This is a genomic window from Sphingomonas sp. AC435 (assembly GCF_979253005.1).
Genome location: NZ_CEEDCJ010000006.1, coordinates 1 through 56,050 on the forward strand (window position 1 = coordinate 1; position 56,050 = coordinate 56,050).

General features: G+C 67.6%; 53 protein-coding genes and 1 riboswitch (1 of these 54 cut by a window edge). Of the genes, 15 read left to right on the forward strand and 38 right to left on the reverse strand.

The genetic code is table 11. The features are described 5' to 3' along the window. Window positions 1–156: 156 nt before the first annotated feature. Entirely contained in the window at window positions 157–531 is a 375-nt protein-coding gene (locus tag AC0CH8_RS12470; protein ID WP_465240172.1) for a hypothetical protein, read from the forward strand. Window positions 532–640: 109 nt separating this feature from the next. Here the strand turns inward: AC0CH8_RS12470 and putA are convergent, their stop codons facing one another. Further along, window positions 641–3,637, reverse strand: coding sequence for a bifunctional proline dehydrogenase/L-glutamate gamma-semialdehyde dehydrogenase PutA (putA, locus tag AC0CH8_RS12475; protein ID WP_465240173.1), 2,997 nt, complete (start codon window positions 3,635–3,637; stop codon window positions 641–643). Window positions 3,638–3,758: 121 nt separating this feature from the next. Here putA and AC0CH8_RS12480 point away from each other — a divergent pair, with 121 nt between their 5' ends. From AC0CH8_RS12480 to AC0CH8_RS12490, 3 genes are all read left to right on the forward strand, one after another. Further along, window positions 3,759–4,193, forward strand: a complete 435-nt coding sequence (locus tag AC0CH8_RS12480) for a MaoC family dehydratase (protein ID WP_465240331.1) — start codon at window positions 3,759–3,761, stop codon at window positions 4,191–4,193. Between the two features lie 39 nt (window positions 4,194–4,232). Next, complete coding sequence (locus AC0CH8_RS12485; protein WP_465240174.1) at window positions 4,233–5,411, forward strand: acetyl-CoA C-acyltransferase; 1,179 nt, start codon at window positions 4,233–4,235, stop codon at window positions 5,409–5,411. 374 nt (window positions 5,412–5,785) lie between these two features. After that, the gene (locus AC0CH8_RS12490; RefSeq protein ID WP_465240175.1) at window positions 5,786–6,268 is read left to right on the forward strand and encodes a pyridoxamine 5'-phosphate oxidase family protein; all 483 of its coding nucleotides are present in this window, start codon (window positions 5,786–5,788) and stop codon (window positions 6,266–6,268) included. Window positions 6,269–6,343: 75 nt separating this feature from the next. Here AC0CH8_RS12490 and AC0CH8_RS12495 read toward each other — a convergent pair whose 3' ends face one another. Beyond that, entirely contained in the window at window positions 6,344–7,576 is a 1,233-nt protein-coding gene (locus tag AC0CH8_RS12495; protein WP_465240176.1) for a polyhydroxyalkanoate depolymerase, read from the reverse strand. 131 nt (window positions 7,577–7,707) lie between these two features. Here AC0CH8_RS12495 and AC0CH8_RS12500 point away from each other — a divergent pair, with 131 nt between their 5' ends. Further along, a complete protein-coding gene (locus AC0CH8_RS12500; RefSeq protein WP_465240177.1) occupies window positions 7,708–9,519 on the forward strand; it encodes an ABC transporter transmembrane domain-containing protein in 1,812 nt (603 codons plus the stop codon). 283 nt (window positions 9,520–9,802) lie between these two features. Here the strand turns inward: AC0CH8_RS12500 and AC0CH8_RS12505 are convergent, their stop codons facing one another. Then, on the reverse strand, window positions 9,803–10,165 hold the full coding sequence (locus tag AC0CH8_RS12505; protein ID WP_465240178.1) for a TfoX/Sxy family protein: 363 nt from the start codon (window positions 10,163–10,165) through the stop codon (window positions 9,803–9,805). Window positions 10,166–10,232: 67 nt separating this feature from the next. Between AC0CH8_RS12505 and AC0CH8_RS12510 the strand changes: the two genes are divergently transcribed. Then, a complete protein-coding gene (locus AC0CH8_RS12510; protein WP_465240179.1) occupies window positions 10,233–11,387 on the forward strand; it encodes a saccharopine dehydrogenase family protein in 1,155 nt (384 codons plus the stop codon). A 3-nt stretch (window positions 11,388–11,390) separates the two neighbouring features. Here AC0CH8_RS12510 and AC0CH8_RS12515 read toward each other — a convergent pair whose 3' ends face one another. The 5 genes from AC0CH8_RS12515 to AC0CH8_RS12535 all read right to left on the reverse strand — a co-directional run bounded on the left by AC0CH8_RS12515 (window position 11,391) and on the right by AC0CH8_RS12535 (window position 18,110). Further along, window positions 11,391–11,693 carry a hypothetical protein gene (locus AC0CH8_RS12515; RefSeq protein WP_465240180.1) on the reverse strand — a complete coding sequence of 101 codons (303 nt, stop codon included), beginning with the start codon at window positions 11,691–11,693 and terminating at the stop codon, window positions 11,391–11,393. Window positions 11,694–11,890: 197 nt separating this feature from the next. Next, window positions 11,891–14,248 carry a ribonuclease R family protein gene (locus AC0CH8_RS12520; protein WP_465240181.1) on the reverse strand — a complete coding sequence of 786 codons (2,358 nt, stop codon included), beginning with the start codon at window positions 14,246–14,248 and terminating at the stop codon, window positions 11,891–11,893. Window positions 14,249–14,356: 108 nt separating this feature from the next. Beyond that, window positions 14,357–15,205 (reverse strand): DUF4394 domain-containing protein, encoded by an 849-nt coding sequence (locus AC0CH8_RS12525; RefSeq protein WP_204198772.1) that lies wholly within the window; start codon window positions 15,203–15,205, stop codon window positions 14,357–14,359. A 181-nt stretch (window positions 15,206–15,386) separates the two neighbouring features. Then, on the reverse strand, window positions 15,387–16,475 hold the full coding sequence (locus tag AC0CH8_RS12530; protein WP_465240182.1) for a potassium channel family protein: 1,089 nt from the start codon (window positions 16,473–16,475) through the stop codon (window positions 15,387–15,389). Window positions 16,476–16,577: 102 nt separating this feature from the next. Next, window positions 16,578–18,110, reverse strand: coding sequence for an aminoacyl--tRNA ligase-related protein (locus AC0CH8_RS12535; RefSeq protein ID WP_465240183.1), 1,533 nt, complete (start codon window positions 18,108–18,110; stop codon window positions 16,578–16,580). A 130-nt stretch (window positions 18,111–18,240) separates the two neighbouring features. On the opposite strand from AC0CH8_RS12535, the gene AC0CH8_RS12540 reads away from it, so the two are divergent. Then, window positions 18,241–19,146 carry a DMT family transporter gene (locus tag AC0CH8_RS12540; RefSeq protein WP_465240184.1) on the forward strand — a complete coding sequence of 302 codons (906 nt, stop codon included), beginning with the start codon at window positions 18,241–18,243 and terminating at the stop codon, window positions 19,144–19,146. Here the strand turns inward: AC0CH8_RS12540 and AC0CH8_RS12545 are convergent. Further along, window positions 19,133–19,651 (reverse strand): CcdC protein domain-containing protein, encoded by a 519-nt coding sequence (locus tag AC0CH8_RS12545; protein WP_465240185.1) that lies wholly within the window; start codon window positions 19,649–19,651, stop codon window positions 19,133–19,135. The two genes, AC0CH8_RS12540 and AC0CH8_RS12545, sit on opposite strands and share 14 nt — an antisense overlap. A gap of 102 nt (window positions 19,652–19,753) precedes the next feature. Here AC0CH8_RS12545 and AC0CH8_RS12550 point away from each other — a divergent pair, with 102 nt between their 5' ends. Continuing rightward, window positions 19,754–20,041: a SemiSWEET family transporter gene (locus tag AC0CH8_RS12550; RefSeq protein ID WP_465240186.1), complete on the forward strand. Its 288-nt coding sequence runs from the start codon at window positions 19,754–19,756 to the stop codon at window positions 20,039–20,041. A gap of 10 nt (window positions 20,042–20,051) precedes the next feature. On the opposite strand, the gene AC0CH8_RS12555 is transcribed toward AC0CH8_RS12550, so the two are convergent. From AC0CH8_RS12555 to AC0CH8_RS12580, 6 genes are all read right to left on the reverse strand, one after another. Then, window positions 20,052–21,545 carry a sensor domain-containing diguanylate cyclase gene (locus tag AC0CH8_RS12555; protein ID WP_465240187.1) on the reverse strand — a complete coding sequence of 498 codons (1,494 nt, stop codon included), beginning with the start codon at window positions 21,543–21,545 and terminating at the stop codon, window positions 20,052–20,054. A 139-nt stretch (window positions 21,546–21,684) separates the two neighbouring features. After that, complete coding sequence (gcvPB, locus tag AC0CH8_RS12560; RefSeq protein ID WP_465240188.1) at window positions 21,685–23,274, reverse strand: aminomethyl-transferring glycine dehydrogenase subunit GcvPB; 1,590 nt, start codon at window positions 23,272–23,274, stop codon at window positions 21,685–21,687. After that, on the reverse strand, window positions 23,271–24,629 hold the full coding sequence (gene gcvPA, locus AC0CH8_RS12565) for an aminomethyl-transferring glycine dehydrogenase subunit GcvPA (protein WP_465240189.1): 1,359 nt from the start codon (window positions 24,627–24,629) through the stop codon (window positions 23,271–23,273). The genes gcvPB and gcvPA overlap by 4 nt, the downstream gene beginning before the upstream one ends. 212 nt (window positions 24,630–24,841) lie before the next feature. Further along, on the reverse strand, window positions 24,842–25,210 hold the full coding sequence (gene gcvH, locus AC0CH8_RS12570) for a glycine cleavage system protein GcvH (protein ID WP_465240190.1): 369 nt from the start codon (window positions 25,208–25,210) through the stop codon (window positions 24,842–24,844). A 1-nt stretch (window position 25,211) separates the two neighbouring features. Further along, window positions 25,212–26,420: a glycine cleavage system aminomethyltransferase GcvT gene (gene gcvT / locus AC0CH8_RS12575; RefSeq protein WP_465240191.1), complete on the reverse strand. Its 1,209-nt coding sequence runs from the start codon at window positions 26,418–26,420 to the stop codon at window positions 25,212–25,214. 147 nt (window positions 26,421–26,567) lie between these two features. Then, window positions 26,568–26,657, reverse strand: a riboswitch (glycine riboswitch). 138 nt (window positions 26,658–26,795) lie between these two features. Next, window positions 26,796–27,440 carry a hypothetical protein gene (locus AC0CH8_RS12580; protein ID WP_204197137.1) on the reverse strand — a complete coding sequence of 215 codons (645 nt, stop codon included), beginning with the start codon at window positions 27,438–27,440 and terminating at the stop codon, window positions 26,796–26,798. Window positions 27,441–27,528: 88 nt separating this feature from the next. On the opposite strand from AC0CH8_RS12580, the gene ispH reads away from it, so the two are divergent. From ispH to rnhA, 3 genes are read left to right on the forward strand one after another with little or no spacing between them, the layout of a single operon-like run. Then, window positions 27,529–28,476 (forward strand): 4-hydroxy-3-methylbut-2-enyl diphosphate reductase, encoded by a 948-nt coding sequence (gene ispH, locus AC0CH8_RS12585; RefSeq protein WP_204197130.1) that lies wholly within the window; start codon window positions 27,529–27,531, stop codon window positions 28,474–28,476. A gap of 22 nt (window positions 28,477–28,498) precedes the next feature. Beyond that, on the forward strand, window positions 28,499–29,455 hold the full coding sequence (gene thrB, locus AC0CH8_RS12590) for a homoserine kinase (protein ID WP_465240192.1): 957 nt from the start codon (window positions 28,499–28,501) through the stop codon (window positions 29,453–29,455). After that, on the forward strand, window positions 29,452–29,892 hold the full coding sequence (rnhA, locus tag AC0CH8_RS12595) for a ribonuclease HI (RefSeq protein ID WP_204197105.1): 441 nt from the start codon (window positions 29,452–29,454) through the stop codon (window positions 29,890–29,892). Before thrB ends, rnhA begins: the two co-directional genes overlap by 4 nt. Window positions 29,893–30,016: 124 nt before the next feature. Here the strand turns inward: rnhA and AC0CH8_RS12600 are convergent, their stop codons facing one another. The 7 genes from AC0CH8_RS12600 to glmU form a co-directional block, all read right to left on the reverse strand. Beyond that, window positions 30,017–30,667, reverse strand: a complete 651-nt coding sequence (locus AC0CH8_RS12600; RefSeq protein WP_465240193.1) for a hypothetical protein — start codon at window positions 30,665–30,667, stop codon at window positions 30,017–30,019. Window positions 30,668–31,889: 1,222 nt separating this feature from the next. Beyond that, entirely contained in the window at window positions 31,890–32,810 is a 921-nt protein-coding gene (locus AC0CH8_RS12605; protein ID WP_465240194.1) for an ROK family protein, read from the reverse strand. 72 nt (window positions 32,811–32,882) lie between these two features. Next, window positions 32,883–33,761: an SDR family NAD(P)-dependent oxidoreductase gene (locus AC0CH8_RS12610; RefSeq protein ID WP_465240195.1), complete on the reverse strand. Its 879-nt coding sequence runs from the start codon at window positions 33,759–33,761 to the stop codon at window positions 32,883–32,885. 31 nt (window positions 33,762–33,792) lie between these two features. Further along, a complete protein-coding gene (gene glmS / locus AC0CH8_RS12615) occupies window positions 33,793–35,616 on the reverse strand; it encodes a glutamine--fructose-6-phosphate transaminase (isomerizing) (RefSeq protein WP_465240196.1) in 1,824 nt (607 codons plus the stop codon). Between the two features lie 15 nt (window positions 35,617–35,631). After that, window positions 35,632–35,994 (reverse strand): PIN domain-containing protein, encoded by a 363-nt coding sequence (locus AC0CH8_RS12620; RefSeq protein ID WP_465240197.1) that lies wholly within the window; start codon window positions 35,992–35,994, stop codon window positions 35,632–35,634. A 6-nt stretch (window positions 35,995–36,000) separates the two neighbouring features. Beyond that, window positions 36,001–36,234 (reverse strand): ribbon-helix-helix protein, CopG family, encoded by a 234-nt coding sequence (locus tag AC0CH8_RS12625; RefSeq protein WP_465240198.1) that lies wholly within the window; start codon window positions 36,232–36,234, stop codon window positions 36,001–36,003. A gap of 25 nt (window positions 36,235–36,259) precedes the next feature. Next, on the reverse strand, window positions 36,260–37,633 hold the full coding sequence (glmU, locus tag AC0CH8_RS12630) for a bifunctional UDP-N-acetylglucosamine diphosphorylase/glucosamine-1-phosphate N-acetyltransferase GlmU (protein ID WP_465240199.1): 1,374 nt from the start codon (window positions 37,631–37,633) through the stop codon (window positions 36,260–36,262). Window positions 37,634–37,693: 60 nt separating this feature from the next. On the opposite strand from glmU, the gene AC0CH8_RS12635 reads away from it, so the two are divergent. Next, window positions 37,694–38,377 carry an HAD-IA family hydrolase gene (locus AC0CH8_RS12635; protein ID WP_465240200.1) on the forward strand — a complete coding sequence of 228 codons (684 nt, stop codon included), beginning with the start codon at window positions 37,694–37,696 and terminating at the stop codon, window positions 38,375–38,377. On the opposite strand, the gene AC0CH8_RS12640 is transcribed toward AC0CH8_RS12635, so the two are convergent. The 5 genes from AC0CH8_RS12640 to AC0CH8_RS12660 all read right to left on the reverse strand — a co-directional run bounded on the left by AC0CH8_RS12640 (window position 38,349) and on the right by AC0CH8_RS12660 (window position 41,682). Then, on the reverse strand, window positions 38,349–39,344 hold the full coding sequence (locus AC0CH8_RS12640; protein WP_465240201.1) for a nucleotidyltransferase domain-containing protein: 996 nt from the start codon (window positions 39,342–39,344) through the stop codon (window positions 38,349–38,351). The two genes, AC0CH8_RS12635 and AC0CH8_RS12640, sit on opposite strands and share 29 nt — an antisense overlap. Then, entirely contained in the window at window positions 39,341–40,177 is an 837-nt protein-coding gene (locus tag AC0CH8_RS12645; protein WP_465240202.1) for an HprK-related kinase A, read from the reverse strand. The genes AC0CH8_RS12640 and AC0CH8_RS12645 overlap by 4 nt, the downstream gene beginning before the upstream one ends. Then, window positions 40,174–40,434, reverse strand: a complete 261-nt coding sequence (locus tag AC0CH8_RS12650) for an HPr-rel-A system PqqD family peptide chaperone (RefSeq protein WP_465240203.1) — start codon at window positions 40,432–40,434, stop codon at window positions 40,174–40,176. Before AC0CH8_RS12650 ends, AC0CH8_RS12645 begins: the two co-directional genes overlap by 4 nt. A gap of 4 nt (window positions 40,435–40,438) precedes the next feature. Further along, complete coding sequence (locus tag AC0CH8_RS12655; RefSeq protein WP_465240204.1) at window positions 40,439–40,846, reverse strand: hypothetical protein; 408 nt, start codon at window positions 40,844–40,846, stop codon at window positions 40,439–40,441. A 113-nt stretch (window positions 40,847–40,959) separates the two neighbouring features. Next, the gene (locus AC0CH8_RS12660) at window positions 40,960–41,682 is read right to left on the reverse strand and encodes a GcrA family cell cycle regulator (RefSeq protein WP_465240205.1); all 723 of its coding nucleotides are present in this window, start codon (window positions 41,680–41,682) and stop codon (window positions 40,960–40,962) included. Between the two features lie 58 nt (window positions 41,683–41,740). On the opposite strand from AC0CH8_RS12660, the gene AC0CH8_RS12665 reads away from it, so the two are divergent. After that, window positions 41,741–42,589, forward strand: a complete 849-nt coding sequence (locus tag AC0CH8_RS12665; protein ID WP_055848618.1) for an ABC transporter permease — start codon at window positions 41,741–41,743, stop codon at window positions 42,587–42,589. 294 nt (window positions 42,590–42,883) lie between these two features. Beyond that, the gene (locus AC0CH8_RS12670; protein WP_465240206.1) at window positions 42,884–43,159 is read left to right on the forward strand and encodes a hypothetical protein; all 276 of its coding nucleotides are present in this window, start codon (window positions 42,884–42,886) and stop codon (window positions 43,157–43,159) included. A gap of 98 nt (window positions 43,160–43,257) precedes the next feature. On the opposite strand, the gene AC0CH8_RS12675 is transcribed toward AC0CH8_RS12670, so the two are convergent. The 4 genes from AC0CH8_RS12675 to AC0CH8_RS12690 all read right to left on the reverse strand — a co-directional run bounded on the left by AC0CH8_RS12675 (window position 43,258) and on the right by AC0CH8_RS12690 (window position 46,262). After that, a complete protein-coding gene (locus AC0CH8_RS12675; protein ID WP_465240207.1) occupies window positions 43,258–43,788 on the reverse strand; it encodes a GNAT family N-acetyltransferase in 531 nt (176 codons plus the stop codon). Continuing rightward, window positions 43,785–44,576, reverse strand: a complete 792-nt coding sequence (locus AC0CH8_RS12680) for a LysR family transcriptional regulator (protein ID WP_465240208.1) — start codon at window positions 44,574–44,576, stop codon at window positions 43,785–43,787. Before AC0CH8_RS12680 ends, AC0CH8_RS12675 begins: the two co-directional genes overlap by 4 nt. Before the next feature lie 67 nt (window positions 44,577–44,643). Beyond that, entirely contained in the window at window positions 44,644–45,042 is a 399-nt protein-coding gene (gene apaG / locus AC0CH8_RS12685) for a Co2+/Mg2+ efflux protein ApaG (protein WP_055848884.1), read from the reverse strand. Between the two features lie 11 nt (window positions 45,043–45,053). Beyond that, entirely contained in the window at window positions 45,054–46,262 is a 1,209-nt protein-coding gene (locus tag AC0CH8_RS12690) for a trans-sulfuration enzyme family protein (RefSeq protein WP_465240209.1), read from the reverse strand. A 67-nt stretch (window positions 46,263–46,329) separates the two neighbouring features. Here AC0CH8_RS12690 and AC0CH8_RS12695 point away from each other — a divergent pair, with 67 nt between their 5' ends. Continuing rightward, window positions 46,330–47,577 (forward strand): phospholipid carrier-dependent glycosyltransferase, encoded by a 1,248-nt coding sequence (locus tag AC0CH8_RS12695; RefSeq protein ID WP_465240210.1) that lies wholly within the window; start codon window positions 46,330–46,332, stop codon window positions 47,575–47,577. Between the two features lie 121 nt (window positions 47,578–47,698). On the opposite strand, the gene AC0CH8_RS12700 is transcribed toward AC0CH8_RS12695, so the two are convergent. From AC0CH8_RS12700 to uvrC, 7 genes are all read right to left on the reverse strand, one after another. Beyond that, entirely contained in the window at window positions 47,699–48,799 is a 1,101-nt protein-coding gene (locus AC0CH8_RS12700; RefSeq protein WP_465240211.1) for a glycosyltransferase family 2 protein, read from the reverse strand. A 13-nt stretch (window positions 48,800–48,812) separates the two neighbouring features. Beyond that, complete coding sequence (leuB, locus tag AC0CH8_RS12705) at window positions 48,813–49,856, reverse strand: 3-isopropylmalate dehydrogenase (RefSeq protein ID WP_465240212.1); 1,044 nt, start codon at window positions 49,854–49,856, stop codon at window positions 48,813–48,815. 44 nt (window positions 49,857–49,900) lie between these two features. Then, window positions 49,901–50,632: a DNA repair protein RecO gene (recO, locus tag AC0CH8_RS12710; RefSeq protein WP_465240213.1), complete on the reverse strand. Its 732-nt coding sequence runs from the start codon at window positions 50,630–50,632 to the stop codon at window positions 49,901–49,903. 64 nt (window positions 50,633–50,696) lie between these two features. Next, complete coding sequence (locus AC0CH8_RS12715) at window positions 50,697–51,584, reverse strand: GNAT family N-acetyltransferase (protein ID WP_465240214.1); 888 nt, start codon at window positions 51,582–51,584, stop codon at window positions 50,697–50,699. Window positions 51,585–51,591: 7 nt separating this feature from the next. Beyond that, entirely contained in the window at window positions 51,592–52,539 is a 948-nt protein-coding gene (locus AC0CH8_RS12720) for a polysaccharide deacetylase family protein (protein WP_465240215.1), read from the reverse strand. A gap of 78 nt (window positions 52,540–52,617) precedes the next feature. Continuing rightward, the gene (locus tag AC0CH8_RS12725) at window positions 52,618–55,413 is read right to left on the reverse strand and encodes a DUF3857 domain-containing protein (RefSeq protein ID WP_465240216.1); all 2,796 of its coding nucleotides are present in this window, start codon (window positions 55,411–55,413) and stop codon (window positions 52,618–52,620) included. 104 nt (window positions 55,414–55,517) lie between these two features. After that, window positions 55,518–56,050 carry the 3' end of an excinuclease ABC subunit UvrC gene (uvrC, locus tag AC0CH8_RS12730; protein WP_465240217.1) on the reverse strand. 1,387 nt of this gene lie beyond the right edge of the window, so only the last 533 of its 1,920 coding nucleotides appear in the window; the start codon falls outside the window, past its right edge; its stop codon occupies window positions 55,518–55,520.

Consider the following 56,050-nt stretch of genomic DNA (forward strand, 5'->3'; position numbering starts at 1 on the left):
AAACAGGTCGCTCATTCCAGTCTCCTCTCAGAGCCTGAATCAGATCGCGCCTCTCACATCAATGGGTCCTGACCCTAGCGGATGCCAAAAGGGGCCCGGCAGAAATCGCCCACAATCGGACATTCCATCGCACCATCGTCGTGCTACGTTGCAGTCATGTCAGCATTCACTGATCTTGAAGTCGCGGCGCTTCAAGCCATCTTCTTGGAAACGCCAGAACTCGCACCCGCACTCAGACGACAGTTAGAAGTGGCCGAAGTCAGCGACCGCGAGAACAGCGGTGGTGGCTTCTTCACGACGGTCAGGGTCGCGGACGATGCTCCTGCCGTCGATAGCCCGTCAGTGCTGGGCACCACCACGCAGGCTCGCATCAGGGGTTTGGAGCACGGCTTCGGCTTTGCTCTCTTCATCAAAGCCGGGAAGTTGCACATGCTGGAGGGGTTCGCGTGGGGTCCGGAGAGCACACACGATCTTGACCTCACCGCGTTCGCATTCGAGCTCTACAATCAGCCGGTGCAACATCCCGAGTGAACATCCGCTCCCCACCGAAGCCGTCATGGCATAAGCACTTCCGAGAGCTTCAATCAGCTTCTCCAGCAACGCCAGCCGGCACCCGAGGGCAGGCTGCGCCGCCTCTCCCTCAGATCCCCCCTTCGTCCAGCGACAGCAAGGTCGCATTCCCTCCCGCACTGGTCGTGTCGACCGACACCGCCCGTTCCGCGCAGAAGCGGTAGAGGTAATGCGGCCCACCCGCCTTCGGCCCCGTCCCTGACAGCCCCTCACCGCCGAACGGTTGCGAGCCGACGACCGCGCCGATCATCGAGCGGTTGACGTACAGGTTGCCGACCGCGGCTTCCGCCTCCGCGACTTCGGCGGCGCGGGCGATGCGGCTGTGGAGGCCCATCGTCAGGCCGTAGCCCTTGGCGTTGACCCGCGCGATCGTCTCCGACAGCGTGCCCGCCTCCCACGTCGCGACATGCAGGATCGGGCCGAACCATTCCTGCGTCAGGTCCTCGATCCGGTCGAGGCGGATCAGCGTCGGCGGCACGAACAACCCGTCTGCGGGCGCGTCGACCGTCTTCACCCAGCGATCGCGGACGCTGTCGCGATAGCCCATCAGCCGGTCGTACGCCGACCGGTCGATGACCGGACCGACATCGGTCGCCGGATCGCCGGGCGCGCCGAGCCGCAGCGTGTCCATCGCGCCCTTCAGCATGTCGATGACGGTGTCGGCGACATCCGCCTGCACCAGCAGCAGCCGGAGCGCCGAGCAACGCTGCCCCGCCGAGCGGAACGACGACGCGACCACGTCGGCGACCACCTGCTCGGGCAGCGCGGTCGAATCCACGATCATCGCGTTGATGCCGCCCGTTTCCGCGATCAGCGGCACAATCGGGCGGTCGTCGTCCTGCACCAGCGCCCGCGCGATCCGCTTCGCAGTGGCGGTCGATCCGGTGAAGGCGACGCCCATCACCCGCACGTCCTCGGTCAGCGCGGCGCCGACCTCCGGCCCGCCCGGCGTCAGGATCAAGGCGTCCGCCGGAATGCCGGCGCGGTGCGCCAGTTCCACCGCCTTTATCGCGATCAGCGGCGTCTGCGGCGCAGGCTTGGCGACCACCGTGTTGCCGGCGACGAGCGCCGCCGCGGTCTGGCCGAGGAAGATCGCCAGCGGGAAATTCCACGGCGCGATCGTCGCCCAGACGCCACGCCCCTCGATGTGCAGCGTGTTGCGCTCGCCGGTCGGCCCCGGCAAGTCTACCGGCCGCAGCCGGGCGCGCGCCTCGCCGGCATAATAGCGGCAGAAGTCGGCAGCCTCGCGGACTTCGCCGATCGCGTCCGGGATGGTCTTGAACGCCTCCTGCACGCAGATCGCCATCAGTTCGTCGCGATGCTCCTCCAGCAGGTCGGCGAGCCGCTCCAGACAGGCGGCGCGGTCGTCGACCGGCGTGGCCTGCCACGCCGGAAAGGCGGCTTGGGCGCGGGTGATCGCGGCGGACACCAGTTCTGCCCCATCGCTTTGACCACGCCGGCCGTCGCCGGGGTGGGCACCGGATGCCAAGGGCCTGTTCACCGCCGCCACCGTCGCCTCCAGCGTCGGTCGATCGCTGAGATCGATTCCCTTTGAATTCCGATGCCCCGGCGCGAACAGGTCCTTCGGCAGTGGGATCGACGGGTGTCGCGCGCCGCCCACCGCCGCGATCTTCGCGACCGGGTCGGCGAGGATTTCCGCCTCGGTCAGCCGCGCGTCCGCCAACTGGTGCACGAACGACGAGTTCGCGCCGTTCTCCAGCAGCCGCCGGACCAGATACGCCAGCAGATCACGGTGCCCACCGACCGGCGCGTAGATGCGGCAGTGGTAGCCGTTCTCGCGCACCAGCCGCTCGTACAGGCCGTCGCCCATGCCGTGCAGGCGCTGGAATTCGAAGTCGCGGCTGTTGCCCGCCCATTCCAGGATGGTCGCGACCGTCAGCGCATTGTGGCTGGCGAACGCCGGGCGGATGTTCTCCGCCGCCAGCATGTCCTTCGCCACCGCCAGATACGACACGTCGGTCGCCGCCTTGCGCGTGAACAGCGGATAGTCGTTCAGCCCCTCGACCTGCGTGCGCTTGATCTCGCTGTCCCAGTACGCGCCCTTCACCAGTCGCACGTTCATGATGCGATCGAGCCCGTTGGCCCACGCCACCACCGGCCGCGCACGCTTCCCGTATGCCTGCACCGCCATGCCGAAGCCTTCCCAGCCCTTCAGCGAGGGCAACGCCGCGACCGCGCCGATGATGTCGAGGCTCATCTCCAGCCGCTCGGACTCCTCGGCATCGACCGTCAGCGCGATCCCCTTGCGCGATGCCTGCACCGCCAGCGCCTCGACCATGTCGGTCAACGCGGGCACGCACTCGTCCCAGCGCGCGACCTCGTAGCGAGGGTGGAGCGCGGACAGCTTCACCGACACCGAATGACCGGCCTTCGGATCGTTCCCGACCGCGTCGATCGCGCCGACATAGGCCTGGAAATAGCGTTCGGCGTCGTCGAAGGTCCGCGCGGCCTCTCCCAGCATATCGAAGCTGGCGGTGAAGCCCTTGTTCTCGGGCTTGCGCATCCGCCGCATCGCCTCGTCGATCGTGCGCCCCATGACGAAGATCTCGCCCATCATCTTCATCGCTGCGCCGACCGCCTGCCGCACGAACGGCTCGCCCGCGCGGGCCATCAGGCGCTTGAGCGGTCCCGCCGGCCCCTCGCCGACCAGCGCGCGTCCGACGACCAGTCCCCAGGTCGCTGAATTGACCAGCTTCGACGACGATCGCCCGGCATGCGCGCGCCAGTCGGCATCGCCCAGCTTGTCCGCGATCAGCAGGTCCGCCGTCTCGGGATCGGGCACGCGCAGGAATGCTTCCGCCAACGACAGCAGCGCGACGCCCTCCGACGAGTTCAGCCGGTACTCCTGCAGGAACTGGTTCACCCAGCCCCGGCTTTGCGCCGCGCGCAGGTCCGCGAGCAGCCCTGCGGCATGCCCCATGATCCGCTCGCGCGACTCGGGGGTGGTCGCGGCGCGGTCCAGCAGCGGTTTTAGAACATCGGGTTCGGCGGCGCGGTACAGCCGGGACATGGATTTGCGCGCTTCGGACGTTACGGCGGTCGTCATATTCGTGGTTCCGGTCTTGAAGGCTTGCAGTCGGCAGGCGCCCGCGACTACAGGATGCCAAGCGCTTAGCGTCAAAAGCATGTCGAGGGGAAATCGCGTGGCGACCGTCACCGTCGAGGAGATGAAGGCGCGGGTCGGAACGACCACCGTCAGCGACTGGATCACCGTCACGCAAGGAATGATCGATGCCTTCGCGGAGGCGACCGGCGACCGCCAGTTCATCCATGTCGATCCCGTCGCCGCCGCCGCGACGCCGTTCGGCGGCACGATCGCGCACGGCTTCCTGACGCTGTCGCTGATGCCCACGCTCGCCGCCAGCGTGCCGGACGCGCCGATGCTCGCGAACGTGCGGATGGGCGTCAACTATGGCGGCGACCGCGTCCGCTTCCTGACCCCCGTCCGCTCCGGCAGCCGGGTCCGCGGGCACTTCAAGCTCCTGTCGTTTGCCGAGAAGCAGACCGGCCGGTTCCAGCAGACCACCGAATTCACCGTGGAGATCGAGGGGCAGGAGAAGCCCGCCCTGATCGCCGAATGGATCAGCCAGATCTTCGTTTAACCCAGATCTTCGTTTAACATTGTGTCGAGGACCCACCTTATGCGCTCCGCCGTCATCGTCTCCACTGCCCGCACCCCGATCGGCCGCGCCTATCGCGGCGCCTTCAACAACCTGCCCTCGCCCACCCTCGCCAGCCACGCGATCAAGGCCGCGGTCGAGCGCGCAAAGCTCGACGGCGGCGATGTCGACGACGTGGTGTGGGGCGCGGCGCTCCAGCAGGGGCATCAGGCGGGTAACATCGCCCGCAACGCGCTGCTCCGCGCCGGACTGCCGACGACGGTTGCGGGCATGTCGCTCGACCGTCAGTGCGCGTCCGGCCTGATGGCGATCGCCACCGCCGCGAAGGAGATCGTGGTCGACCACGTCGCCGTCGCGATCGGTGGCGGCGTCGAGAGCATCAGCCTGGTGCAGACACCGAAGATGAACATCGCGCCGGACCCGCAACTCGTGGCGATGCACAAGGACATCTACATGCCGATGCTCCAGACCGCGGAAGTGGTCGCCAAGCGCTACGGCATCAGCCGCGAGGCTATGGACGAATACAGCCTCCAGTCGCAGCAGCGCACCGCCGCCGCCCAAGCCGCCGGCCGGTTCGACGACGAGATCGTGCCGGTGTCCGCGACGATGGCGATCGTCGACAAGGAAACCAAGGAAGTCAGCCACAAGGACGTGACCCTGTCCAAGGACGAGGGCAATCGCGCCGACACCACGCTGGAAGGACTTTCGTCGCTGAAGCCCGTCCTCGGCCCCGATTACACGATCACCGCCGGCAACGCGTCGCAGTTGTCGGACGGCGCATCGGCGTCGGTGCTGATGGAGGAGAAGGAGGCGGAGCGTCGCGGACTCCAGCCGCTCGGCCGCTATGTCGGCATGGCCGTGGCGGGCACCGAGCCGGACGAGATGGGCATCGGCCCGGTCTTCGCGATCCCCAAGCTGCTGGAGCGCAACGGCCTGAAAATGGACGATATCGGCCTTTGGGAACTGAATGAGGCATTTGCGGTGCAGGTGCTGTACTGCCGCGACAAGCTCGGGATTCCCAACGAACTGCTCAACGTCAACGGCGGCGCGATCTCGATCGGGCATCCCTATGGCATGTCGGGCGCTCGCATGACGGGACACGCGCTGATCGAGGGCAAGCGTCGCGGCGTGAAATACGTCGTGGTGACGATGTGCATCGGCGGCGGCATGGGCGGCGCCGGGCTGTTCGAGGTGCTGTGAGGTTGAAAGGGTAACGTCCGGCGCGTATGTATCGCGTCGGCGTTTTGCATACGCGCCTTTCTGTATGGGCTCCGGTTGTGTCAGCAGCCGGAGCCCAATTCACTCCGGCCCCATGCGTTCGGGGCTTGAGTGTCAGCCCAAGCCCCTCCCGGCACCTTACCTGTTGCGCGACACTTCGATGATCTTCACGACCAGGGTCGCAAAGGCGAAGAGCACGCCCAGGATCAGGCACAGATCGGAGAGTTGCATACTCGACCTTTCTGCGGTGACGGCGGAATTACCGCCGCCTGCCGTCATGGTCCCCACGTCTGCCTCGCGCAACCAACCCCCGCGCCCCTCGTTCTCAGGCCTGACCCCATCAAGGAGAGAGCGTCATGGCCGATCACGACAACCCGCAGGAGATCGCGGAAAAGTTCATCGCGAAGGTGAAGGCGAGTCCGTACATCATGCTGGGTCTGGAAAACGGCCAGCATTCGGAGCCGATGTACGTCCGCCTCGACGACGATCAGCCCAACACGCTGTTCGTGTTCGCGGGCAAGGACAACCGCGCAGCGGGCGGCGGCAAGGGCATGGTGCAGTTCGTCGGCAAGGGCCACGACTTCTTCGCCTGCCTCGCGGGCACGGTGTCGCAGGACAACGACCGCGCGCAGATCGACAAGCTGTGGGACAACAGTGTCGAGGCCTGGTTCCCCGGCGGCAAGGAAGATCCCAACCTGGCGCTGCTGCGGTTCGACGTGGACTCGGCCGAGCTTTGGGAAACCGATGTCGCTATTTCCGGCAAGCTGAAGATGCTGTTCGGCGGCACCATCGACGCTAGCGAGTCCTCCAGCCATGCGAAGGTCGGCTCGATCGCCTGATCGATCCGTCTGCGCGAGAAAAAGCCCCCGATCCTCCGCGGATCGGGGGCTTTTCCATGCTCGTCGAACCAAGCCTCAGGCGGCGTTGGCGGCCCAGAATTCCTCGACCACCGGCGCGATGCGGGTGCGCCATTTGGAGCCGTTGAAGATGCCGTAATGACCGACGCTCTCGGCCATCAGATACCGCTTCTTATCCTCCGGCAGTGCCGTCGCCAGCGTCAGTGCCGACTTGGTCTGGCCGATGCCGGAAATGTCGTCGCGCTCGCCCTCGATCGCCAATAGGCCGATGTCGGTGATCGCCGCCGGATCGACGCGCCGACCGCGGTGGATATACTCGCCCTTGGGCAGCGCGTGCGTCTGGAACACGACGTCGATCGTCTGGAGGTAGAACTCCGCCGTCATGTCGCAGACCGAGCGATATTCCTCATAGAAGCCCTTGGTGGCGTCGGCACTTTCGCCGTCACCGCGGACCAAGTGCTTGAACAGCTCGAAATGGCTGGTCATGTGGTTGCCGAGGTTCATCGACATGAACCCCGCCAGCTGCAGAAAGCCCGGATAGACCCGGCGTCCGGCACCCGGATAAGTCATCGGCACGCTGACGATCACGTTCTGCTGGAACCACGCGTGCGGCCGTTCCGTCGCCAGCGTGTTGACCGAGGTCGGAGCCTCACGCGTGTCGACCGGGCCGCCCATCAGCGTCAGCGTCAACGGGCGCAGCGGGTGCTTGTCCGCGCTCATCAACGCGATCGCAGCGTAGGCGGGCACGGACGGCTGGCAGACCGCCAACATATGCGCGCGGCCCGACCCGTCCTCGCCCATCGCCTCCAGGAATTCAATCAGGTAATCGACATAGTCGTCGAGGTCGAACTTGCCGGCCGAGGTCGGCACCAGCTTGGCATCGCGCCAGTCGGTGATGTGCACGTCCGCGGACGGCAGCATCCGCTCGACCGTGCCGCGCAGCAGCGTGGCATAGTGGCCCGACATCGGCGCGACGATCAGCAGCTTGGGGCCACCCTCCACGCCCTCACGCCGGAAGCGCTTCAACTGACCGAACGCCTTGCGGACGACGATCTCCTCGGTCACCGCGACCTCGCGACCGTCGACGACGGTCGTGTCGAGGCCGAAGGCCGGCTTTCCACGGGGCGCGGCCGCATGGGCGAACACCTCCAGTGCGGAGGCCACGATCGATCCCCCGCCCATGTAGGAGAACGGGTTGGCGGGGTTCTGGAGCAGCCCGGCACCGAAATTCGCCATCGCACTGGCGCCGGCGAGCATCGAGCGCTGCATCTCATAAGCATCGTAGAGCATCGGGTATCCTTTACCCCAACATAGGTTGATCAAGCGGTAACGCAAAGCTTCGCATCTGCAACGTTCTTGTCGGACAATGGTCCCATTCCGCGACGATTGAGCCGCCGCCGCCACACTGCTAGGCGCGGATCATGGCCAGAGACGCAGACGGATCGCCGCCCCCTACCCCCACCGACACGCCTGCCCGCGGGCAACTAAGCGACCTGTCGATGGTCTGGAGCCGCGCCGCGGCCTATCCGGGGCACATCGTCGTGGCGGCGCTGGCGCTGCTCACCACGTCGGCGGCGACGATCGCAATCCCGTACGGATTCAAGCGCGTGGTCGATCGCGGCTTCGGCGGCGTCTCCACCGGCGCGGCGGGCGGCAACGTGTCGTCGTCGTTCCACTATCTGCTGATGATCGTCCTCGTGCTGGCGATCGGCACCGCGATCCGCTTCTATTTCGTGTCATGGCTGGGCGAGCGCGTGATCGCCGACATCCGCACCGCGGTGCACGCCAACCTCTTGCGCCTCGCGCCGCGCTTCTACGAGGTGAACCGCCCGTCCGAGATCGCGTCGCGGATGACATCGGACACGACGATCATCGAGTTCATCGTATCGAGCACGGTGTCGATCGCGCTCCGCAACATGCTGACCGGCATCGGCGGCCTGATCTACCTGTTCGTGATCTCGCCCAAGCTGGCGGGAATGCTGATGATCGCGATACCGCTGATGATCGGGCCGATGGTCGTGCTGGGCCGTCGCCTGAGGACGCTGTCGAGAACGTCGCAGGACCGGGTGGCGGAGGTCGGCGCGGTGGTGACCGAAACGCTGGGCGCGATGAAGGTCGTGCAGGCGTTCGGACAGGAAGAGCGCGAGCATGGCCGCTTCGGCAAGGCGGTGTCGGAAACCTTCGAGACGGCAAGGCAGCGCATCCTGCTGCGCGCCGGCATGACGGCGGTCTTGATCGCTTTGGTGTTCGGATCGATCACGCTGGTGCTGTGGGAGGGCGCGATCGACGTCGCGGCCGGGCGGCTGAGCGGCGGATCGATCGCCGCCTTCGTCCTGACCGGCGGCATCGTCGCGGGCGCGGCGAGCGCACTGACCGAAGTGTACGGCGACCTGCTGCGCGGTGCGGGTGCGGCGTCGCGGCTGGCGCAACTGCTGCGCGAACCGGCGGAGATCGCGGCCCCCGCCAACCCCGTCGCACTGCCGCAGCCGCCACGCGGAGCGCTCGCGTTCGAGCATGTCGCGTTCCGCTATCCGACCCGGCTGGAGGTCGCGGCACTGGACGACTTTTCGCTGTCGATCGCGCCGGGGGAGACGGTCGCGGTGGTCGGCCCGTCCGGCGCCGGCAAGTCGACGCTGTTCCAGCTCGCCGAGCGCTTCTACGATCCGCAGGGCGGCCGCATTACGATCGACGGCGTTGCCTTGCCCGATGCCGATCCCGCCGCGGTCCGCGCACGTATCGCCATGGTCCCACAGGAGACGGTGATCTTCGGCGCATCGGCGCGCGACAACCTCCGCTACGGCCATTGGGAGGCGGGCGACGAGGCGCTGTGGACGGCGGCGGAGGCGGCAAACGCGGCCGACTTCCTGCGCCGCCTGCCGGAAGGGCTGGACACGTTCCTGGGCGAAGGCGGCGCACGCCTGTCGGGCGGCCAGCGCCAGCGGATCGCGATCGCCCGCGCGCTGTTGCGCGACGCGCCGATCCTGCTGCTGGACGAGGCGACCAGCGCTCTCGACGCCGAAAGCGAGCGCTTGGTGCAGGAGGCGCTGGAGCGACTGATGGCGACGCGCACCACATTGGTCATCGCCCACCGCCTCGCCACCGTTCGCGCCGCCGACCGGATCGTGGTGATGGACGAGGGTCGCATCGTCGAACAGGGCAACCACGCCGCGCTGATCAGCCGCGGCGGCCTCTATGCACGACTGGCGAGCCTCCAGTTCAACGAAGCTGCGTAAGGCCGAGGTCGGGTCTAAGTTCGATCATCCCGCCCGGCCTCGCATTACCCCTGAGCGGTCCGAAACCTGTCCTTTCAAGTGGGGACAGCGACCCGCCCGGCATCCACGTGCTGCCGCGAAGGCGGGAGCCCAGTACTGGGTCCCCGCCTTCGCGGGGACACATGAGGGTACGTGTCCGAAGGAAAGCAGAATGATAATGGCTTGGCGGACACATTTTCAGGAGCGGTCTAGGTCGGGCCTCTCCCACAGCCGTACTGCCCGCCCGTTGCCAGTGTCAGTCCCGTCATTCACCCTTGCGTTTCCGCGGCTTGGGCAATGGTAGTTCGGCGGCGGAGACGCGGATGAGCTCGGTCAGCCAGTCGCGATCGTCCCAGCGGTCCTGATCGATCGACAGGCACGGCTTCGCGCCCGGATAAGGCGCACCTTCCTCGACATCGCCCGCAACCGCACGGCCACCCGCGGTCGGCTTGACGAACAGGCGGTCGTCACAGACCAGAGCGACCATCCTGCCGTCGCAATAGATGCCGTACTCGCCGAACATCGGTTTCGCCGCGACATCGCCCGCGGCAGCGATCTGGTCGACGATGAAGTCGATGGTTCTGCGATCGGAGGCCATCCGCGCAGTCTGGCAGATCGCACCCGGCATGACGATCCGTTTCGCTTGCCGCACATCGACGAACGCGGCATTTTCGCAATCCTGAGGAGACGTAACGATGCGCGACTTCGACCTGATCGTGTACGGCGCGACCGGCTTCACCGGGCGGCTAGTGGCGGGATATCTGGCCGCGACCTATCCGGGTCATGGCCGCTGGGCGATGGCCGGACGCAGCCTGTCGAAGCTGGAGGAAGTCCGCGACCTGATCGGCGTGCCCGCCGACGTGCCGCTGATCGTCGCCGATGCGGACGACCCCGCCAGCCTGTCCGCACTCGCGGCACGAACCGAAGTCGTGGTGACCACGGTCGGCCCCTACCAGCTTTACGGATCGGCGCTGGTCGCGGCGTGCGCGGCGGGCGGCACAGCCTATGTCGACCTGTGCGGCGAGCCGGCGTGGATGCGCCACATGATCGACGCGCATCAGGACGCGGCCAAGGCATCCGGCGCGCGCATCGTGTTTTCGTGCGGGTTCGACTCGATCCCCTTCGATCTCGGCGTGTTGACCGCGCAGGAGGCGGCGGTGGCCCGCTTCGGCCGGGTCGCGCCGCGCGTGAAGGGGCGCGTGCGGCGGATGCAGGGCGGCTTCTCCGGGGGCACGGCCGCCAGTTTGAAGGCGACGCTGGCCGCGGCGGCGCGCGATCCGTCGCTGGTCATGCTGCTGACCAACCCCTTCGCGCTGACGCCGGGCTTCACCGGCCCGCATCAGCCGACCGGCCTGATCCCGGAATTCGATACGACGCTGAATGCGTGGATCGCGCCGTTCGTGATGGCGCCGATCAATACCAAGAACGTGCACCGCACCAACTTCCTGCTCGGCCATCCCTACGGCACAGATTTCGTCTATGACGAGATGATGGTCGCGGGGCTCGGCGACCTCGGCAAGGCCGCGGCCGAGGCGCTGGGCAAGCTCAATCCGTTTGCGGGAGACAAGGGACCCAAGCCCGGCGAGGGCCCGTCGAAAGAGGAACGCGATGCCGGGCATTACGACATCCTGTTCGCCGCGCTGACGCCGGACGGCGGGCGCGCGGACGCGGTCGTCACCGGCGACCGCGATCCAGGCTACGGATCGACGTGCAAGATGCTGGCGGAAACGGCACTGTGCCTCGTCGGTGGCGAGGCGAAAGGCGGCGTGTGGACGCCGGGAGCACTGCTCGGCACGACCTTGCGCGATCGCTTGCAGGACAAGGCGGGGCTGACTTTCACCGCCTGCTGACCGTTACTCGGCGATCGAGAAGGCGGCGGCCGCGGCGAGAGCGGTCGCGGCGATGCCCGTACCGGTCGCCAGCGCCGCGGCACGGCGACGGACGATCGTGCGAAAACGGGCGAGGCGCGACGAGTCCAGATAATAGAGGCCGGGCGCGGGAGTGACGATCGCGCCGTGGCGGGCCAGCCGTGCGAACATGCGGGCGAGCGCCGGGTCTTCGCTCGTGTCGAACGTGATCGCCATCCCCGGGGTAGTGGCCCGCGCCGCGGCGAAGCGGCTGACGATGGTCTTGCGGGCGGCGGATCGGCGGCTCATGCCGGCGGTGTAGCGGACGTAGGTTGACGAACCTTTATCGGCGAGAGGAGGTTGTCAGGCCAAGCCGCTTAACCACCGCCTTCGTCATGCCGGGTTAGCCCCGGCATCCACTGGTCCGCAAACCAACGGCGGGAGGGTCGAGCGGATCGGTGGATGCCGGGACACGCCCGGCATCAGGTCGTGTCCGAACCTTCCTGTCAGCGCCGCTTCTTGCCGTCGTGCCGAATGTTGTCCGGCCGACCGCGCTTGACGATTCGGCGCGGACCGCCGCTTTTGCCGCCGCCGCCACGATGCCCGCGCGGCGACGGTGCCGCGCCGAGTCCGCCCGGCGGTTCGAAGCGCAAGGCACCGGACACCGGGTTCGCCTCCGCCAGCCGCAGCCGCAGGCGCTGGCCGAGCGCATATTGGTCGCCGGTGTCCTCGCCGGTCAGCGTTCGGCCCGCCTCGTCGAAGCGGAAATACTCGCCGCCGAGATCGCGGACGGGCATCAGGCCGTCGCCGCCGATCCCCTCCACCGTCGCGAAGAAGCCGTAATTCTGGACGCCGGTGATCCGCACCTCCACCTCCTCGCCGACACGTTCCGACAGGAACGCCGCGACATAGCGGTCGATCGTGTCGCGCTCCGCCTCCATCGCCCGGCGTTCGAGCTGGCTGATATTCTCGCCGATCCGCTCCATTTCGTCGTCGGCGGGGGCAAGGCCCCCGGGGCCAAGCGCATAGGCGGCGACCAGCGCGCGGTGAACGACAAGATCGGCATAACGGCGGATCGGCGACGTGAAGTGCGCATAGCTACCCAGCGACAGGCCAAAATGGCCGTGATTGGCGGGGGCGTAATAGGCCTGGGTCTGCGTCCGCAGCACCTGTTCCATCACCTGCGGGCGGAAGTCGGCATCGCCGATCCGGTCGAGTATGCGGTTGAACGTCTTGGGCTGGATCACCTGACCGAGCGCGAAGGGCACGTCGAACGTGTCGAGATAATCCTTCAGCGCGACCAGCTTCTCGCGGCTGGGCGCCTGATGGACGCGGTACATGACCGGCGCCTTCTTCTTCTCCAGCGCCTTCGCGGCCGCGACGTTGGCGGCGATCATATAATCCTCGATCAACCGGTGAGCGTCGAGGCGCTCGCGCGGCGCGACCGACAGGATGCGTCCCTTCTCGTCCAGCACCACGCGACGCTCCGGCAGATCGAGGTCGAGCGGTTCGCGCGCGTCGCGATCCTTGGCCAGCGCCCGCCAGCAGGCCCAGAGGTTTTGGAGGATCGGTGTCAAATCCTCCCCGGTACGGGGAGGGGGACCATCCGCAGGATGGTGGAGGGGGCTTTCCACGGGCGGCTCCGTCTGCGGCGCCCCCCCTCCACCAGCTTCGCTGGTCCCCCTCCCCGTGCCGGGGAGGACTCGGTCGATCGCCGCCTGCGCATCCTCGTACGCCAGATTGGCCGCGATCCGCACGACGGCGCGGGAGAAGCGCCACGACAGCAGCTTGCCCACAGGACTGATCCGCAGATGACAGGCGAGCGCGGCACGGTCCTCGCCCTCTTTCAGCGAACACACGTCCGCCGACAGGATTTCCGGCAGCATCGGCACGACGCGATCGGGGAAATAGACTGAATTGCCGCGCCGCCGCGCCTCGCGGTCGAGATCGGAGCCGGGGCGGACATAGAAGCTGACATCCGCGATCGCGACGATCGCCTGCCAGCCGCCCTCGTTCGTGGGATCGTCGTCGGGGGCGGCCCATACCGCATCGTCGTGATCGCGCGCGTCGGCGGGATCGATCGCCACGATCGGCAGGTGGCGCAGATCCTCGCGGTCCTCGCCCAGCGGTTGCGCGGCAGACCGGCGCGCCTCGTCCAGCGTATCCTGGGAGAACACGTCCGGTATGCCGAGCTTGTGGATCGCGATCAGCGAGAAGCTGCGCGGCGCGAACGGGTCGCCCAGCCGCTGGACGACCCGCACGGTGATGCGCGGCGGCCGGCCGGCGATCTCGCACAGCACGAGGTCGCCCGCCTCCGCATCGCCGGTGTCGGACACGGGGAACTCCCGCCGCTCCTTCTTCTCGACGCTGGTCAGCCAGTATCGCTTCAGCGGACCACTACCCTCTTCGCGCAGCACACCGAGGATCTGTTCGGCGGACGGTGCGAGCACCTTCATCGGGTGCGCGGTCCAGCCGTTGCCGGTCTCCTCCGTGCGGGCGAGGACGCGCTCGCCGATGCCCAGCGCGCCGCGCTTGCGCTCGCGCACGCGGATGCGCGGGATCGGCACGCCGTCCGCCTCCCATCGCTCCGGCTGCGCCCATACGTTGCCCCCGTCGTCGACGTCGACGATCTTGAGCACGGTGACCTTGGGCAGGCCGCCCATCTTGTGGAACGCGCGACCGGGCGCGCTGTCGATCAGCCCCTCGTCCGCCATATCCTTCAACAGTGCCTTGAGCGCGATCTTCTGTTGCGCGGTCAGGCCGAAGGCGCGCGCGATCTCCCGCTTGCCCGCGGGGGTGTCGGACGCGGCGATGAAATCGAGAATCTGGTCGCGCGTGGGAAGGCCGGGTACGGGTTTTGCCATGCACGGAAGATAGGGGCTCCGGTGCTCGCCGTCATGCCCCGAAAACGACGACGGCCGCCGGACCCCGTCGGGACCGGCGGCCGCCTGCGCGATCCGCGGATCGTCGGATCAGCCGAAGCTGACCGCCGTCTTCACCGCACGGCGGCGACGCAGCGCGCCACCGGCCATACCGGCGCCCAGGATCATCATCGCCCACGTCGCGGGCTCCGGCACCGGCGCGATGGCGAGACCGAACAGCGCATCCTGCGTCGTGCCGACCCGCGTCAGCGCGCCGGTGTTGAGGTTGATCGAGAACAGGCGCGTGCCGTTCGACACGAACGCGTCGTTGCCGAGGATGTCGAAGCTGGTCCGCGAACCGAGGGGCGTGCCCAGCGCGCCGACCGTCACCAGCGTACCGGCGCTGTTCGCCTGACGCGTCAGGACGCCGCGCGTGGTGTCGATGCTGTACAACTGCGTCGTTGCGGTCGGGCCGCTCAGCGACTGCGTGTATGCAGCGGCGGTCACGTCCGGATTGCGGCCGGCATTGACATCGCCGGCGGCGTAGAAGACCGGCGTGGCCGTCGTCAGTGCGCCGTCATTCGGATTGAAAACATAATTGTCATTCGAGTTGCTGACGATCCGCAGACGATCGATGGTCGGGTTGAAGTCGAACGCGAACTCCGTCCCGGTCAAGGCAAGCACGCCGCTGGCGGCCGTCGCCACACCGGTGGTGAGGTTCACGGTGTAGATGATGTTGTTCGACCCCAGCGCATAGAGCTGACGGTTGCCAGGGCGGAAGTCGATCGCCTTGATGCTGTCGCCGATGCCGGTGATCGCGACGCTCGACGTGGCCACGCCGGGCGCCGCGCTGTTATAGCCGATCAGGTTGTTGAGTTCGTCGACACCGTAGATCGTCGCCGCATCGGCGCCACTCGCGGCTCCAACCGCAAGCAAACCCGCCAAGATCATCGTCTTCATCGAAATACTCCCCGTTTTACTGCGCAGGACGACGTCGCCGGGTCTACCGATGAAGCATCGTTCATAAAGGATTAACCCATTTCGCCGTGAAACGATACCGGTTCGGCCTATATTTATTTCAATAACATACGTCTCGCCGCATGCATCCAGATGCGTTTAGCAGCCGTATCTGCCTCCTGTTTCACGGCGCGCCGCCACCCGCCTGGATGACCTCGATGACAGAGTCGCCCGCTTGCAGCCGCGCGGCGTCCGGCTCCCAGAACCCGATGATCCGGTCGCCGCGATAAATGCGCAGGATGCGGGAATTCCCCCGGTCGTGCGGGCTCTGGCCAACTTCGTCCGGCCGCACGGGGCGTTCGCGCAACTCCGCCTTGCCGCCCCGCGTGACGAGGTCGGCGACATAGTCGGCCACGTGCGGCCCGTTGGTGCACTGCGCCAGCAACTGCCCGCCGAAGCTGACCGGATTGACGATGATCGTCGCGCCGGCGTCGCGCGCCAGCAATTCGTTCTCGATCGCGGCGATCGACACCGCAACGCCGGCGCGCGGTGCGAGCCGGCGGACGGTCAGGACGATCAGGACGGCGGTATCGTCCCGCCCCGGTGCGACGATGACCGACGATGCCTCTTCCACCTTGGCGATCGACAGCACCGCATTGTGGGTCGCGTCCCCCTCCACCGTGGCGACGCCGAGTTCCTCGGCTTCGCGCAGAGACTCGGCATTCTCGTCGACCACGACGATCGTCTCCGGCGGGTGACCGCGCTCCAGCAGTTCGGCCACCGCCGCCGATCCCGCCCGGCCATAGCCGCAGACGATGACGTGATCCTTCAGTTCGCGCCGTATCAGGCCCATGCGCCACCGCTCCCATCCTTGTCTCAGCATGAAGCTGTACGCGCTGCCGAGGAAGATGAGGAACACGAAGATGCGGATTGGCGTGACCACGAACGTGTCGAACATCCGCGCCGAGGTGGAGACGGGCACGATGTCGCCGTACCCCACCGTCGTGACCGTGATGACGGTGAAGTACACGACATCCAGGAAAGACACGGCCCCATCGGTATTGTCGCGCAGCCCGGTGCGGTCGAACCAGTGGCCGCCCAGCGCGATCCCGACGAGCACGAGAACCGCCGCAGCCCGGATCGCCAGCGTCGTCAGCGGACTGAGCCGCCCCGCCCGAAAGAACCGCGGCCGGGCGGCCGTGACGGCGGCACGCGCCGCCATCCGTCCGGGAAGCGGCGCGTGGCGGCGGTTCTGGCGGCGCGGTGGCGTCATGGTTGGGGTTGTATGGGGCTAGTCGGGAGAGGTCGAACGGTTCTTGCTGGTTCGCCCTGCCTTCTCCCCTCGCTGCAAGGGAGGCGAGAACAACGAAAAACCTCAGTAAGCCCGGCCGATCAACACCCGCTCCACCGCGGGTTCGCCCGTGAACACGCACGGCCCGCTGTCGCTGTGCGTTTGCCCCATCGGCGCATTGCGGATAGTCAGCTTCAGCGACTTCAGCCGTTCGACCACCGTGTCCAGCGCCGCGCCCGTCGGCTTCGCCCAGCGGACATCGACCCAGCCGGGGTTCTTCACTCCCTCCGCGAAATGCGTCTCGACCCCGGCCCAGTCGTCGACCGGCGTCACCCGCGCGCGCAGCGCCTCGGTGGACTGGGTCAGCAGGCCAGACTGCGCATCCTCCAGCGCCTGCGCCAGCGTGTCGATCAACTCGCCGCGCGGCATCACCGTCGACTTCAGCTTGCCGCCGTCCTGATACAGGTCGGTGCGCAGGATGACGGAAACGTTGCCGCCCGCCACGTCGCGGCCACCGACCTCGATCACCACCGGCGCGCCCTTCTTCACCCAGCCCCAGCGCTTCGTCGCGGCCTTGGCGGGCTTCAGGTCGAGCAGCGCGCGCACCGGCTCGCCCAGCGCCGTCAGACCGGCGAGGTCCTTCTGGAGCGAACGGCAATAGTCGACGATCGCCGCGTCCTCCGGCTGGTCGCGCAGCATCGGCACGATCACCACCTGCCACGGTGCGATCGCGGGCGGCACGCGCAGGCCATCGTCGTCGCCGTGGACCATGATGACCGCGCCGACCATCCGCGTCGACACGCCCCAGCTCGTCGTGTTCGCGAACTCCAGCTCGCCCGCCGCGTTCTGGAAGCGGATGTTCTGCGCATGTGCGAAATTGGTGCCGAGGAAGTGCGACGTTCCCGCCTGCAACGCCTTGCCGTCCTGCATCATGGCTTCAATCGAATAGGTCGCGACCGCACCCGGAAAGCGCTCGTTCTCCGGCTTCTCACCGGTCAGGACATGCACCGCGAGGCACGTTTCCGAAAACTCGCGATACACTTCCAGCATGCGCAACGTCTCCTCGCGCGCCTCGTCGGCGGTCGCGTGGGCGGTGTGACCCTCCTGCCAAAGGAATTCGCTGGTGCGCAGGAACATGCGCGTCCGCATCTCCCACCGGACGACATTGGCCCACTGGTTGATGAGCACGGGCAGATCCCGCCACGACTGCACCCAGCGCGAGAAGGCGGTGCCGATCACCGTCTCCGACGTCGGCCGCACGACCAGCGGCTCCTCCAGCTTGGCGGTCGGATCGGGCGTCAGCCCGCCCTTCCCGTCCGACACCAGCCGGTGGTGCGTGACGACCGCCATCTCCTTGGCGAACCCCTCGACATGCTCCGCCTCCTTTTCGAAATAGGAGAGCGGGATGAACAGCGGGAAATAGCAATTCTCATGGCCGGTCGCCTTGATGCGATCGTCGAGCAGCCGCTGGATGCGTTCCCAGATGCCGTATCCCCACGGTCGAATGACCATGCAGCCGCGTACGCCCGATTCCTCGGCGAGATCGGCCTCCGTGATGACGGACTGGTACCAGGCCGCGAAGTCGGCTTCGCGCGTGACGGGGAGTGCATGCTTCATGGCGGGATCGCCTAGCGGTTCGCGAGGTGGAGCGGAAGTGCGAGTCCGTTCGCCCTTACAGCCTGTCCTGAAGGAAGAGAGCCTGGAAGAACCCACGCCAAGCCGCTGAAAACGCGCTACCCACCCGCCCGTGACCCAGTCCCCCGACCGCCTCGCGCCTGCGATCCTGTTCCGCCTGCTGTCCGTCGTCCTGTTCGCCGGCATGAACGCGTGCATAAAACTCGGCGAGGTCCACGGTGCTCGACTCGGCGAGCTGCTGTTCTTCCGACAGGCGGGCGCGGCCGTACTGGTGACGGCGGTGATCGCGACCGGCCCGGGCCTCGCGACCATCCGCACGCAGCGTATCGGGGCGCATATCCGACGCGCGGTCGTCGGGCTGACCGGCATGGTCTTCGTCTTTTCCGCGATCATGACGCTGCCGCTGGCGGAGGCGACGACGCTCAGCTTCTCGACGCCGATCTTCGCGACCATATTGGGCGCGATCGTGCTGGGGGAGCCGACCGGCTGGCGGCGCTGGGCGGCGGTGCTGACCGGCTTTGTCGGCGTCGTCATCGTCGCGCGACCCGGTGGTCACGCCCTGCCGCCGATCGGCATCGCCTATGGCCTGATCGCCGCGGTGACGACGGCGACGGTGTTCATCCTGCTGCGCCAGATCGGCCGGACGGAGCGGGCGCAGACCACCGTCTGGTGGTTTTCGGTGCTGTCGCTGGTGCCGCTCAGCATCGTCTATGCGGTGACGGCGCAGGCGCATGACGCGACCGGCTGGGCGATACTCGCCGCTACGGGGCTGTTCGGCGGCGCGGCGCAACTCGCGATGACGGCGTCGCTGCGCTACGGCTCGGTGTCGCTGGTGGTGCCGATGGATTATTCGTCGCTGTTATGGGCGACGGTGCTCGGCTGGTGGCTGTTCGGAACGCTGCCGGGAGACACGACATGGATCGGCGCGCCGATCATCGTCGCCTCCGGCCTCTACATCGTCTGGCGCGAGCATCTCCGCCGACGCGAAATCACGGAGGCGGCGATCAGCCCGGAATGACCGGCCCCCGTGCCGTGGCGAGCATGCGTCGCGCGCGCAGGAACATCTCCAGCCGCTGCGCCGCGAACAGGCCGAGCGCGAGCGACATCAGCATGTCCGTCATCGCCAGCGCATCGAGGTGCAACCACCCGGCCCCGCCCGCGCGCGCACCCTGGCGCACCGCAACGATTGCGAGGATGAACAGCATTGCGGCGGGCGACGAACTCTGGCTCAGCGCATGCGTCTCCGGATCGACCGTGATCCGCATCAGCTTCCCCCGCGTCCAGCCCAGCGCTCCCCCCAGCATCAGCGCGGCGAGGCAGAACGCCCAACCCCAGCCGACCGGCGGCGTCATCGCGAAGGTGATCCCGACCAGCACCGCGAACAGACCCGGCAGGATCCACAGCCGCTCCAGCTTCAACGGCCTGACGCGGCTCATCCGCCGCCAGCGGACCGCGAAGACGACCGCGATCACCACCGCCGTAATAACATAGGTCAGGAGGCTCGACTGCCCGTCCGCTTGCATGCACTGTCCCCCGGCTTCGCTCGGCCGCCGTCATGCGCGGGCGGGCGGGCGGCGTCCAGCGATGGATCGGCCCGCGTCCTTCAGGCGATCAGGAGACCAAGTTTGCAGCAGCCGGATTCTCGCCCCCTCCTGTCCGAACGGGCGGTGATGACGCTGGGCTGGATCGCAACCGCGGCGTCGGTGACGATGTACGTGTCCTATGTCGACCAGATCAGGCTGAACCTGTCGGGCGAAAAGGGTTCGACGATCCAGCCGCTGGCGACCGTCATCAACTGCTCGCTCTGGGCGGCATACGGCTTTTTGCGGCAACCGAAGCGGGACTGGCCGATCGTACTGGCGAACGCGCCGGGCATCGTGCTCGGCGCGCTGTCGCTGGCGACGGCGTTCTGAGTCTCCCGGCTCAGCGCACACCGACGGCGAGGCGAAGCGGCGCTGGCGCATCCGGTGCGGCAATCATCTCCGCACGATCCGCGATCGCGGCAGTGCCGCGCTTGATGCGCTTCGCCCGGTACAGCGCCTGATCGGCCGCCTCCAACAGTGTCGACCGAGTCGCGTGGCGATGATCCAGTCCGCAGACGCCGATCGTCGCGGACACCGTGATCCGATCCTCGCCCTCGCCGATGCCATAGCGGAGGTCGCCCAGCAGCCGCCGCAGCACGGCGATCAGGTTGTCGCGCGCGTCGTCGCCGCGCAGCATCAGCACGAACTCGTCGCCCCCAAGCCGTGCGACGAAGCAATCCTCCAGATAGGTGGCCGACCGCAGCCGCCCCGCGACCACCCGCAACACTTCGTCCCCGCGCGCGTGTCCGAAGCGATCGTTGACGTCCTTGAACCGGTCGAGGTCGAGCAGCGCCACCGCCAACGGCGTCCCATCGCGCCGGGCGCATTCGATCGCGGCATCGAGGTGGCGGTTGAGGCCGCGGCGACTGGCGATCTGCGTCAGTTCGTCGGTCTGCGCCGTCTCCAGCAGGCTCTGTTCCAGGCGATAGCGCTCGGTCACGTCCTGTATGACGCCGACGATCGCGACCCGCTCGCCGCAGGCCGCATATTCCGCTTCGCCCATCGCCCGCACGCGCCGCTGTTCGCCGCGCGCGGTGACGAATTCGAGCTCCAGGTCATAGGCTTCGCCGGTCGCTATGCAGTGCGCCAGCGCCGCCTCCAGCTTCGCGCGATCATGCGCCGGATAGAAATCGAGCGCGGTCGCCAACGCCTCTCCGTCCGCCGGCGTCAGGCCGTGGATCGTATAGGTCTGGTCCGACCATTCGACGGCATCTCCGCGCAGGTCGAGCCGCCAAGACCCGATGTTCGCCATCCGCTCCGCCTGCTGCAACTGGCGCTGCATGCGGTCGACGCCGATGAGCGCCTCCTGCCGCTCCAACGCCGCCGTCACCGCCTCCTGCGCCGAGACGCGCAGTTCGAACAGCGTCTCGACCAGTGTCGCCATCTGGCGCAGTGTCGCGATCTGGTCCGATGTCGGATCGCGCGGGCTGTCGTCGATGACGCACAGCGTCCCCAGCGGCAGCTTCGGTTCGCCGGGCCGCTTCGCGGCGCGGACCGGCATGCCCATATACGCGCGCACGAACGGCGGGCCGAGCACCAGCGGGTTGTGTGCAAAGCGCGGATCGAGCGTCGTGTCGCGCACGATCAGCAGGTCGTTCGCGGCGACCGCATGCGAGCAAAAGGCGATGTCGCGGTCCGTCTGCGTCTCGCACAGCCCCTGACGCGCCATGAACCACTGGCGGTCGGCATCGACCAGCGACACCAGCACGATCTTCCACCCGAACATGCGCCGGGTCGCTTCGACGATCGCGTCGAACTCCGCCTCCGCGGGGCGGTCGAGAATGTCGAGGGTGCGAAGCACCTCCAGGCGCTGTCGCTCGAAACGATCGGGCATGCGAGTCCTTCGCACGCCGAACCTTGCTGCCACGCTAACGAAGCGGGCGGATGCGCGTGGTTTGCGACGAGTGGCGGCGGTATGCGCGCCTCCGTCGCAGGTTAACGCCGCGCCAAGATATGGCGCGGCGTTCCCGGCGTCACTCCGCGGCGGCGGCGACCGGCGTGGGGTTCTTCCACGTCAGCACGGGCTTGCGCGCGGCCAGCGTCTCGTCGAGCCGGGCGCGCGGCGCGAAATGCGGTGCGGACTTGAGTGCGGTGTCGCCCGCCTTGGCGCGTTCCGCCACCGACCGCAGCGCGCCGATGAACTGGTCGAGCGCCGCCTTCGACTCGGTCTCGGTCGGCTCGACCAGCATCGCGCCGTGCACGACGAGCGGGAAATACACCGTCATCGGGTGATACCCCTCGTCGATCAGGCCCTTCGCCACGTCCAGTGTCGAGAAGCCGTCCGCCAGATTGGCGTCGCTGAACAGCGCCTCGTGCATGCACGGTCCCGACCCGCCGAACGGCGCGTCGAGCGTGTCCTCCAGCGAGCGCAGGACGTAATTCGCGTTCAGCACCGCATCCTCGGCGACCTGACGCAGTCCGTCCGCACCGTGGCTGAGGATGTAGGTCAGCGCGCGGGTGAACATGCCCATCTGGCCGTGGAACGCGACCATGCGACCGAACGAATCCGGGTGGCGATCGTCGACGCTTTCTTCCTCGACCAGCGTGATGTGACCGTCACCGTGGCGTTCGGTGAAGGGCAGCGGCCCGAACGGCGACAGCGCCTCCGACAGCACCACCGGCCCGGATCCCGGCCCGCCGCCACCGTGCGGCGTCGAGAAGGTCTTGTGCAGGTTGATGTGCATCGCATCGACGCCGAGATCGCCCGGCCGCACGCGGCCGACGATGGCGTTGAAGTTCGCGCCGTCGCAATAGACGTAGCCGCCGGCGTCATGCACCGCGTCCGAAATCTCCTTCAGATCGCGCTCGAACAGCCCGCAGGTGTTGGGGTTGGTGATCATCACCGCCGCCACGTCGGGCCCGAGCCGCGCCTTCAGTGCCGCGGTGTCGACGCGGCCCTCGGCGGTCGCGGGAATGTCCTCGACCTGGAACCCGGCGAAAGCGGCGGTGGCGGGGTTGGTGCCGTGCGCGCTTTCGGGGACGAGGACGACCTTGCGATGCCCCTCGCCGCGCTTCTCCAGCGCCGCCTTGATGCACAGGATGCCGCACAGCTCGCCGTGCGCGCCCGCCTTAGGGCTCATCGCGACGCCGTGCATGCCGGTCAGCTTGATGAGCCACACCGCCAGTTCGTTGATGACCGCCAGCGCGCCCTGCACCGTGTCGACCGGCTGCAACGGATGGACGTCGGCGAAACCGGGCAGCCGTGCCATCTTCTCGTTCAGGCGCGGATTATGCTTCATCGTGCAGCTACCGAGCGGGAACAGCCCGAGATCGATCGCGTAGTTCTGCCGCGACAGGCGCGTATAGTGGCGCACCGTCTCCGGCTCCGACAGGCCGGGCAGCCCGATCGGGGCCGTCCGCGCCAGCGACCCCAGCTTCGACGCGGTCGTGACCGGGGCCGCGACCTCGACGCCCGTCGTTTCGGTGGAGCCGATCTCGAAGATCAGCGCCTCCTCCAGCATCAGCGCCCGATTGCCCGTAAAGGTGTTGCCGGTCGAGGTCGCCGGGACATTGCCCGATCCGGCGACCATCTCCGGGCGCCAGCCGCTCTGGTTGATGCTCATGCCAGGATCTCCTGAAGCGCGGCGGCAAGGGTTTCGACATCCTCCGCCGTGGTGGTTTCGGTGACGGCGACGACCAGTCCGTTCGCCAGCGCATCCTCGCCCGGATACAGCCGGCCGAGCGACACGCCCGCGAGGATGCCGCGATCCGCCAGCGTCCGGACGACGGGCCGCGCCTCGACCGGCAGCTTCAGCGTGAATTCGTTGAAGAAGCCGTCGTTGACCAGTTCGACGCCCGGCACCTGCGACAGCCGCTCCGCCGCGGCGACCGCGCCGGCATGGTTGGTCGCGGCCAGCGCGCGCAGCCCCGCCTCGCCCAGCAAGGTCATGTGGATCGAGAACGCCAGCGCACACAGGCCGGAGTTGGTGCAGATATTCGACGTCGCCTTTTCGCGCCGGATATGCTGCTCGCGCGTCGACAGCGTCAGCACGAAGCCACGCTTGCCGTTCGCGTCGACCGTCTCGCCGCACAGGCGACCCGGCATCTGGCGGACATATTTGTCCTTGCACCCGAACAGCCCGACATAAGGCCCGCCGAACTGAAGCCCGACGCCCAGAGACTGCCCCTCGCCCACGACGATATCGGCATCCATCTCGCCCGGCGAGCGGATCGCGCCGAGCGCGACCGGCTCCGTCACCACCGCGATCAGCAGCGCCTTCTTCGCGTGGCAGGCATCCGCCAGCGGCGTCAGGTCGGCAATGCGCCCGAGGATGTCGGGATACTGGACGACGACGCAGGACGTATCGTCGTCGATCGCGGCGATCAGGCGATCGATGTCCATCTCCGGCACCAGCCACGGCGATGTCGTGTCGAGCACGTCGCCGGTATACTTCGCCATCGTCTTCGCGACCGAGACATAATGCGGGTGCAGCCCCGACGACAGGATCGCCTTGCCGCGCTTGGTGATGCGCCGCGCCATGCCGATCGCTTCCCAGCACGCGGTCGAGCCGTCGTACATCGACGCATTCGCCACGTCGGTGCCGAGCAGCCGCGCGACCTGCGTCTGGAATTCGAACAGCATCTGCAGCGTACCCTGCGCGATCTCCGGCTGATACGGCGTGTAGGCGGTCAGGAACTCGCCGCGCTGGATCAGGTGATCGACCGACGCCGGCACATGATGCCGGTACGCGCCGCAACCCAGGAAGAACGGAACTTCGCCCGCCACCGTGTTCTGGCGTGCAAGCGCCGTCATGTGGCGTTCGACCGCCAGTTCCGACGCATGGTTCGGCAGATCATGAACAGGGCCATCGAGCCGTGCCGCCTCCGGCACGTCGACGAACAGATCGTCTATCGACGACACGCCGATGACGGACAGCATCGCGTCACGATCGGGCTGGGTAAGCGGCAGATAGCGCATGTTCTACTCCTCCCATCCCTTTCGGGAGGGGTTGGGACTGGTGTTCTCCCCTCCCTTCAAGGGAGGGGTCGGGGGTGGGTGGCGTCCGGACGGTACGGCCAGAGGCTAGCAGCGCGTCTTCGTATCGCGAGCATTCTACCCACCCCCAACCCCTACCAAAAAGGAGAGGAGTTTCAGGGGGCCCCTCCCTGCAAAGGGGGGCGGCCAAACGATCAAAGCTTGGCGACGAACGCTTCGTAGGCGGCTTCGTCCATCAGGCTGTCCAGCTCGGCTTCGTCCGACAGCGTGATGCGGAAGAACCAGCCCTCGCCCTCGGCATCCGAGTTCACCAGATCGGGCGAATCGGACAAGGCGGGGTTGCCCTCCAGTACGCTGCCGGACACCGGCGAGTAGACGTCGGACGCGGCCTTGACCGACTCGACGACCGCCGCCTCGTCACCCTTCGCCAGTTGCCGGCCATCGGCGGGCACGTCGACGAACACGATGTCGCCGAGCTGGCTCTGCGCATATTCGGAGATGCCGACGGTGCCGATCGCGCCGTCGACTTCGATCCACTCATGATCCTCGGTGAAGTAACGCATCTCAGGCTCCCGTCGTCTTGGATTGGCGGACGTAATTGTGCGGCACGAACGGCATCGCCGCGACCGTGGCCTCATGGAATTTCCCGCGCTGCGACAGCCGCAGCACCGTGCCGGGCGTCGCGAGCGCGGTGGGGACGAACGCCATGCCGATCGGCGCGCCCAGCGTCGGGGCGAAGCCGCCGCTGGTGACGCGACCGATCGTCGCGCCGTCCGTATCGACGACCGTCGCGCCCTCGCGTACCGGCTGGCGACCGGCGACAATCAGGCCGACGCGCTTCGTGGCAGGACCGCTCTCGCGCTCCGCCAGAATACGCCCGGCGCCTGCAAAATCACCCGCCTCGCGGCGGCGCTTCGACAGCGCAAAGCCGAGATCGGCCATCACCGGCGTCGTCTCCGGATCGAGATCGTGGCCGTAGAGCGGCAACCCTGCCTCCAACCGCAGCGAGTCACGCGCGCCCAGACCGATCGGCTTCACCTCCGGCTCCGCGCAGATCGCATCGGCGAACGCCGCGGCGACCTCCGCAGGAATGGAAATCTCGAAGCCGTCCTCGCCCGTATAGCCCGACCGGCTGATCCACAGCGGCGTGCCGTTCCAGTCGAATGCACCCGCGGTCATGAACACCAGCGCCTCGACGCCCGGCACCAGCCGCGCGAGCGCGTCGACGGCCTTCGGCCCCTGCACCGCGAGCAAAGCCTGCTCGTCCTGCAAATTCATCGTCACGTCGTCCGGCAGGACTTCGAGCAGATAGCCGATGTCATCGTATTTGGTCGCGCCGTTGACCACCATGTACACTTCGTCGGCGCCGTCGACGGTGCGGCGCGTGACCATCAGGTCGTCGAGGATGCCGCCATCCTCCGCCAACAGCAGAGAATAGCGCATCCGACCCTGCCCCAGCCCGGTCACGTCGCCGGGCAGCACCGCCTCCAGCGCCTTCGCGACCGCATCGGTGTCGCCGCTTTCGTCGTCGCCATAGGTGAAGACCAACTGGCCCATGTGGCTGACGTCGAACAGGCCGGCGGACTGACGGGTCCACAGATGCTCGGCCATGATGCCTTCATACTGGACGGGCATTTTATAGCCCGCGAACGGGACCATCCGGCCCCCGCGGGCACGGTGCCACGCGTCGAGCGGCAGCAACTGGATGACGTCCTCGCCCTCGGGCGCGTCCTCGATCGCGACTATTTGTTCGCCGATTTCCAGATCGCTCATCGCACCGTACTCCATCAAGGGCGATCGACGGCGGGACGCCCGCTGCCGATCCGAACCCCCTCTGTCACGGTACCTGAGAGCTTTCGCAGGCGCACCTGCTTACCCCTTCGGTGGCCCCTGTAACGGGACGCTTTCCAGAGTGTCGTATCGCCTCGCGCGGTCCCTGGTGCCTGAGAGATTCCGGGGCGGTTGCTCCTTCGGCGGCCCCTGAAAGAGGCACTCTCCCGCGCATGACATCGACATCGACGCTGTGGCTAGGCGGCGGTCGCGAGTCAATCGCGAATGCCCGCCAGGATCAGTGTTTCCCGCCTGAGGCTCGACTACTGCGGTCCGTCATGCGGGACTCGTCCCGGCATGACGAACGGCGTTCGGCCCCTATCGTGTCGCGTTGTACCGCAGCTGCGCATCGTTGAGCTGGAACCCGACAAGCGCCTCGAAACTGGCCGCCAGCACGGCCTGCCGCACCTCGGGCTGGGTCAGCGGATCGACCGCGGCGTCCTCGTCCCCCGCCTTGCGACGGCGCGTCAGGCGCTCGCGGATCGCGGGCGGCAACGTCGCGGCGGCGCGGCTGACACTCGCCCCCGCCGTACCGCTAACCTGCGCACGGTCCTGACCAGCGGCGAATTGCAGCGTGATCGTACCGACGCGCTTGGCGACGACGTTGCTGCCGCCGCGCAGCACGGTGATGAAGTACGGCAGCGCCACGGTGCGCGCCGCATCCGTCTTGATGCGGCGGGCCTGCACGTCGAAGGTGACGTTGGTGGCGATGTCCGCACCACTGTCGTCGCAGGTCGACCGCACATTGGTGATCGCCGCGATGACGTCGATCGCACTCTGCGCCTGGCTGGTCGGCGGGTCGAACAGCGTCACGTCGCCCGTGCCCGCCGGCACGCCGACGACGGGGCATGCCGAGCGCACCGCGCTGACGCCGCCGGTCGAATCGAGTTCGCCCTTGCTGGAGCAGCCCCCGATCAGGCCGGCCGCACCGAGGACGAGAATGGCTGCAATCTTCACGGGCACACCTTGCTGACGACCCCGATCGGGGCACCGAGCCACCGCCATAGGAACCGGGTTGGAGCCGCGCAAGCAATCCGGTAGAGCGCTCGCCATGTCGAAGCTGCCGCTGGAACTCCTCATCGCCGCCCCGCGCGGCTTCTGCGCGGGCGTGGACCGTGCGATCCGGATCGTCGAACTGGCGATCGAGAAACACGGCGCGCCCGTCTATGTCCGACACGAGATCGTGCATAACAAGTTCGTCGTCGACAGCCTCAAGGCGATGGGCGCGGTGTTCGTGGAGGAACTGGACGAGGTCCCGGACGGCGCTCCCGTCGTCTTCTCCGCGCACGGCGTCCCGAAATCGGTGCCCGCCGCGGCGCAGGATCGTGGCCTCGACTATCTCGACGCGACCTGCCCGCTGGTATCGAAGGTCCACCGCGAGGCGGAGCGTCAGGTCGCGGCCGGCCGCCACATCGTGTTCATCGGCCATGCCGGCCATCCCGAGGTCATCGGCACCTTCGGCCAGGTCCCGGCCGGCGACATGACGCTGATCGAGACGGTCGCCGATGTCGAAGCCTTCATGCCGATCGACCCCGAAAACCTCGCCTTCCTTACGCAGACGACGCTGTCGGTGGACGACACGTCGGCGGTGGTCGCGGCGCTGAAGGCGCGCTTCCCGAACATCCAGGGTCCGAAGGGTGAGGACATCTGCTACGCCACGTCGAACCGTCAGGCGGCGGTAAAGGCGATCGCCTCCGCCTGCGACGCGATGCTGGTGATCGGTGCGCCGAATTCGTCCAACTCGCTGCGACTGGTCGAGGTCGCCGAGCGCGAGGGTGTGCCGGCGATGCTGATCCAGCGCGCCGCCGACCTCGACTGGGCTTTCCTGGAGGGCGTCGGCACGCTCGGCCTGACAGCGGGTGCGTCCGCCCCCGAACTGCTGGTGCGCGAACTGGTCGACCGGCTCTCCACTCGCTTCGACGTGTCCGAGCGCGAGGAAGAAACCACGCGCGAGACGATCGCGTTCAAGCTGCCACGCGGGCTGGAAGCGGCGGCTTAGCACCCCCGCTGGAGAGACCCGCATGGCCGTCTACACGCAAGTCTCCGCCGAGGCGCTGACACGCTTCCTCGCGCGGTTCGACGCGGGCGAACTCGTCTCGGCGAAGGGTATCGCCGAGGGGGTGGAGAACTCGAACTACCTCGTCGACACGACCGAGGCGCGGTTCATCCTGACGCTGTACGAAAAGCGCGTCGCGGCGGGTGACCTGCCCTTCTTCCTCGACCTGCTGGAGCATCTGGCGCAGCACGGCAGCCCCGTGCCGCCCGCGGTGCCCGATCGCGACGGCACGACGATCCATGAACTGGAGGGCCGTCCCGCCTGCCTGATCCGCTTCCTGAACGGCGTGTCGGTGACGGCACCGACACCGGAGCAGGCGCGCGCCGCGGGTGCGGCGATGGGGCAGATGCACCGCGCGCTGGAGGATTTCAGCGGCAGCCGTCCGAACACGCTGGGTGTCGATGCGTGGCAGCCTTTGCTGGCGAAATGCGGCCGCGACCTCGATACGATTGCGCCGGGCCTGTACGACGACCTCGCGTCCGGGCTCCAGGCGGTGACCGCGGCGTGGCCGCAGCACGGCGACGTGCGCGTCATTCACGCCGACCTGTTCCCGGACAACGTGCTGATGCTGGGCGACCGGGTCACCGGGCTGATCGACTTCTACTTCGCCTGCACCGACCTGCGCCTCTACGATCTCGCGATCATGCACACCGCGTGGAGCTTCGATGCGCGCGGCGAAGCCTATGACGGCGACGTGGGGCATGCCTTGCTGGACGGCTATGCGGCGACGTTCGGCCTCGTCGACGCGGAGCGCGCGCAGTTGCCGGTGTTGTGCATGGGCGCCTGCATCCGCTTCGCGCTGACTCGGGGCTGGGACTGGCTGAACACGCCGCCCGATGCGCTGGTGACGCGCAAGGACCCCGTCGCCTATACGCGCCGGCTCGCCTTCTACCGGGCGAACGGAGCAGAGGTTTTCGCGTGACAGAAGTCGAGATCGCCACGGACGGCGCATGCAAGGGCAATCCCGGGCCGGGCGGCTGGGGTGCGCTGATCCGCAGCGGCACCACCGAGAAGGAACTGTCGGGCGGCGAGAAGCTGACGACGAACAACCGCATGGAGCTGATGGCGGCGATCGAGGCGCTGAACGCGCTGAAGCGGCCCTGCGCCGTGACGCTGTCCACCGACAGCCGCTACGTCATGGACGGCCTGACCAAGTGGATTCACGGCTGGCAGAAGAACGGCTGGAAGACCGCCGACCGCAAACCGGTGAAGAACGCCGAGCTGTGGCAGGCGCTGCTCGCGGCGGCCAAGCCTCACAAAATCGACTGGAAATGGGTCAAAGGTCACACCGGGCATCCGGACAACGAACGCGCCGACAAACTCGCCAGCGACGCCGCGGTGGTGGCGGGCCGGTCGTAGAGGGGGTCCGCAGGTTCTTCAACAATGGCGCAGATCATCAGGAGCGGGCGTGGTTTACCCCCCACCTGCTAATCCTAGGCGCGAGGCAGATCACAACCTTGCTGCTGCGATCCGCGAATGCAGCTTACGGGGTGACGTTTGCAGCGATCATCTCCAGCATCTGAAAGCCCTGCTGTGCCACGTCTGCGATGGTGCCCTTTTCGGGGTACAGATAAATCGTAACCTGTCGACGCGCAGTCGGATTAAGCCAATACACTACGACCTCCTCCCGGCCATCAGTAGCCCGGAGATATCGGGTCATCCGATATCCACCCTTTACCATCGCGTCGTCATTCGCCTGATGATGCGCGACTTCCATCGAAGGCTTGGTCGGCTCGCTCAAATCAAAAACCGATACGCTTGCGACAAACCCACTGCACTGGGCGAAAGTAACCCTTCCGTTCATCGACCCATCCGAGGTTCGGAATACTCCAGCGGGATTGGTGCTCGTAATTCGACAGTTGCGAAGCAACGGCACTGGCAGCGCTGACCGGTATGCCATACCATGAACTTGAATGCTCATTAGCCGCCCTTGATCGAGCACTTGCTTAGGTGTTAACATTTCCTTGGCCGGCACTATCGCTGGCTTGACAGCAGATGTGGCCGCAAATGGCTTGAAATCTGGCTTCGATGAGTTTTCCGCCCCTTGTTGGGCCGCCAGCACATCACTCGGATTGTTCGGCGTCGCCACAACGACATACTGCGGTATTGCGAATAAAACTAAAGCAGTGAGCATGACTTTGTCCCATTATATCGGTTACGGGAGAAGCGAGCATCCATACGCTATCGTAGTTCCACAAAGTCCGTTCGGACAGTCCGAGCGTATTTGTCTTTGATCTGCTAGCGAAGCGTTAGAATGGGGCACCATGTGATGGATGCCCTGAACTCTATAGGTACGCCCAAAGCATGCATAGCAACCAGCCCACGCCCGCGCCCCACCCCAACTTGGTCCCGATGTATACGTTTCGATATGGTCAGTTTCGGCGATGTGTCTCTTCGAATATGTCGTAAGTATCGCGTAATATTTCATCGGAGATGTCCACGTAACACTTTCGTTTGTACCCACACAATTTGCTCTCGAAACTGCATGAGCTGATCCCCAAAATCTATTACTTTGAGCAATAGCAGTTTGTGAAATGCAAATGGCGGCAATGAAGATGATTATCTTTTCTTTCATAAATCTGCCTATTTGCCAATGAAGAACCATCTATAATCTAAAAAATAATAAAATAAAGTATCATAATTTGGTTTTTAAATAACGACTTAGAATATTTGTGATCTTTTTTTGGAAATCGCTTGCAAGATCACTAGGTTTGGCTCTGAAGTCGGATTTTACGACGTGACCGTAGACTTGGTGGTCGTAGACTTGAGGCCGGGGAGCATCTTCGGCGGCCTGTAATGTCGTTAAACCAACTAATCTCAGGATCAGAACGAGCTTGCCGCCGAGCGAGGTACGACGGAGCAGCAGGCGAGCGAGCCGTCTCGTGCAAAAGGTTCGGCTGACCTCGCTGCGCAGGCTGCCGCCAATGAAGCGCTGGGCGGCCAGTTCGCGCGCCTGCGCCGTCGATACCGGGCGAGGTTGGTCGCCGGATCGAGCGCGCGGATGCGGCGGGCGGTTTCGCGACTGTCTCTTCCCGGCGGCATTCGCACGTCGATGAACGCCCCTGAGTAAGGTGTCCCGCTGCGAGCACCCGCTCAACCTGGGCCACTGCGTCGAGCCCCTGATGGCAGTGCGTCAGGGTGAAGGCCGGCTCGTCGCACACGGAGGGCCCAGCCCCGAACAGGTCGGCGGCCATCACCCCCAGCGCGGCTCCCTCACCGACCGCGGCTACGCTGCTACGGTAGCAGGCATGCATGGCCGGTTCGTCGTCGACGACCAGCAGTCGCTTGCCGCCTTCGTCCCAACCTTCCATCCGCGCAACCCTTGCCCATCGTTGCCGCGGGGTAAGCAGACGCGATCAAGAGGACGTAAACGAACTCGACAGCTCCGCGCCCAGCGCCTGCGCACCGAGCACGATCGCGCCGAGCGGCCCGGCATTGCCGCCGAGCGCGGGGGGGACGACGAACGTCTCCGCGTCGCCGACTTCCGCCAGGGCGACATAGCCGGCCAGACTGCGCGTCATTGCCGCGCGCACCTTCGGGAACAGATGGTCGCTGCCGACCATCACGCCGCCACCCATCACGATCCGGCGCGGCACGCCCGTCAGCACCAGCGTGTGCAGCAACTGCCCCAGCGCATCGGCAACCAGATCCCAGGCGGGGTGGTCGGCGGGCAGTTCCGGACCCGGTATGCCGGTGCGCGCCTGGATCGCGGGTCCGGCCGCCAGCCCCTCCAGACACGCGCCGTGATAGGGACAGACACCGATCCAGTCGTCACCGGCGATCCGCACCGGGCGGATATGGCCGAATTCCGAATGCGTGAGCCCGTCGACGGGCAGCCCACCCGCGATCAGCCCGACGCCGATGCCGGTGCCGACGGTCGCATAGGCGATGTCGGGCAACCCCTTCGCCGCGCCCCAGCGCGCCTCCGCCAGCGCCGCGCCGACGACATCGGTATGGAAGCCGGTGGGCACGCCGACGTGCCGCGCCAGCCGCCGGGCGACGTCCTGCCCGGCCCAGCCGGGCTTGGGGGTGGAGGTGATGTGGCCGTAATCGGCGGCATGCCTGTCGATCGACACGGGTCCGAAGCTGGCGATGCCCAGAGCGGAAAAGCCGCTCCACTTCTCCAGCACCGCCTCGACCGCGCTCAGCGTCTCCTCAGGGCGGGTCGTCGGGATCGTTACCCGATCCTCGATGTCGTCGGGTCCCCGTGCCAGAATGGCGATGCACTTGGTGCCGCCGAGTTCGAGGCCGGCAATCAGCGGACGTCCGTGCGGCATAGTGCTTCCCTCTTCCACCGATCGGTGCGCCGCCCCTATGTGCGGGGGGACGGCGATTGGCCAGCCGCGGTGCTATCGATCATCGAGCGCCGTCATCGCCGCCGCGACCTCCTGCTGCAACTGCACCATGCCGGCATCGGGAACGCTCTCGTGCGTGCGGTCGGACACCGCGTCCCAGCGTTCCAGCAGACGCTCGCCGGCATCGTCGCCACCGCCGATATACTCGCCCGCCGTCAGCGTGACGTAGGCGCGCTCGAAATGGCCCGCGCCGGCGCACAGGATAGCACGGGTCGGTGCGTCGTCGCCAACCAGCTTCAACAACGCCGGGCTGACCATCTCGGGCTGCATCAGCGCCTTGACCGGTTCCGGCAGCAGATTCTCCGTCATCGCGGTGGCGGCGGTCGGGGCGAGGCAGTTGACGCGGATGTCGTTCTTCGCGCCCTCGATCGCCAGCGTCTGCATCAGTCCGACCAGCGCCATCTTCGCCGCGCCGTAATTTGCCTGCCCGAAATTGCCGTAGAGACCGGACGAGGACGTGGTCATGACGATGCGCCCGTAATTCTGCGCCTTCATCACGTCCCACACCGCCTTCGAACAGATCACCGCGCCCATCAGGTGGACGTCGACAACCAGCCGGAAATCGGCGATGCTCATCTTGCCGAACGACAGGTCGCGCAGAATGCCGGCATTGTTGACGAGGATGTCGATCCGGCCCCAGCGTTCCTGCGCATTTGCAACCATCGCCGCCACCGCAGCCTCGTCGGTCACCGACCCGGTCGCCGCCAGCGCCTCGCCGCCCGCCGCGACGATCTCGGCCGCAACGGCGTCGGCACCGTCGCCCAGATCGTTGACCACGACCTTCGCTCCGTAGCGTGCGAGCAGCAGCGCATGCGAACGGCCGAGCCCGGCCCCCGCCCCGGTCACGATCGCGACCCGATCCTTCAGCAACACGGCGTGATCTCCCCAATCATCAGGCGGCCAGCTATTCGACGGTGACCGACTTCGCGAGGTTGCGGGGCTGGTCGACGTCCGTACCCTTCATGACGGCGACGTGGTACGCCAGCAACTGCACCGGCACCGCGTAGACGATCGGCGCGATCAGCGGGTGGACCTTGGGCATCGTAATCGTCGCAACGCAGCCCTCTCCCGCCGCCTGGATGCCGTCATAATCGCTGATGAGCACGACCTTGCCGCCGCGCGCCATCACCTCCTGCATATTGCTGATCGTCTTGTCGAACAGCGGTCCGGACGGGGCGATGACGATCACCGGCACATTTTCGTCGATCAGCGCGATCGGGCCATGCTTCATCTCGCCGGCGGCATAGCCCTCGGCATGGATGTAGCTGATCTCCTTCAGCTTCAGCGCGCCTTCCAACGCCAGCGGGTAATCGGTGCCGCGGCCCAGATACAGCACGTCGCGCGCGCTCGCGACGGTGCCCGCCATCGCCTCGATCGCCTCGTCATAGGCCAGCGCCGCGTTGATCGCGGCGGGCGCCTCCGCCAGATGCTTGACGATCGCCCGCTCTTCCAGATGCGACAGCCGCCCTTTGGCGCGGGCGAGATTGGCGGCGAGCGCGGCCAGCACCGCCAACTGGCAGGTGAACGCCTTGGTCGATGCGACGCCGATCTCCGGCCCGGCATGAGTCGGCAGCAACAGGTCCGCCTCGCGCGCCATCGAACTGGTGGGCACGTTGCAAACGACGGCGATCATCTGCCCTTCCTTCTTGGCGTGGCGCAGCGCGGCGAGCGTGTCCGCCGTCTCGCCCGACTGGCTGATGAACAACGCCAGCCCGCCCGGCTCCATCACCGGCGCGCGGTAGCGGAACTCGGACGCGACATCGAGGTCGACGGGCACGCGCGCGAACTGCTCGAACCAGTACCGCGCGACCATTCCGGCGTAGAAGCTGGTCCCGCACGCGACGATCGTCACCCGCTTGATCGCCGACAGATCGCCTTCGGGGATCGGCAGCGTCACCTTCTCGTCGAGGCGTTGCAGGTAGGAGCGCAGCGTCTGGGCGACGACGATCGGCTGCTCGTAGATTTCCTTGAGCATGTAATGCCGGTGGTTGCCCTTCGACACCAGTTCGCCCGTGACGCCGGAGATGGTGATCGGCCGCTCGACGGCGTTGTTCTGCTGATCGTAGACCTGCGCACCGTCGCGCGTGCAGACGACCCAGTCGCCCTCTTCCAGATACGCGATGCGCTGGGTCAGCGGGGCCAGTGCCAGCGCGTCGGAGCCGAGATATGTCTCCCCGTCGCCGTGGCCGACGACTAGGGGCGAGCCAAGCCGCGCCCCGATCAGCAGGTCGGGATGCTTACGGAACAGGATCGCCAGCGCGAATGCACCGTGCAGGCGCGGCAGCACGGTACGCACCGCCTCGACCGGCTCCAGACCAGCCTCCACCTGTTCGCTGACGAGGTGCGCGACGACTTCCGTATCGGTCTCGCTGGTGAACACCCGGCCGCGCGCGATCAGTTCGTCGCGAAGGGATTTGAAGTTCTCGATGATGCCGTTGTGCACGACCGCGACTTCGTCGGTCGCATGCGGGTGCGCATTGTTGGTCGTTGGGCCGCCATGCGTCGCCCATCGCGTATGTGCGATCCCGGTCCGGCCCGGCAGCGGATCGGCCGCAAGCTCCTTAGCGAGGTTCATCAGCTTGCCCGACGCGCGCCGCCGCTCGATCCGGCCGTCGTGATCGGTGGCGATGCCCGCCGAGTCGTAGCCACGATATTCCAGCCGTCGCAGGCCGTCGAGCAGGCGCTCGGCGACGTCTTCGTTACTCAGGATGCCGACGATGCCGCACATGGAATGTCTCTTTGTCTAGAAGGTATAGGGGACGCGGATGCCGGGCATGTCCGCGGGGAAGTCCTTGGTGTTGCGGGTGACGAGCATCGCACCGTTCACGCGTGCTGTTGCCAGAATGTACGCGTCCAGCAACTTCATCCGCGTGTCGTGACGAATCGCTGCCGCTGCGGCGGCTATGTGCGCATCGATCTCGACAACCTCGAACGGAGACAGCAGGCGAGCAACGGTCGCTCGCTGCTGGGGTCGTTCCCCCGCTAGGATCTCCGTCCAGACGACACGACTAATGCGATGCCGGCCATAGCGTTGCAGTTCGGCGGCTGCCGACGGACGATCGACGAGCCAGTCGATCAGGATATTGGTGTCGAAGAACGGCTCCACGTCGGATCAGAAACCGTCGCGGTCTTCGCGCATCGCGCGCTGATACTCGACAGCATCGCCAACGTCCTGGCGGTGCTTCCAATACCCTGCTCCGCGCGCGATCCAGTCGTTGCTGCTTCGATCACGCAGGTGCTGCGATACGGCAACACGCAGTTCCGCTGCGCGCGATCGTCCATTGCGCTGTGCAAGCTCATCGAGCGCAGCAACGTCGTCGTCGGGTATGTTGACCAGAGTCCTCATATCCGCAAGATATCACGCAGCGATATCACTTGCCACCCTTCCGCGCCGTCATCAGCGCTCGAAACTGCGCGGCCCAGCCCCGCTTTTCGACCTGCGCGGGCCGCACCAGCGCCAGCGCGTCGGCGGCGACATCCTTCGTCACGACCGATCCCGCCGCGACGATCGCGCCTGCGCCGATCGATACCGGCGCAACGAGCGCGGAGTTCGAGCCGATAAATGCCCCCGCCCCGATCGTCGTGCGATACTTGAAGAAACCGTCGTAGTTGCAGGTGATCGTCCCTGCGCCGATGTTGACGCCCGCGCCTACGTCCGCGTCGCCGATATAGCTCAAATGGTTGGCCTTCGCCCCCTCGCCCAGCGTCGCCTTCTTCACTTCGACGAAATTACCCACGCGGGATTTCGCTCCCAGCACCGCACCCGGACGCAGGCGCGCATAAGGACCGACATCCGCCCGGGGGCCGACCGTCGCACCCTCCAGATGGCTGAACGTGTGGATCACCGCGCCGTCCGCGACCGACACGCCGGGACCGAATACGACATTGGGTTCGATCGTCACGTCGCGGCCGATGACGGTATCATGCGAGAACCAGACGGTGTCCGGCGCGATCAGCGATGCGCCCTCCGCCATCGCGCGCAGGCGGCGCTGTACCTGCCAGCCCTCTTCCACCACGGCCAGTTCGGCGCGGCTGTTTATGCCCGCGACCTCGTCCGCGCCCGTCTCGATCGCGACCGCACGCGCTCCCTCGGTGATCGCCAGCATGACGATGTCGGGCAAATAGTATTCGCCCGCCGCATTGTCGTTGCCAACCGCCTCCAGCAAGCGCCAGAGATCGGCGGTGCGGACGGCGGTGACGCCCGAATTGCACAGGTCGACCGCACGTTCCTGCTCGGACGCATCCTTGTATTCGACCATCTTGCGGATCGTGCCGTCAGCGTCGGCGATCACCCGTCCGTACGCGGCGGCATCAGCCGGCCGGAAACCCAGCACCGCGACCATCGGCGCATCCTCCGCCTCCAGCCGCGCCGCGAGCCGGGCCACGGTGTCGGTCGACAGCAATGGCGTATCGCCGAAGCAGACGATCGCGATGCCGTCGAAGTCCGCCAGCGCCGCCTTCGCCTGCAACGCGGCATGCGCGGTGCCGAGCTGCTCGTGCTGCCACGCGATGTCGACGCCGCTGCCCGCGACGGCCGCCTCGACCTGCTCGCCCGACGCACCGACGACGACGACGCGGCGGCTGGCTCCCGCTCCGTCGAGGCTGGCGAGTAGGTGCAGCAGCATCGGCCGCCCCGCGACCGGGTGCAGCACCTTGTGCAGATCGGATTTCATCCGCGTGCCCTTGCCGGCGGCTAGGACGATGACGGCCAAAGGCGCGGTGACCGGGGTATCAGGCTGGCTCATGCCGCGCCGGTGCCACGAACATCTTGCCATTTCCATAGCGGTGCCGTCTTGCGGGCGATCATGGACAAGACTTCATCGTTTTTCGACCTCGTCGGCTTCGACATGGACGGCACGCTGCTCGACACGTCGGGCGATCTCGCCGCTGCGGTAAATCACGCGCTGGAGAGTGCCGGCCGACCGACGCTGACCGTCGATCAGGTGACGCCGATGATCGGGGGCGGCGCGCGGCACATGCTGGCGCAGGGCATGGCCGCGACCGGCGGCTGCACCGATGCCGAACTCGACGTGCTGCACCGCCGCCTGCTTGACTATTACGAGGCGAACATGGTCGTGTTGACGCAACCCTATGCGGGAGCACTCGACGCGCTGGACGCTCTCGCAGCCCGCGGTGTCACGCTGGCCGTCGTGACCAACAAGCTGGAACATTACGCGAAACGCATTCTCGAGGAACTCGGCCTGACCGCGCGCTTCGCCTGCCTGATCGGCGGCGACACGCTGGGGCCGGGACGCGGCAAGCCCAAACCCGATCCGATCATCGAGATGATCGCGCGCTGCGGCGGCGGGCGCCCGGCATTCGTCGGCGATTCGATCTACGACGTGAAGGCGGCGCAGGCGGCGCATGTGCCGGTCGTGGCGTGCAGCTTCGGTTTCCTCGACCGGCCGGTCGGCGACCTCGGCGCGGATGCGACGATCGATGGATACGCCGAACTCATGCCTACGCTGGAGCGGCTTTCCGCCATTTGATCCAGAGATGCCGCGCGAGCATCGCCGGCGGCATGCGCAGCCAGTGCGACCGGACGTAGAAGCCCAGCCGCGTGGCCGGCCGTGTCGCCCTCCCCCACCCGTCGCGCGCCAGCAGGCGGCGGCAGTAGAGGCGGTCGGTCGCGGGGCCGTCGCCGAACAGCGACTCCGCCAGTCGAACCGCTCTTGCGACAGGCGCGGTCAAACCGTGATGCGCGGCACGATCGGCCAGCCCGTCCTTGCCGAACTCCTCGATCAGGCGGCGAATGTCCCACAGGTTGCGGAGTCCCCCCGCCAGATCGCCGTCCGCGAACAGATGCGCGGCGGCGTGAACGATCATGTCCGTCGGCGACAGCACCGACAGCCCGTTGCCCAGCGGCACGGCGTCCGCGATCAGCGCCGCCGCATCGGGCTTCGGCCGCGCGGTCAGCGGCAGGATCGTGTGATGCACGTCGATCATCCGGTCACGCTCGCGGTGGATCAGCGGCGGCAGTTCGTGCATCCAGCGCCGGTAATAGGCGTCGTCATAGGGGTCCGGCTTCACCCATTCCCATCCCGCCGCGATCAGCGCCGTCTCCACCGTCTCCAGTGCCTCGCGCGGCACGAGGATGTCGCAATCGCCGATCGATCGCCCCTGCCCCGCCGCCAGCCCGCTCGCGGCATAGGCGGTACCCTTCAACAGCACGACCGTCACGCCCAGCGGCAAGAGGACGCGCGCAACGACGTTCGCCTCCCACAGCGCGGTGCGGCGGGCATGCTCCGCGATCTGGCGCGCATCGGCGAGGGTCGCGGCGACCGCCGGCGGCACCGCCAGCCCGTGCAGCCTGTGCGCCAGCGTTCCCGCCAGCTGCTCCGCCCGCGCGATCGTCAGCAGCGCGGTCCAGCCGTCCGCGTCCAAGTCTAGAACCGATGTCGGGTCGCGCAGCGCCCGCACCAGCAGCATCGCGTCGGTCCCGACGACAGCTCTCATGGCCAAAGCTCCTCGACCATCGCCAGCGCAGTCTCGCTGTCCGGATAGTCGATCGCCAATGCCGGCACCTCCGTCACCAGCCGGGTCAGCGCCGCGAACCCAGCCTCGCCCAGCAGCGTGTAGTTCGTCGATGCCTGAGTCAGCCGCACGAACGCCTCGCTTGCCGGCATCTCCCGCACCGCGCGCTCTTCGCCGAAGCGCGGGAACAACAGCAGCGCCGGCCGCGCCGGCTCGTCCATCGCCGCGATGGCGCGTGCGTCGGGAACGAGGTGGCGGATGTCACCCTTCGGCGTGCCCGGCAGCAGCGGACCCCAGCGATCGCCCGCCACCGCCCCGATCGCCCCGCCCTTCAGGCTCACGAGCCGGGGAAAGGCGTGCGCCATACCGGTCACCGGTGCGATCAGCGCGAACTCGTCGCCCATCAACCGCCAGCCGCGCCCCATCAGCAATGCCGCCAGCGTGGACTTCCCCGCGCCCGATTCGCCGCTCATCAGCAGCGCGCGGCCGTTCCGCTCCACCGCCGACGCATGCAGCAGCAGATGACGCCGCCAGCCGAGCGCAAGTTGCAGGTTCATGCCCATCTCGGCGGCGAGCAGCCCGTGCGCCAGCGGCAGCGGCGCGGCCTCCGGTAGCATATAGTCGCCATTGATCTGCACCGACGGACGCAGCCAGCGCCGCCACGGGCGTGTCGCCTCCAGCCGGACGGTGAAGTCGGGCACGTCGGGCACCGGATAGTCGCGGTACAGGTCGGCGAGCGCATCGACCGGCGCGGCCCAGTCGGACCCGATGCGGAACGCAGCCGGGCCGATCCGAAGGTGGACCGAATGTCTCATTCCGGGACGATCAGGCCGATGTCGACTAGCTCCGCAACGCGTGCCGACAGCGCCTCCCGTGCACGGCTGCCGAGATCGAAGCCCGACGCCAGCCGCACCAGCAGTTCGTCTAGCGTCACCGCCTCGTCGCCCAGCGCGGTCAGGATTTGCGGCGCGGGTTCGGTCAGCAGGTGGGTCGCACCGGACGGGCGGTGAAGGACCGCGACGAACGCGTCGAGCGGCACGGACACGGTCGCCCGCTCGGCGCGCAGGCGCATGGGATCAGCGCGGCATCTGCAACGAGGCGAAACACGTGAATCCGCCCTGCCCGCGTTGCAGGCGTCGGATATAATTCACGTAGGCGCGGCTGCGCTCGGTATCGGTGCCGGGCAGCGTGCTGCCGTTCAGCGCGCGCTTCACCTCCTCGCCCTTGTAGGCGCGGCTGGCGGGTGGGAACGCCCCCTTGGTGCCGGAGGCTACCGTCTTGCCGTCCGCGGTGATCCAGTTACCGGCGCGCGTGCGCTCCGGCACCGCGATCTCGCAGTTCAGGACGGAGCCGGCGGTCTGCGCCAGTGCGGGTCGAATCGACACCACCGCACTCGCCCCGACCGCGCCGAGCATCAGCGCACGGCGGCTGGTGGTGCCGCCGGCTGTCGAGCCGTCTTCGTCGGAGAATGCCTGATCGGTCATGATCGTCCCATGCTAGCCTGACCGACTTTCATATCGGTTAAGCGCAGGCAAGCATCCTGTGCGTGCCGAAGCGGGACTGGACGCCCCTCCTGCCTGGAGGAGGGGCATCGGACCTACCGGACGCGCGGGCCACCGAAGGGCAGCGGCGGCGGCGGGCGGCGGTCGCGGCGGGGGAGCTGCGCCTGATAGGCGTGGCCGCAATGATCGACGCAGTACGGGAAGCCCGGGTTCACCTTCTCACCACAGAAGTGGAAATCGGGTTCGCCCGGATGGCCCAGCGGCCATTTGCAGATGCGGTCGTTCAGATCGAGCAGGCTGGTCTTGCCCGCGATCTCCGCCGATGGCTTGGCCGGAACCAGCCGGCGCGGCGGCGCGGGGGCGATCGGCGGCTGCTGCTCGCCCGGCGCCTGACGCAGGAAGCCACCGGGGCCGACCGAGCGCATGATCGGCTGCGGCGGCGCGGGAGGCGCTGCAACGACGGCGGGTGCAGCCTCCTCCGCCTCGTCCTCGTCCTCGATCTCCGGCGCGGCAGCGCGCGGCGGCGCGGCGACCGGTGCGACCACGGGCGGCGGCGGCGGAGCAGCCGCTACGACGGGCGCCGGCGGCGGTGCAGCCGCTGGCATTGGCGCCGGTGTCGGCGCGGCTGCGGCAGCGGTCGCCGCCGAGTCGTTCGCGCGCACCGGTGACGGGCGCGCCTGAAGGCCCAGCCGGTGCGCCTTGCCGATCACGGCATTGCGGCTGACGCCCTGCCCCAGCGCCTCGGCGATCTGGCTGGCGGTCTGGCCGGCCTCCCACATCGTCTTGAGCGTATCGATCCGCTCGTCGGTCCAGGACATGCGTATTCCTTATCGTCATCGTTGCGGGCGGCAGCCGCAGGGAGTACCCGACCCCGCCATGAGCAGCCAGCCCCCGATCGGTCAAACTTTGGTGAGGAACGCCCCCGGCGTGCCCGTCATCCGGAACATCAACTGGGGCGGCCTTCGCACCCTCTATATCAAGGAGGTGCGCCGTTTCTTCAAGGTGCAGCTCCAGACGATCTGGGCACCGGCGATCACGACGCTGTTGTTCCTCGTCGTCTTCACCGTCGCGACGGGCGCGAAACGCCCGGTTCTGGTCGGCGGATCGGAGGTCGCGTTCGCCGATTTCATCGCGCCGGGCCTCATCATCAGCCAGGGGATGATGGGCCCCGCCTTCGCCAATGCCAGCTTCTCGCTGCTGGTCGGCAAGATCCAGGGGACGATCGTCGATTATCTGCAACCGCCTTTGTCGACGATGGAATTGCTGTCGGCGCTGGTCGGCGGCGCGGTGACGCGGGCGATCATCGTCGGCATCGTCGTGTGGGCGGCGATGGCGCTGTACCCCGGCGTTCACGTCACCCCGCACGCACCGCTGGCGATCCTGTGGTTCGGCCTGCTCGGGTCGCTGTTCCTCGCCTTCCTCGGCGTGCTGACGTCGATCTGGGCGGAGAAGTTCGACCACGCCGCCGCGGTGACCAACTTCGTCGTCACCCCGCTCGCGCTGCTGTCGGGCACCTTCTACTCGGTCGACAAGCTCGCTCCGGCTTTCCGCGCGTTCAGCCACGCCAACCCGTTCTTCTACATCATCTCCGGCTTTCGTTACGGCTTCCTCGGCATCGCCGATTCGCCGGTGTTCGTCGGATCGCTGGTGGTGCTGGGCATCGACGTGGCGCTCGGCGTCGCCTGCTACGTGCTGCTGCGGCGCGGATGGCGGTTGAAGAACTGACGGGTTCGGGGTTTCGCGACGGGAGCAGTCGGGGGTGTCGGTGCTGGAAGCGCGCGGTTCCGAGCTGCTGATTTCGCAGGATAATGCAGGCGAAGTGGAGGAAGTGGAGGCGCCGGACAGGTGTCCTCCATTTCGGTCAAAACGGTGTGCGATTGGTCCGCGCTGGACGACTGCTCACGCCCAATTGCGGATATAGCCGCGACGTGAGAAATGGTACCGGTGCGACTGGCCACACTTATTCGCAGGTTCGTTGACTGGGACCTCAGGCGCAAGCCAATCACTACTGCTGGGAATTTGACACTTCTCGTCGGGATGGTCCCGTGGTTTTTCGCCCTTCTTCTTCGCCCGATACCAGCCAGTCTTGAAATCTCGGTTGTAGTCCTCGCGGCCATCGCTTTCGATGTGATTTGGTTTGGGTTCGTCGGCTGGCGAGCGCTTCTGCTGTTCAAGGCATTTTCAGCGAAGAACGATGGCCTATACGATCGCTCGGGCAAGTACGTGCTGCCAACAGAGTATGCCGAGACCGAGAGTGCCACCAAGGCGCGGCGTCGTCGTCGGAGGGGCAGCTAACGACTAAAAAAAGCATCCTAGCCGAGCGAATTTCACGTAAGCGCCAAGCCAGCAGACACGCGGACCACAATGTCAAAGAGCCTGCTCCATGTACTCCCTCAATCCTCTGTAGGACAGCGCCACTCGCGCGCGAGAAGTCCCAGCAGCAGGGTGTCGCGGATGCCGATATGGGTTTCCCACTCCTCGCGCAGCAGGCCCTCGCGGCGGAAGCCGAGGCGTTCCAGCAGGGCGATCGAGCCGGCATTGTCCGGGTCGGTATCGGCGAAGATGCGGCGGGCACCCTCCTCCGCGATCAGCAGGTCGATCAGCCGCGCCACCGCCTCGCGCGCGTAGCCCTGCCCCCAGTATCGGCGGACGAGCAGATAGCCGATCTCGTATACGCCCGGCCGACGCCGGTGCGCGGACACGGTGCCGATCGCGGTGCCGTCCAGCGTGATCGCCCAGCTGACCCACGCATCAGGTGCCTTGCGCGGCATCAGATAGGCGCGCGTTTCCGCCAGATCGGCATGCGGCGCGCTCGACCACCAGCGCATCAGGTCGACGTCGCGATACGCGTCGTGCAGCGCCTCCGCATCGTCGGTCGACAGCGGGCGCATCCACAGCCGCTCGCTGTCGAACATCGCCTTCATTGCGCCAGCGCGTCGACCAGCGCGCGGACCTTCGCCTGCCGCCACTGCGGCAACGGCGCGACCAGCCAATAGCCGAGCCGCGACGGCACCGGATCGCCCATCGCGATCACCCGGCCCGACGCCAGATCGGCGGCGGCGAGCAGTTGCGGCACGGTCGCGCGGCCGAGCCCGGCGGCGGCGGCGTCGATCGCCAGCCCGGCATCGTCGACCCGCACCAGCGCGCCCGTATCGTCGGGCGACCCCGGCCACGCGATCAGCGGCGCGTCGATCGCCACGGCGGGTGCGGCGACGGTGACCATCCCGTCCGATTCCAGCGCCTCGCCCTCATGCTCGCCCGGCCCCTCGCCCCAGCGGATCGCGAGGTCGAGATTGGCTTGCGTGAAGTCGACCGTCTCGTCCGCGCCGATCAGCACGAAGCGCAGATCACGGTCGGCGGCGGCGATCGCGGCCAAGCGCGGCATCAGCCACTTGTCGGTCAGGTCGCGCGGCGCGGCGATGGTCAGCGACTTGGACGACTGCCCCGCCTGCATCGCCCGCACCGCTTCCTCGAACTGGAGGAAACCGTCGCGCAAGGGCGCGAGCCCGGCCTCGCCCTCCGGCGTCAGCTCCAGCCCGCGCGTGGTGCGCCGGAACAGCACGACGCCCAGCGTATCCTCCAGCGCCCTGATCTGCTGGCCCACGGCGGCGGGCGTGACGGCAAGCTCGTCCGCCGCGCGCGTGAACGACAGATGCCGCGCAGCGGCGTCGAGCACGCGCAGACCATTGAGCGGGAGGTGGGTGCGCTTCATGCCGTTGCCCTCCGGAAAGGAGTGCTGGCCCGCGCGATTCGCTCATGCGGCGTCGCGTGATACCCCGTCACTGCGACACCGTCGGCGCATGCAACGCAAAGCGCGGGATGTCCGCGTCGAACAGCGTGCCGTCCTCGGCGACCATCCGGTACGTACCCTGCATCGCCCCCGAGGGCGTCGCGAGGGGGCAGCCGGAGACATAGTCGAAGCTCGCACCCGGTTCGATCAGCGGCTGTTCGCCGACCACCCCCTCGCCCTCCACCGAATGGCGCGCCCCGCGGCCATCGGTGATGATCCAGTGGCGGGTCAGCAGCTGCACCGGTGCGGTGCCGTCATTCTCGATGCGGATGTGATAGGCCCAGAACCAGCGGCCCCGCCCCGGCTCCGACTGTTCGGGCAGGTAGCTGACGGCGACGCGCACCGTCACGTCGCGCGTCGTCGCCGCATAGCCGAACAGGCTCTTCATCGCGTCGAACGTCATAGGCCGGCACGCCTGAGCGCCTGATCGAGGTCCTCGATCACGTCGTCCGCGTCCTCCAGCCCGACGTTCAGACGCAACATGCCCTCGCCGATGCCCATCTCCAGCCGCTTTTCCTCGGCGACGCCGCTGTGCGTGGTCGAGGAGGGATGCGTCATCAGCGAACGCGAGTCGCCGATGTTGTTGCTGATATCGACCAGCTCCAGCGCGTCGAGCAGGGCATGCGCCTGCTCGCGCCCACCGGGCACTTCCAGCGCGAAGATCGGGCCGGCGGCGCTCATCTGCGCCATCGCCAGCTCGTGCTGCGGATGGCTCGGCAGACCGGGATGCATCACGCGCGCCACGCGCCCCTCTAGGAAGGTGCCGACCTTGACCGAATTCTCCGACTGACGACGGATGCGCAGGTCGAGCGTCTCCAGCCCCTTCAGCACCACCCACGCGTTGAACGCCGACAGCGTCGGCCCGGTGTTGCGCGTGAAGGGCAGCAGCGTGTTGTCGATCCAGTCCTGCGTCCCGCAGACGGCACCGGCCAGCACGCGGCCCTGCCCGTCCATCATCTTCGTCGCGGAATAGGCGACGACATCCGCGCCGAACTCCATCGGCCGTTGCAGCGCCGGCGTCGCGAAGGCGTTGTCGACGACCGTCGTGATCCCCCGCTCGCGAGCGATCGCGCAGACGGCGGCGAGGTCGACCACATCCATCGTCGGGTTCGCGGGCGTCTCGAAGAAGAACACCTTGGTTTCGGGGCGCAGCGCGTCGACGAACGCCTGCGGGTCGCGCGCATCGACCACCGTCGTGGCGATGCCGAACTTCGGCAGCAGCGTATCGGTCAACCACCGGCACGATCCGAACGCGGCGCGCCCGCCGACCAGATGGTCGCCCTGCTGCAACTGGCACAGCAGCGCCGCGGTCATCGCCGCCATGCCGGTCGCCATCGTCCGGCACGCTTCCGCGCCCTCCAGCAGGGCGATACGCTGTTCCAGCATCTCGACCGTCGGGTTCTGGAGCCGCGAATAGGTCATGCCGACCTGTTCGCCCGCGAACCGCGCCGCCGCGTCGCCCGCGCAGTCGTAGGCGTAGCCCGAGGTCAGGAACAACGCCTCCGACGTTTCGCCATATTCGGACCGCGCGGTGCCGCCGCGGACCGCCTGGGTCGCGGGACGCCAGTTCTGGGTGATCGTGCGGTCCTGGCCGGTCTTGCGCTTCATGCCCGCCGCTTTGCCCCCGGTGCGCGGTCCCTTGCAAGGAAAAGCCGAACGACGGCATGACGGGGGCGTGTCCGCTGTCCTCCGCCGTTTCGCCGATAGACCCTGGCCCGTCGCGCTGCTGATCGCGGTGGCCGCGCAATCGCTGTTCGGCTGGCGATTGGCGACGCCGACCAGTCTGGTGTTCGACGAGGTGCATTACGTCCCCGCCGCGCGGACGCTGCTGGCGCTCGCCCGGCCGCAGAATATCGAGCATCCTCTGCTCGCCAAGGAGCTGATCGGGCTGGGAATCTGGCTGTTCGGCGATACCTCGCTCGGCTGGCGGGCGCTGTCGAGCGTGGCCGCGACGGGCGTCGTGACGGGCGTGTTCGCGCTGCTGTGGCTGGGCACGCGGCGGATGCGACCGGCAGTCATGGGTGCGGTGCTGACCGCGCTGAACTTCACCGTGTTCGTGCAGGCGCGGATCGCGATGTTGGACGGGTTCATGGCGGCGTTCGTGGTCGGTGGCGCGGTGTGCCTGCTGTGGGCGATGCATGCGCCACCGGGACGAGTCGGGCGACGCTGGGCGGCTGGCGCGGCGATGCTGGGGCTCGCGACCGCCTGTAAGTGGACCGCCGCGCCATACGTGGCGTTCGCCGGCATCGCGTTCGTGCTGCTGCGGCGCGGGCGTCCGGATCGCTGGCGCGGGCTGGACGCGGAGGTGGCGCTGGCGGTGCTCGGGCTGGGCAGCGTCGCGGTGTATTTCGCGACGTTCCTGCCGGCATTCTTCTACGCCGAACAGCCGCTGACGTGGCGGACGCTGATCCCGTTCCAGTGGACGATGTACCAGCAGCAGACGCAGGTGCTGCCGCCGCACACCTATCAGTCGGCGTGGTGGACGTGGCCGCTCGACATCCGCCCGATCTGGTATCTGTACGAACGCGTCGACTGGGCGCAGCGCGGCATCCTGCTCGTCGGCAACCCGGCGGTGTGGTGGGGCGGACTGGTCGCGGTCGCCGCGTGCGCCTGGGGCTGGATCAGGACGCGCGACGTGCGCCTGGGCGTCGCGGCGGGGCTGTGGATCGCGTCGTTCGCGATCTGGCCGGCGATCCCCAAGTCGCTGGGGTTCTTCTATTATTATTACCTGCCCGGCATATGGCTGGCGATCCCGATCGCGGTCGCGTTCGACCACTGGCGTGCGAGGGTGGACCGCCGGGACGAAGCGTATCTACTGCTCGTCGCCGGCCTGTTCGTGTATTTCTACCCGATCCTTTCCGCCGCGCCGCTGGCCGGGGAACGGTCGTTCCTGCGCTGGATGTGGCTGAGGAGTTGGCCGTGAGCGGCCGCTGTCCTACATGGCGGAGGTCCGCTATATGCGTTGGATCGAACCGTTCTTTGACATCCCGACGGCTTTGGCGAAACGCCGCGTTGGACTAACCTTAGCCTAACCTTCCGCGGGATCAGTACCGCCCCCAAACGAAGCGCGACGACAGCGCGTAGTTCCACACGGCACCGACCAGCACCCCCGCCAGCGCGGACAACGCCCATGCGTCGTTGTGGACATCGTGCAGGAATGCCGCGACGCCGACATTCGCGACCGCCCCGACCGCGCAGACGACGCAGAACGACACCCACCCGTCGGCCAGTTGCCTGAACCCCTTCAGCCGCCGGTCGCGATAGGTCAGTGCGTTGTTCAGGAAGAAGTTTCCGGTCATCGCCGCCAGCGTCGCGACGATCGTCGCCGACAAAAAGCTGACGCCCATCGCCAGATAGAGCAGCGACAGCACGGCCATGTGCATGCCCACCCCGATCGCGCCGATCGCGGAGAACATCGCGAACCGCACCGGTACGAACCGCCCGAACCGGCGATCATACAGCGCGATCAAATACTCCATCGCCACGACGTGATCGAGCTTCGACTCGCCCTCGGTCCGGACGCGGAAAACATAGGGAAGTTCGACGAAGCGCATCGGCACCGGCGCGGCGGTCATCAGGTCGAGCAGGATCTTGAACCCGATACCCGACAGCCGCGGCGACAGCGCCCGCGCCACCGCGGTGCGGATCATGAAGAAGCCGCTCATCGGGTCCGTCAGGCCGGTCTTCAAAATATAGCCGGACAGGCGCGTCGCCAGCGCCGACTTGGCGACGCGGTCGGGGTCCCACTCGCCCGTGCAGCCGCCCTCGCAGAAGCGCGATCCGACCACCACGTCCAGCGTGGTGTCCGCCTGCAACTGCGCCAGCATCGCCGGCAACAGCGTCTCGTCATGCTGCATGTCGCCATCGATCACCGCGACGACCGGCGCGGCGGTGGCGCACATCCCCTCGATACAGGCCGACGATAGCCCACGGCGGCCGATCCGGTGAATGACGCGGACGCGGGTATCGACGCGGCCGAGCGAGCGCGCCTCGTCGGCGGTGCCGTCCGGGCTATCGTCGTCGACGAAGATCACTTCCCAACGGATGCCCGACAGCGCCTGATCCAGCCGCGCCACCAGCGTCGCGACATTGCCACGCTCGTTGAACGTCGGCACGACCACCGCGAGGTCGAGCAGTTCCGTCACGGGCGTCGACCTCTCACAGCCCCGCCAGCACCGCATCGGCCATCGCGGTCGTGGACAGCGTGCCGCCCAGATCGCCGGTTCGCGCGCCGCCGGCGATCGCCGCCGCCACCGCCGCCTCGATCCGGTCGGCCGGCGCCGGCATTGCCAGCGAGTGGCGCAGCATCATCGCCGCAGACAGGATCGCGGCGCAGGGGTTGGCCTTACCTTGCCCGGCGATGTCGGGCGCGGAACCGTGGATCGGCTCGAACAGGCCCTTGCCCGCGCTGTCGAGTGCGGCGGAGGGCAGCATGCCGATCGACCCGGCGCACATCGACGCCTGATCCGACAGGATGTCGCCGAACAGATTGCCCGTGACGATCACGTCGAACTGCCCGGGATCGCGCACCATCTGCATCGCGGCATTGTCGACATACATGTGGCTGAGCGCGACGTCGGGGTAATCGGCCGACACCTCCACGACCACGTCGCGCCACAATTGCGAGGTTTCGAGGACGTTGGCCTTGTCGACCGACAACAGGATGCTGCGGCGGGTGCGCGCCGTCTCGAACCCCACCCGCGCGATCCGCGCCACCTCGTTTTCGTCGTAGCGCATCAGGTCGTGACCCTCGCGCAAACCCTCCGTCGTCGTGCGGCGGCCCTTCTCGCCGAAATACACGTCGCCGGTCAGCTCGCGGACGATGACGAGGTCGATGCGCCGCGCGATTTCCGGCTTCAGCGCGGACGCATCCTCCAGCCCGGCGAACAGCCTCGCCGGGCGCAGGTTGGCAAACAGGCCGAGTTCCTTGCGCAGGCCGAGGATCGCCTGCTCCGGCCGGAACGCGCGCTCCAGCATGTCGAAGGCGGGATCGCCGACCGCACCGAACAGGATCGCATCGGCGCGGCGAGCAAGGTCGAGCGTCTCGGGCGGCAGCGGATGTCCCGCCGCACGGTACGCCGCGCCGCCGACGGGAGCCTCCCCGAACGTCAGGCCGAGGTCGAGCGCCTCCAGCACGCGCCGCGCCTCCGCGGTGACTTCCGGGCCGATGCCGTCGCCGGCGAGCAGTGCGATGAGCGCCATGTCGTCTCCTGTGTTCGCGCTCGCCCTTGGCGACACCGGCGCGGTCACGCAACCGCCCTCTTCAGCCGATCGACCAGCCGCTCGCGCGCCGCCAGCGGCTCCGCGCGCCGATCCGTCAGGATATCGCGGGTCAGGAAATGCCCGGTGATCGCCAGTCCGGCAAGGAGATCGCCGCCATCCGGTTGACCGCCGTCGATCAGGAATGCGGGCAGCGGGAATAGTTGACGCTCATACCCCGCTGCGCCGACGCGACTGACCGCGCCGCCGCTCTTGGGGCTGACGAAGGCGAGATCGCCCGTCGTGCCGGTGACGACGCAGCCCGACAGGTCGAGCCCGAAGCCGAGTTCGGCGAGCAGCAGCAGCTCGTACCGCACCAACGTTCCCGCCCACCCCCGCGCAGCCGGAGCCGCCTCGATCGCCGACAACACGGCGTCGAGGCCGTCGTGCAGCCGCGGATAGGGCTGCGCCTCCGGCAGCGCGGTCGCGGTCAGCGCGGTGACCCAGGCGATGCCGGCGGCGGGCAGCGGCTCGGCATGCAGGACGGAGCGGCTGTGCAACGGCTCGACGGTCAGCGCGGGCAATTGCTCCGCGGTCCGCGCCCGCCACTCGCCACGGATGGTGTTGCCCGGTTGCAGCACCGGCCGCAGCCGCCGCGACCGACCCCCGCGGACGTAACCGGGCTGGACCCCGTCGTCGCGCGTCAACGCCCGCGCGACGAGCCCATGCTCGCCATGCGCGCGCGTCGCGAGGACGATGGCGTCGGTCAGCAGGTGCATGCCCGCCGGTGTAGCGGGTTGCGGGAACAGGCTGAAGCTAATCCTCCCCGTTCAGGCGAAGGATTTAGCGCCGCACGCGATCCGCCAGCCGCTTCAACGCCGGCACCGCCGTCAGCCGCTTCGCCAGCCCGACCCCGAAATCGAATCCGGACAGTACCCCCAGCGCTCCCCGGTTCGCGACACTCGGCCGCAGCAGCAGCAGGTCGGCGCAGTCCACACCACCAGTGGAGAACAGCCGCTTATGCTGACCATCGCCCTCGGTAAAATCGAACCGCGCGAACCGCGCTTCCTCGAACAGGTCGGCCATCGCCTGGGCATGCAGGATCGTGCCGGGCGACCACCCGCCCCAGCCCGGATCATGCCCGACATGATCGTAGCGCAGCGCCGTCCCCTCCGCCGTGCAGCAAAGATAGGCGATCGGCCGATCGTCCAGCAGCATCAGCCACGCGCGCGCCCCATCACGATCGGCGGCGGCGAGCAGCGCGGCTGGGTCCTCCGGCAGACCAGCGTCGAGCAGCTTTTCCTGATAGGTCGTCGCCGACAGCGGCCGGGCAAGCGCGTGGAACACCGCGATGCCGTCCCGGTCGCGATAGCGACGCATGTCGAGCCGGCCTTCGCCTGCCAGCTTCCTGCCCTTGCGCTTCAACCCCGACCGCGCATTGGCCGACAGGCCGGCCAGCCACGCGTCGTGCCCGATCGTCAGGTCGGTCCAGCGCCGGACGTACCGCTGCTGGACGTGGCGGAACAGCCGGTCCGGGAGCAGGCCGCACCCGGCAACCGTGTCGGGCAACGAGGTGATGCGATAGCCGTGCGCGTCACCCAGCGGCGGCAATACCGGCATCTGGCCGGCCAGCGCCGCGTCGAGCGACAGGCCGACACGCACCAGCCGGCGCGGGATCGTCGCAAGCGTGCGGGCTCCGACCTGAAGCCGGAGCGCACCAGCCTGGCTCATAACGCGCTCACGCGGCGCGCTCCTCCACCAGGTTCGACCACAATTGCTCCGCCTGCCGCCAACGGGTCCGCAGCGCATCGGGGGCGAGCGGACGGTCGTCGCGGTCGAGCTTCAGCGGTATGTCGTCGGCGAAATGCTGGGTTGGAAGCACGTCGCGCAGGTCGGCGAGCATCGCACACAGCGCCTCGAACCGGCGGACGTGGACGCCGTTGGCGCGGGTGCCGGCGCGATTGGCGAGTTCGAAACCGTGGCTGACGATCGTCACCGCGGCGTGGCCCGCGACGGCGGCATGCTCCAGCGCATCATAGGTTTCGCCGGACGACAGCGCGCAGAGCTGGAACGTGCGCAGGCTGCCCGGTGCGTCCTCGATCACCGTCACCGGCACCTCGATGACCTCGCGCGCGACCGGGGCGATATGGCGGCGTGGCAGCGAAATCAGGCTGTCCGGCTCCGCGCCATTGTGGCTGCTGTCGTAGACGAAGCCCAAATCCGCCAAGGCCGCGAGCGTGTCGTCGTTGGCGGCGTAGGAGCCCGCGCGAAACGCGGTCGGCGCGGGCGCTCCCGCCGCCATCAGCAGGTCGGTCGCGCCGGCAATCAAATGGCGCTGCTCCGCATAGCCATATTCATGCAGCGCGAAGCGGGCATGGGCGGCACCCCGGTCGCCCGCGCGCGCCGCCGTCCAGTTGGGGTGAAGGTGAAGCTGCACCTCCTGCCCGGCCTCCAGGATCGTGTCGACCATCCGGCGGACGGGGGCGAGGCCGAACGTCATCGCCGGCATCGGATCGACGAAGAAACAGGCCTTCAGCCCGTGCTCCGCCAGCCTGTCGAGCTGGTACGAGAGCCCGACGCCGGCGGGCTCCAGCGATCGGCTGTAGATGCCGTCGACATCGTGGCCGGCGCTGTGGTGACGCCAGGCGAACTCGGTGTCGACGGTGAGGAAGACGGGGGTCGTCATGACCGTATGCGTACGGGCGGTTGGTGAAGAAAGCGCAAAGGCGGTGGCGGATCACCGGGCCGACCGCCCCCATTGACGCTAAGGCTTGATCCCGAAGCGCGAATAATCCCGGTCGATCAATGGCGAGATCAGGCGGGCGGAGGCCAGATCGGCCTTCGACTCCGGAGCGGCGCCCTGCTTCCCGCGAATGATGCCGCGCATGTACAGGCTGGCGGCGAGTTCCGGCGCATCGTCCAGCGCCGCGGTCAGGTCCGCCAGCGCGTCGTCGAAACGGTTCATCCGGTAATAGACCATCGCCCGGCTATCGAGGGCGGACACCCGGCTCTCGCTGAGTTCGATCGAGCGCGTGCAATCCTTCAGCGCGGTATCGAGCTGCACGTTCAGCGTGCCCTTGATCCAGCAGCGCGAATTCAGCAGCTGTGCGCTGCCCGGATTGTCCTTCACCGCCTCGTCGATCGCGACCAGCGCGCCGTCGCCATCGCCCGCGCGGGCGAGCAGGTCGGCCTTCGCCGCCATATAGTCGCCCGCTTCCTTGCCGCCGGCATCGATCCGTTCCTGGATCATCGCGATCGCGGCATCCTTGTCGCCCGCGTCGAGGCGATAGCGCGCCATCGTGTTGATCGCCGCGAACGACGACGGATCCAGCTTCAGCGCCTCGTCGAGATCGGCCTGCTGCTTCGCCTTCTCACCACCCTGCTCATAGAGCCCGGCGCGCCACAGATAGGTGTCGATCGTCGGTTCGATCGACAGCGCCTTGGTCAGGTCGACGATCGCGGCGGGCCGATCGTAGGTGTTCGCGAGGAAGCTGGCGCGGTTGATGTAGACCGCGACATCCTCCGGATCGTTGGCGATCGACTTCGCATAGGCGGCGAGGATCGGCTTCAGCGCGCCCGATCGCCGCGCCTCCGCCACGACCTGGAAGCGCGACGGCAGATCGACCGGCGCCGCCGCCTGCAACGTCCGCGTCTTGGCCAGAGCGACCCTGGCACGGGTGGCGGGGATGTCGGCGGGTGCGATCTCCGGCGCGACGGTGGCGAGTTCGTCGTCGATCGTGACGACATCGCCCGCCAGCGCGCTCTTTCGAACGATGCGGCGGCCGGCGATCACCTCGTCGAGACTCTGGTCACCCTCCAGCACGAAGCCCTTGCCCCCCTGCGGCAGCAACAGGCGCGTGTGCATCGCCATCCGCTTCGCCGGGCCGACCGCGACCGGGATCGCGCGCCACGCCGCCCGGCCGCGATCCGGCGTGAAGTTGATGTCGGACATCGTGCCATCCAGCGCCGTGCGCCAGCGGCCCCGCTCCTTCCCCCACGGGCTGGACACGATGCCCCGCCCAGTCACGGTGGCGACGCCGGTGACGAGATCATAGGCGAGCGACTGGTCGGTCAGCCGCGCATTCGACACGATATTGCCGACCACCTTCTGCACCATGTCGCGCTTCTGATCCGGCGTCGCCTGCTGAGCGACGAGGTTCATCATCGACCCGCTCTGCCCGCGCACCTTCATCGTCACGGTCACCAGCGTCGGCAGCGACACGCCCGCCCGCTGATCGTATTCGACCGCCGCCTCGACCTCCGGCCGGGCATCGGGGTGGAAGGGCACGGCGACGAGGTCGGACCCCGCCGCGCGGATCGGCAGGACATGGCGGAATGTCGGCACGTCGCGAATGTCGGCCAGCGTCACACCGTTCATCGTACCGTCCAGCCACAGCGTCTCGCCGGCGACGTTCGCCTTGACGATGATATGGTCGAACGCCGCCGCGGACGGCAGGCGCGTGTCGAACACATCGCCCGCCTGCGCCGGCGCGGTCGCCGGCTCCGCATCGATCTTCAGTTCGTGCAGGATGGCGAGCAGCAGCAGCGTCTTCGCCTTGCAGTCGCCATAGCGCAGCGACCACGTGTCGGCGGGCTTCTGCGGCGTGTAGTTACCGCCCGCCATGCCGTTGAACAGATAGCGGATCTTGCCCTGCACCAGCTCCAGCGCGAGCGCCGCCCGCTTCAGCGGGTCGGGCGTCGCCGCGGCGATCCTCGCCACTTCGGTGGCCAGCGGGCTGCCCGCCGGGATCAGGCCGGCGGTGGCATAGAGCGGCGCCATCGTCTGCGACACGGCCGACCAACTCGCAAAGGTCGTCGCCTCCACGATCGGCGGACGGACGAAACGGACCGGCGCATCGTTCGGCAGTTCGGGCTGCTTCGGCAGGATGCCGTCGAAGGTCACCTCGCGGTATCCGTCCGCGGTGGTGACCAGCGGCTTCGCTCCTTCCGCATAAGTCTTCCACTGAACCGCATCCTTCTCAGGCCAGGTCAGGCGGATGCGGGCAAGGCCCGCGCGGACCGGCGCGACGGGAAGTTGCGCGATCGTCTGGACCTTGCCGCCGAGCGCCGCGTCCTTGTTCGTCGTCGAGATCGTCAGGCGCAGCACGTCGCCCAGCCGCAACCCCTCGACCGCCAGCGTCGCGGTCAGGACGCCGTTCATCTCCAGCCGCTCCAGCCGCTCTTCGCGCCGCAGCACGGTGAAGCGCTTGCCGCCCGCCAGCACGTCGATCGTCTCGCCGCCGCGCAGGATCTGAACGCGGTGGACGATCAGGTCGCCCTGATCGGGTTGCCACGACGCGGTCAGCGTACCCGCCTGCGTCAGCATTTCCGGCGAGGCGATGCGCGTGGCGGTGTCGACATAGGACCAGACCTGCCCGCCCTCCAGCCGCTGCTGGTTGTCGAACAGGACGATGACGGGCGATGCCGCATCCAGCTTCGCCGCGTCGATCGGCGCAGCGGCCTTTATCCAGCCCGGCGCGGCCTGATACAGCGGCGTCTCACTCGCGAATGCGGGGGCCGCGACCATGCACGCCCCCACCAGCAACCCGTACCGAACCATGTCTGCCCCCAAATCCCTGATCCCAGCTTAGCCGGTCGGGGGCACACCGCAATCGCTGATGCTGTGCTGTTCCGGTGCAGATGCCCGTCTGGCGATCAGCTCGCTCAGCGCGCGTGATAGAAATCATACACCTGCTGCGCGACCGCCGCCGACACGCCCGGCGCGCGTTTCAGGTCGTCGAGGCTGGCGTTGCGCACCGCGCGGCCGGTGCCGAAATGCATCAGCAGCGCCTTCTTGCGCGCCGGGCCGATGCCGGGCACCTCGTCCAGCGGCGACGCACCGATCGCCTTCGCCCGCTTTTCCCGGTGCGCCCCGATCGCAAAGCGGTGGACCTCGTCGCGCAGCCGCTGGAGATAGAACAGCACGGGGGCGTTGACCGGCAACTGGAACTCGCGCCCATCCATCATGTGGAAGACCTCGCGCCCGTCGCGGCCGTGATGCGGCCCCTTGGCGACGCCGACGAGGCACACATCCTCGATCCCCAGATCCTCCAGCACCGCCTTCGCCGCGTTCAACTGACCCTTGCCGCCGTCGATCAGGACGAGGTCCGGCCATGTCGAGTCATCCCGGTCGGGCGCCTCCTCCAGCTGGCGGGCGAAGCGGCGGCGGAACACCTCCCGCATCATGCCGAAATCGT

What these genes read in the sequence shown, in the direction of transcription:
- AC0CH8_RS12470 (WP_465240172.1), top strand. Translation starts at nt 157, where the DNA reads ATGTCAGCATTCACTGATCTTGAAGTCGCGGCGCTTCAAGCCATCTTC.
- putA (WP_465240173.1), bottom strand. Translation starts at nt 3,637, where the DNA reads ATGACGACCGCCGTAACGTCCGAAGCGCGCAAATCCATGTCCCGGCTG.
- AC0CH8_RS12480 (WP_465240331.1), top strand. Translation starts at nt 3,759, where the DNA reads ATGAAGGCGCGGGTCGGAACGACCACCGTCAGCGACTGGATCACCGTC.
- AC0CH8_RS12485 (WP_465240174.1), top strand. Translation starts at nt 4,233, where the DNA reads ATGCGCTCCGCCGTCATCGTCTCCACTGCCCGCACCCCGATCGGCCGC.
- AC0CH8_RS12490 (WP_465240175.1), top strand. Translation starts at nt 5,786, where the DNA reads ATGGCCGATCACGACAACCCGCAGGAGATCGCGGAAAAGTTCATCGCG.
- AC0CH8_RS12495 (WP_465240176.1), bottom strand. Translation starts at nt 7,576, where the DNA reads ATGCTCTACGATGCTTATGAGATGCAGCGCTCGATGCTCGCCGGCGCC.
- AC0CH8_RS12500 (WP_465240177.1), top strand. Translation starts at nt 7,708, where the DNA reads ATGGCCAGAGACGCAGACGGATCGCCGCCCCCTACCCCCACCGACACG.
- AC0CH8_RS12505 (WP_465240178.1), bottom strand. Translation starts at nt 10,165, where the DNA reads ATGCCGGGTGCGATCTGCCAGACTGCGCGGATGGCCTCCGATCGCAGA.
- AC0CH8_RS12510 (WP_465240179.1), top strand. Translation starts at nt 10,233, where the DNA reads ATGCGCGACTTCGACCTGATCGTGTACGGCGCGACCGGCTTCACCGGG.
- AC0CH8_RS12515 (WP_465240180.1), bottom strand. Translation starts at nt 11,693, where the DNA reads ATGAGCCGCCGATCCGCCGCCCGCAAGACCATCGTCAGCCGCTTCGCC.
- AC0CH8_RS12520 (WP_465240181.1), bottom strand. Translation starts at nt 14,248, where the DNA reads ATGGCAAAACCCGTACCCGGCCTTCCCACGCGCGACCAGATTCTCGAT.
- AC0CH8_RS12525 (WP_204198772.1), bottom strand. Translation starts at nt 15,205, where the DNA reads ATGAAGACGATGATCTTGGCGGGTTTGCTTGCGGTTGGAGCCGCGAGT.
- AC0CH8_RS12530 (WP_465240182.1), bottom strand. Translation starts at nt 16,475, where the DNA reads ATGACGCCACCGCGCCGCCAGAACCGCCGCCACGCGCCGCTTCCCGGA.
- AC0CH8_RS12535 (WP_465240183.1), bottom strand. Translation starts at nt 18,110, where the DNA reads ATGAAGCATGCACTCCCCGTCACGCGCGAAGCCGACTTCGCGGCCTGG.
- AC0CH8_RS12545 (WP_465240185.1), bottom strand. Translation starts at nt 19,651, where the DNA reads ATGCAAGCGGACGGGCAGTCGAGCCTCCTGACCTATGTTATTACGGCG.
- AC0CH8_RS12555 (WP_465240187.1), bottom strand. Translation starts at nt 21,545, where the DNA reads ATGCCCGATCGTTTCGAGCGACAGCGCCTGGAGGTGCTTCGCACCCTC.
- gcvPB (WP_465240188.1), bottom strand. Translation starts at nt 23,274, where the DNA reads ATGAGCATCAACCAGAGCGGCTGGCGCCCGGAGATGGTCGCCGGATCG.
- gcvPA (WP_465240189.1), bottom strand. Translation starts at nt 24,629, where the DNA reads ATGCGCTATCTGCCGCTTACCCAGCCCGATCGTGACGCGATGCTGTCC.
- gcvH (WP_465240190.1), bottom strand. Translation starts at nt 25,210, where the DNA reads ATGCGTTACTTCACCGAGGATCATGAGTGGATCGAAGTCGACGGCGCG.
- gcvT (WP_465240191.1), bottom strand. Translation starts at nt 26,420, where the DNA reads ATGAGCGATCTGGAAATCGGCGAACAAATAGTCGCGATCGAGGACGCG.
- ispH (WP_204197130.1), top strand. Translation starts at nt 27,529, where the DNA reads ATGTCGAAGCTGCCGCTGGAACTCCTCATCGCCGCCCCGCGCGGCTTC.
- thrB (WP_465240192.1), top strand. Translation starts at nt 28,499, where the DNA reads ATGGCCGTCTACACGCAAGTCTCCGCCGAGGCGCTGACACGCTTCCTC.
- AC0CH8_RS12600 (WP_465240193.1), bottom strand. Translation starts at nt 30,667, where the DNA reads ATGCTCACTGCTTTAGTTTTATTCGCAATACCGCAGTATGTCGTTGTG.
- AC0CH8_RS12605 (WP_465240194.1), bottom strand. Translation starts at nt 32,810, where the DNA reads ATGCCGCACGGACGTCCGCTGATTGCCGGCCTCGAACTCGGCGGCACC.
- glmS (WP_465240196.1), bottom strand. Translation starts at nt 35,616, where the DNA reads ATGTGCGGCATCGTCGGCATCCTGAGTAACGAAGACGTCGCCGAGCGC.
- AC0CH8_RS12625 (WP_465240198.1), bottom strand. Translation starts at nt 36,234, where the DNA reads ATGAGGACTCTGGTCAACATACCCGACGACGACGTTGCTGCGCTCGAT.
- glmU (WP_465240199.1), bottom strand. Translation starts at nt 37,633, where the DNA reads ATGAGCCAGCCTGATACCCCGGTCACCGCGCCTTTGGCCGTCATCGTC.
- AC0CH8_RS12635 (WP_465240200.1), top strand. Translation starts at nt 37,694, where the DNA reads ATGGACAAGACTTCATCGTTTTTCGACCTCGTCGGCTTCGACATGGAC.
- AC0CH8_RS12640 (WP_465240201.1), bottom strand. Translation starts at nt 39,344, where the DNA reads ATGAGAGCTGTCGTCGGGACCGACGCGATGCTGCTGGTGCGGGCGCTG.
- AC0CH8_RS12645 (WP_465240202.1), bottom strand. Translation starts at nt 40,177, where the DNA reads ATGAGACATTCGGTCCACCTTCGGATCGGCCCGGCTGCGTTCCGCATC.
- AC0CH8_RS12650 (WP_465240203.1), bottom strand. Translation starts at nt 40,434, where the DNA reads ATGCGCCTGCGCGCCGAGCGGGCGACCGTGTCCGTGCCGCTCGACGCG.
- AC0CH8_RS12655 (WP_465240204.1), bottom strand. Translation starts at nt 40,846, where the DNA reads ATGACCGATCAGGCATTCTCCGACGAAGACGGCTCGACAGCCGGCGGC.
- AC0CH8_RS12660 (WP_465240205.1), bottom strand. Translation starts at nt 41,682, where the DNA reads ATGTCCTGGACCGACGAGCGGATCGATACGCTCAAGACGATGTGGGAG.
- AC0CH8_RS12665 (WP_055848618.1), top strand. Translation starts at nt 41,741, where the DNA reads ATGAGCAGCCAGCCCCCGATCGGTCAAACTTTGGTGAGGAACGCCCCC.
- AC0CH8_RS12675 (WP_465240207.1), bottom strand. Translation starts at nt 43,788, where the DNA reads ATGAAGGCGATGTTCGACAGCGAGCGGCTGTGGATGCGCCCGCTGTCG.
- AC0CH8_RS12680 (WP_465240208.1), bottom strand. Translation starts at nt 44,576, where the DNA reads ATGAAGCGCACCCACCTCCCGCTCAATGGTCTGCGCGTGCTCGACGCC.
- apaG (WP_055848884.1), bottom strand. Translation starts at nt 45,042, where the DNA reads ATGAAGAGCCTGTTCGGCTATGCGGCGACGACGCGCGACGTGACGGTG.
- AC0CH8_RS12690 (WP_465240209.1), bottom strand. Translation starts at nt 46,262, where the DNA reads ATGAAGCGCAAGACCGGCCAGGACCGCACGATCACCCAGAACTGGCGT.
- leuB (WP_465240212.1), bottom strand. Translation starts at nt 49,856, where the DNA reads ATGGCGCTCATCGCACTGCTCGCCGGCGACGGCATCGGCCCGGAAGTC.
- recO (WP_465240213.1), bottom strand. Translation starts at nt 50,632, where the DNA reads ATGCACCTGCTGACCGACGCCATCGTCCTCGCGACGCGCGCGCATGGC.
- AC0CH8_RS12715 (WP_465240214.1), bottom strand. Translation starts at nt 51,584, where the DNA reads ATGAGCCAGGCTGGTGCGCTCCGGCTTCAGGTCGGAGCCCGCACGCTT.
- AC0CH8_RS12720 (WP_465240215.1), bottom strand. Translation starts at nt 52,539, where the DNA reads ATGACGACCCCCGTCTTCCTCACCGTCGACACCGAGTTCGCCTGGCGT.
- AC0CH8_RS12725 (WP_465240216.1), bottom strand. Translation starts at nt 55,413, where the DNA reads ATGGTTCGGTACGGGTTGCTGGTGGGGGCGTGCATGGTCGCGGCCCCC.